The organism is Lysinibacillus sp. G1-3, assembly GCF_056322905.1.
The window spans coordinates 57,672-107,634 of sequence record NZ_JBWHYQ010000019.1; the positions used below are offsets into that span (position 1 = coordinate 57,672).

47 protein-coding genes, 1 rRNA gene and 1 pseudogene (1 of these 49 running past the window's edge) are annotated in these 49,963 nt (G+C 37.5%); 13 read left to right on the top strand and 36 right to left on the bottom strand.

Going from position 1 to position 49,963, the window contains the following annotated elements:
• The 4 genes from ACVYAD_RS19480 to ACVYAD_RS19495 all read right to left on the bottom strand — a co-directional run.
• Window positions 1-20, bottom strand: the start of a protein-coding gene (locus tag ACVYAD_RS19480) for a glutathione peroxidase (RefSeq protein ID WP_349661475.1). The gene continues 454 nt to the left of window position 1, outside the view; only the first 20 of its 474 coding nucleotides appear in the window; it begins with the start codon at window positions 18-20; the stop codon falls past the left edge of the window.
• Between the two features lie 18 nt (window positions 21-38).
• Window positions 39-1,373 (bottom strand): FAD-dependent oxidoreductase, encoded by a 1,335-nt coding sequence (locus ACVYAD_RS19485; protein WP_476427561.1) that lies wholly within the window; start codon window positions 1,371-1,373, stop codon window positions 39-41.
• Window positions 1,374-1,386: 13 nt separating this feature from the next.
• Complete coding sequence (locus tag ACVYAD_RS19490) at window positions 1,387-2,532, bottom strand: VanZ family protein (RefSeq protein WP_476427562.1); 1,146 nt, start codon at window positions 2,530-2,532, stop codon at window positions 1,387-1,389.
• A 349-nt stretch (window positions 2,533-2,881) separates the two neighbouring features.
• Window positions 2,882-3,169, bottom strand: a complete 288-nt coding sequence (locus tag ACVYAD_RS19495) for a DUF6509 family protein (protein ID WP_349661478.1) — start codon at window positions 3,167-3,169, stop codon at window positions 2,882-2,884.
• A gap of 167 nt (window positions 3,170-3,336) precedes the next feature.
• Between ACVYAD_RS19495 and ACVYAD_RS19500 the strand changes: the two genes are divergently transcribed.
• Complete coding sequence (locus ACVYAD_RS19500; RefSeq protein ID WP_476427563.1) at window positions 3,337-4,521, top strand: alanyl-tRNA editing protein; 1,185 nt, start codon at window positions 3,337-3,339, stop codon at window positions 4,519-4,521.
• Window positions 4,522-4,834: 313 nt separating this feature from the next.
• Window positions 4,835-5,073, top strand: a pseudogene (locus tag ACVYAD_RS19505) (twin-arginine translocase subunit TatC); the annotation flags it as partial.
• A gap of 24 nt (window positions 5,074-5,097) precedes the next feature.
• Here ACVYAD_RS19505 and ACVYAD_RS19510 read toward each other — a convergent pair.
• The 11 genes from ACVYAD_RS19510 to ACVYAD_RS19560 all read right to left on the bottom strand — a co-directional run bounded on the left by ACVYAD_RS19510 (window position 5,098) and on the right by ACVYAD_RS19560 (window position 14,717).
• Window positions 5,098-5,913, bottom strand: a complete 816-nt coding sequence (locus tag ACVYAD_RS19510) for a metallophosphoesterase (protein WP_476427564.1) — start codon at window positions 5,911-5,913, stop codon at window positions 5,098-5,100.
• 364 nt (window positions 5,914-6,277) lie between these two features.
• Window positions 6,278-7,000, bottom strand: a complete 723-nt coding sequence (locus ACVYAD_RS19515) for an amino acid ABC transporter ATP-binding protein (RefSeq protein ID WP_349661490.1) — start codon at window positions 6,998-7,000, stop codon at window positions 6,278-6,280.
• Complete coding sequence (locus tag ACVYAD_RS19520) at window positions 6,993-7,652, bottom strand: amino acid ABC transporter permease (protein ID WP_349661491.1); 660 nt, start codon at window positions 7,650-7,652, stop codon at window positions 6,993-6,995. Before ACVYAD_RS19520 ends, ACVYAD_RS19515 begins: the two co-directional genes overlap by 8 nt.
• 84 nt (window positions 7,653-7,736) lie before the next feature.
• Window positions 7,737-8,534, bottom strand: a complete 798-nt coding sequence (locus ACVYAD_RS19525) for a transporter substrate-binding domain-containing protein (protein ID WP_349661492.1) — start codon at window positions 8,532-8,534, stop codon at window positions 7,737-7,739.
• Window positions 8,535-8,950: 416 nt separating this feature from the next.
• Window positions 8,951-9,310, bottom strand: a complete 360-nt coding sequence (locus tag ACVYAD_RS19530; RefSeq protein WP_197144576.1) for a Na+/H+ antiporter subunit G — start codon at window positions 9,308-9,310, stop codon at window positions 8,951-8,953.
• Complete coding sequence (locus ACVYAD_RS19535) at window positions 9,288-9,572, bottom strand: Na(+)/H(+) antiporter subunit F1 (RefSeq protein WP_079562764.1); 285 nt, start codon at window positions 9,570-9,572, stop codon at window positions 9,288-9,290. Before ACVYAD_RS19535 ends, ACVYAD_RS19530 begins: the two co-directional genes overlap by 23 nt.
• Window positions 9,572-10,054: a Na+/H+ antiporter subunit E gene (locus ACVYAD_RS19540; RefSeq protein WP_349661493.1), complete on the bottom strand. Its 483-nt coding sequence runs from the start codon at window positions 10,052-10,054 to the stop codon at window positions 9,572-9,574. Before ACVYAD_RS19540 ends, ACVYAD_RS19535 begins: the two co-directional genes overlap by 1 nt.
• On the bottom strand, window positions 10,054-11,559 hold the full coding sequence (locus ACVYAD_RS19545; protein WP_476427565.1) for a Na+/H+ antiporter subunit D: 1,506 nt from the start codon (window positions 11,557-11,559) through the stop codon (window positions 10,054-10,056). The genes ACVYAD_RS19540 and ACVYAD_RS19545 overlap by 1 nt, the downstream gene beginning before the upstream one ends.
• Window positions 11,552-11,890 (bottom strand): Na(+)/H(+) antiporter subunit C, encoded by a 339-nt coding sequence (locus ACVYAD_RS19550; RefSeq protein ID WP_386831243.1) that lies wholly within the window; start codon window positions 11,888-11,890, stop codon window positions 11,552-11,554. Before ACVYAD_RS19550 ends, ACVYAD_RS19545 begins: the two co-directional genes overlap by 8 nt.
• Window positions 11,891-11,893: 3 nt before the next feature.
• The gene (locus ACVYAD_RS19555; protein WP_349661496.1) at window positions 11,894-12,316 is read right to left on the bottom strand and encodes a Na(+)/H(+) antiporter subunit B; all 423 of its coding nucleotides are present in this window, start codon (window positions 12,314-12,316) and stop codon (window positions 11,894-11,896) included.
• The gene (locus ACVYAD_RS19560) at window positions 12,303-14,717 is read right to left on the bottom strand and encodes a Na+/H+ antiporter subunit A (RefSeq protein ID WP_476427567.1); all 2,415 of its coding nucleotides are present in this window, start codon (window positions 14,715-14,717) and stop codon (window positions 12,303-12,305) included. Before ACVYAD_RS19560 ends, ACVYAD_RS19555 begins: the two co-directional genes overlap by 14 nt.
• Before the next feature lie 821 nt (window positions 14,718-15,538).
• Between ACVYAD_RS19560 and ACVYAD_RS19565 the strand changes: the two genes are divergently transcribed.
• Window positions 15,539-16,228 (top strand): histidine kinase, encoded by a 690-nt coding sequence (locus ACVYAD_RS19565; RefSeq protein WP_349661498.1) that lies wholly within the window; start codon window positions 15,539-15,541, stop codon window positions 16,226-16,228.
• Between the two features lie 112 nt (window positions 16,229-16,340).
• On the opposite strand, the gene ACVYAD_RS19570 is transcribed toward ACVYAD_RS19565, so the two are convergent.
• Complete coding sequence (locus ACVYAD_RS19570; protein WP_476427568.1) at window positions 16,341-17,543, bottom strand: MFS transporter; 1,203 nt, start codon at window positions 17,541-17,543, stop codon at window positions 16,341-16,343.
• Between the two features lie 114 nt (window positions 17,544-17,657).
• Between ACVYAD_RS19570 and ACVYAD_RS19575 the strand changes: the two genes are divergently transcribed.
• Window positions 17,658-18,377: a YetF domain-containing protein gene (locus tag ACVYAD_RS19575; protein ID WP_476427569.1), complete on the top strand. Its 720-nt coding sequence runs from the start codon at window positions 17,658-17,660 to the stop codon at window positions 18,375-18,377.
• Window positions 18,378-18,636: 259 nt separating this feature from the next.
• On the opposite strand, the gene ACVYAD_RS19580 is transcribed toward ACVYAD_RS19575, so the two are convergent.
• From ACVYAD_RS19580 to ACVYAD_RS19600, 5 genes are all read right to left on the bottom strand, one after another.
• Window positions 18,637-19,419: an ABC transporter permease gene (locus ACVYAD_RS19580; protein ID WP_476427570.1), complete on the bottom strand. Its 783-nt coding sequence runs from the start codon at window positions 19,417-19,419 to the stop codon at window positions 18,637-18,639.
• Entirely contained in the window at window positions 19,416-20,309 is an 894-nt protein-coding gene (locus tag ACVYAD_RS19585) for an ABC transporter ATP-binding protein (RefSeq protein ID WP_476427571.1), read from the bottom strand. Before ACVYAD_RS19585 ends, ACVYAD_RS19580 begins: the two co-directional genes overlap by 4 nt.
• On the bottom strand, window positions 20,306-20,509 hold the full coding sequence (locus ACVYAD_RS19590) for a PLDc N-terminal domain-containing protein (RefSeq protein ID WP_387096798.1): 204 nt from the start codon (window positions 20,507-20,509) through the stop codon (window positions 20,306-20,308). Before ACVYAD_RS19590 ends, ACVYAD_RS19585 begins: the two co-directional genes overlap by 4 nt.
• Before the next feature lie 262 nt (window positions 20,510-20,771).
• Window positions 20,772-21,203: a protein-tyrosine phosphatase family protein gene (locus ACVYAD_RS19595; RefSeq protein ID WP_386831229.1), complete on the bottom strand. Its 432-nt coding sequence runs from the start codon at window positions 21,201-21,203 to the stop codon at window positions 20,772-20,774.
• A 20-nt stretch (window positions 21,204-21,223) separates the two neighbouring features.
• Window positions 21,224-22,171 carry a carbohydrate kinase family protein gene (locus tag ACVYAD_RS19600; RefSeq protein WP_349661505.1) on the bottom strand — a complete coding sequence of 316 codons (948 nt, stop codon included), beginning with the start codon at window positions 22,169-22,171 and terminating at the stop codon, window positions 21,224-21,226.
• 254 nt (window positions 22,172-22,425) lie between these two features.
• On the opposite strand from ACVYAD_RS19600, the gene ACVYAD_RS19605 reads away from it, so the two are divergent.
• Together ACVYAD_RS19605 and ACVYAD_RS19610 are read left to right on the top strand one after the other, a co-directional pair.
• On the top strand, window positions 22,426-22,989 hold the full coding sequence (locus ACVYAD_RS19605; protein ID WP_476427587.1) for a GNAT family N-acetyltransferase: 564 nt from the start codon (window positions 22,426-22,428) through the stop codon (window positions 22,987-22,989).
• A 17-nt stretch (window positions 22,990-23,006) separates the two neighbouring features.
• Complete coding sequence (locus ACVYAD_RS19610; protein WP_476427572.1) at window positions 23,007-23,924, top strand: EamA family transporter; 918 nt, start codon at window positions 23,007-23,009, stop codon at window positions 23,922-23,924.
• A gap of 204 nt (window positions 23,925-24,128) precedes the next feature.
• On the opposite strand, the gene ACVYAD_RS19615 is transcribed toward ACVYAD_RS19610, so the two are convergent.
• The 3 genes from ACVYAD_RS19615 to ACVYAD_RS19625 are packed head-to-tail and all read right to left on the bottom strand — an operon-like array spanning window position 24,129 to window position 27,136.
• Complete coding sequence (locus ACVYAD_RS19615; RefSeq protein WP_476427573.1) at window positions 24,129-24,323, bottom strand: bacteriocin-like WGxF protein; 195 nt, start codon at window positions 24,321-24,323, stop codon at window positions 24,129-24,131.
• A gap of 1 nt (window position 24,324) precedes the next feature.
• Window positions 24,325-24,954 carry an ATP-binding cassette domain-containing protein gene (locus tag ACVYAD_RS19620; protein WP_476427574.1) on the bottom strand — a complete coding sequence of 210 codons (630 nt, stop codon included), beginning with the start codon at window positions 24,952-24,954 and terminating at the stop codon, window positions 24,325-24,327.
• Window positions 24,955-24,961: 7 nt separating this feature from the next.
• Window positions 24,962-27,136 carry a DUF1430 domain-containing protein gene (locus tag ACVYAD_RS19625; protein WP_476427575.1) on the bottom strand — a complete coding sequence of 725 codons (2,175 nt, stop codon included), beginning with the start codon at window positions 27,134-27,136 and terminating at the stop codon, window positions 24,962-24,964.
• An 878-nt stretch (window positions 27,137-28,014) separates the two neighbouring features.
• Between ACVYAD_RS19625 and ACVYAD_RS19630 the strand changes: the two genes are divergently transcribed.
• The 5 genes from ACVYAD_RS19630 (at window position 28,015) to ACVYAD_RS19650 (ending at window position 34,759) form a co-directional block, all read left to right on the top strand.
• Window positions 28,015-29,118 (top strand): extracellular solute-binding protein, encoded by a 1,104-nt coding sequence (locus ACVYAD_RS19630; RefSeq protein ID WP_476427576.1) that lies wholly within the window; start codon window positions 28,015-28,017, stop codon window positions 29,116-29,118.
• Between the two features lie 350 nt (window positions 29,119-29,468).
• Window positions 29,469-30,539 carry an ABC transporter ATP-binding protein gene (locus tag ACVYAD_RS19635; protein ID WP_476427577.1) on the top strand — a complete coding sequence of 357 codons (1,071 nt, stop codon included), beginning with the start codon at window positions 29,469-29,471 and terminating at the stop codon, window positions 30,537-30,539.
• 12 nt (window positions 30,540-30,551) lie between these two features.
• Window positions 30,552-32,273, top strand: coding sequence for an ABC transporter permease (locus ACVYAD_RS19640; RefSeq protein ID WP_476427578.1), 1,722 nt, complete (start codon window positions 30,552-30,554; stop codon window positions 32,271-32,273).
• A 27-nt stretch (window positions 32,274-32,300) separates the two neighbouring features.
• The gene (gene argH / locus ACVYAD_RS19645; protein WP_349661512.1) at window positions 32,301-33,815 is read left to right on the top strand and encodes an argininosuccinate lyase; all 1,515 of its coding nucleotides are present in this window, start codon (window positions 32,301-32,303) and stop codon (window positions 33,813-33,815) included.
• Window positions 33,812-34,759, top strand: coding sequence for an N-acetylglucosamine kinase (locus tag ACVYAD_RS19650; RefSeq protein ID WP_476427579.1), 948 nt, complete (start codon window positions 33,812-33,814; stop codon window positions 34,757-34,759). Before argH ends, ACVYAD_RS19650 begins: the two co-directional genes overlap by 4 nt.
• Before the next feature lie 420 nt (window positions 34,760-35,179).
• Here ACVYAD_RS19650 and ACVYAD_RS19655 read toward each other — a convergent pair whose 3' ends face one another.
• The 4 genes from ACVYAD_RS19655 to ACVYAD_RS19670 all read right to left on the bottom strand — a co-directional run bounded on the left by ACVYAD_RS19655 (window position 35,180) and on the right by ACVYAD_RS19670 (window position 39,035).
• Window positions 35,180-36,478 carry a transglutaminase domain-containing protein gene (locus ACVYAD_RS19655; protein WP_476427580.1) on the bottom strand — a complete coding sequence of 433 codons (1,299 nt, stop codon included), beginning with the start codon at window positions 36,476-36,478 and terminating at the stop codon, window positions 35,180-35,182.
• 109 nt (window positions 36,479-36,587) lie between these two features.
• Window positions 36,588-37,742 (bottom strand): transglutaminase domain-containing protein, encoded by a 1,155-nt coding sequence (locus ACVYAD_RS19660; RefSeq protein ID WP_476427581.1) that lies wholly within the window; start codon window positions 37,740-37,742, stop codon window positions 36,588-36,590.
• Between the two features lie 247 nt (window positions 37,743-37,989).
• Entirely contained in the window at window positions 37,990-38,250 is a 261-nt protein-coding gene (locus ACVYAD_RS19665) for a metal-sensitive transcriptional regulator (protein WP_010857552.1), read from the bottom strand.
• 74 nt (window positions 38,251-38,324) lie between these two features.
• Window positions 38,325-39,035, bottom strand: a complete 711-nt coding sequence (locus tag ACVYAD_RS19670; protein ID WP_240518328.1) for a glycosyltransferase family 2 protein — start codon at window positions 39,033-39,035, stop codon at window positions 38,325-38,327.
• A gap of 153 nt (window positions 39,036-39,188) precedes the next feature.
• On the opposite strand from ACVYAD_RS19670, the gene ACVYAD_RS19675 reads away from it, so the two are divergent.
• Window positions 39,189-41,126, top strand: a complete 1,938-nt coding sequence (locus ACVYAD_RS19675; RefSeq protein ID WP_476427582.1) for a tetratricopeptide repeat protein — start codon at window positions 39,189-39,191, stop codon at window positions 41,124-41,126.
• A gap of 148 nt (window positions 41,127-41,274) precedes the next feature.
• Here ACVYAD_RS19675 and ACVYAD_RS19680 read toward each other — a convergent pair whose 3' ends face one another.
• The 7 genes from ACVYAD_RS19680 to aceA all read right to left on the bottom strand — a co-directional run bounded on the left by ACVYAD_RS19680 (window position 41,275) and on the right by aceA (window position 48,815).
• Window positions 41,275-41,679: a hypothetical protein gene (locus tag ACVYAD_RS19680; protein WP_349661518.1), complete on the bottom strand. Its 405-nt coding sequence runs from the start codon at window positions 41,677-41,679 to the stop codon at window positions 41,275-41,277.
• 76 nt (window positions 41,680-41,755) lie between these two features.
• Window positions 41,756-43,126 carry a sensor histidine kinase gene (locus tag ACVYAD_RS19685; RefSeq protein ID WP_349661526.1) on the bottom strand — a complete coding sequence of 457 codons (1,371 nt, stop codon included), beginning with the start codon at window positions 43,124-43,126 and terminating at the stop codon, window positions 41,756-41,758.
• Window positions 43,126-43,797, bottom strand: a complete 672-nt coding sequence (locus ACVYAD_RS19690; RefSeq protein ID WP_349661519.1) for a response regulator transcription factor — start codon at window positions 43,795-43,797, stop codon at window positions 43,126-43,128. Before ACVYAD_RS19690 ends, ACVYAD_RS19685 begins: the two co-directional genes overlap by 1 nt.
• 140 nt (window positions 43,798-43,937) lie before the next feature.
• A complete protein-coding gene (locus ACVYAD_RS19695; RefSeq protein WP_476427583.1) occupies window positions 43,938-45,035 on the bottom strand; it encodes a DUF1648 domain-containing protein in 1,098 nt (365 codons plus the stop codon).
• Between the two features lie 3 nt (window positions 45,036-45,038).
• The gene (locus ACVYAD_RS19700; RefSeq protein ID WP_476427584.1) at window positions 45,039-45,434 is read right to left on the bottom strand and encodes a GntR family transcriptional regulator; all 396 of its coding nucleotides are present in this window, start codon (window positions 45,432-45,434) and stop codon (window positions 45,039-45,041) included.
• A 388-nt stretch (window positions 45,435-45,822) separates the two neighbouring features.
• The gene (gene aceB, locus ACVYAD_RS19705; protein ID WP_476427585.1) at window positions 45,823-47,421 is read right to left on the bottom strand and encodes a malate synthase A; all 1,599 of its coding nucleotides are present in this window, start codon (window positions 47,419-47,421) and stop codon (window positions 45,823-45,825) included.
• 110 nt (window positions 47,422-47,531) lie between these two features.
• Window positions 47,532-48,815 carry an isocitrate lyase gene (gene aceA, locus ACVYAD_RS19710; RefSeq protein ID WP_349661523.1) on the bottom strand — a complete coding sequence of 428 codons (1,284 nt, stop codon included), beginning with the start codon at window positions 48,813-48,815 and terminating at the stop codon, window positions 47,532-47,534.
• Between the two features lie 214 nt (window positions 48,816-49,029).
• Here aceA and ACVYAD_RS19715 point away from each other — a divergent pair, with 214 nt between their 5' ends.
• Entirely contained in the window at window positions 49,030-49,701 is a 672-nt protein-coding gene (locus ACVYAD_RS19715) for a LytTR family DNA-binding domain-containing protein (protein ID WP_476427586.1), read from the top strand.
• Between the two features lie 136 nt (window positions 49,702-49,837).
• Here ACVYAD_RS19715 and rrf read toward each other — a convergent pair.
• Window positions 49,838-49,953: ribosomal RNA gene (rrf, locus tag ACVYAD_RS19720) — 5S ribosomal RNA — on the bottom strand.
• Between the last annotated feature and the right edge of the window lie 10 nt (window positions 49,954-49,963).

Below are 49,963 nucleotides of genomic sequence, written 5' to 3' on the forward strand. Positions count from 1 at the left end.
TGAATATCGTAAATGCTCATTTCTAATAACCCCCTTCGTTATAAACGCGCATTTATTCTGGCCACCTGCTGTAGTGGATCCCAAACACCATTAAATGGAGGCGCGTAGGCTAAATCTAAATCTAGTAAATCTGGTAACGTCATTTTATTGTATAAGGCTGTCGCAAACACATCGATCCGTTTATCAACACCTGCCGGACCAACAATTTGTGCGCCCAAAAGCTGTTGATCTCGTTTACGAACAATAATTTTAATAAACATCCGTTGGGCACCTGGATAATATCCCGCAATATGGCGCGCAGACAATTTAAATGCCTCATATTCAAAACCTAGCTCTTTAGCATTGCGCTCATTAATACCAGTCGTGGCAATCGTTAAATTGAAAAACTTTAAGATTGACGTACCTACAATCCCACGAAACGGCGCGAACTTGCCCGACATATTGAGTCCCGCTAAACGACCTTGCTTATTAGCTGTCGTTCCAAGAGGAATATAATCTAGGCGTTCTTTCACAATATTAAAATGCGTTGCACAATCTCCCGCCGCATAAATATTTTCAACAGATGTCTCTAAATGTCGATTGACGATAACCGCACCATTTTTCTCTAGTGCTATACCTGTACCTTCTAAAAATTGAGTATTTGGTTTAATCCCCGCAGCCATAATGACTAAATCCGTATCAAATGCGCCATTGTCTGTTATAACACGCTCAACACGGTGATTCCCCTCAAACGCCTCTACTTTTGTATTTAACAGAAGTTCGATATCATTCTTTTTCGCTTCTTCATGAACATGTTGTGCAAGCTCTTCATCTAAAATTCTTGCAACATAGCTACCTCGTTGGATCAATCTTACGTTTTTGCCGCAAGCATGGATCGTCTCAGCCATCTCTAGCCCAATATACCCTGCGCCTATAATTGTTACATTTTCTATATCTGGCGTTAAATCGGCTAGTAACTCATCTAGCTGAGGTATTGTTTTCACCGTGTGTATACCCGCCAAATCCGAACCCTTCTCCACAGGCATAATAGGATCCGCGCCCGTTGCAATAAGTAGCTTATCATAAGGAATTTCAAATGATTCACCAGATGACTGTGTACCAAAAACAAGCTTCTTGTCTACATCAATTCCGTTAACCTCATGACCAACACGAGCATCAATACCGTACTTATCACGAAACGTTTCTACATCTCTTGCTATGAGACGCTTTGTCGATGAAATACGCCCATCTACAACATAAGGCAAGCCACATTGCCCATATGAATAAATGAATCCACGTTCTACCGATGTAATCTCTGCTCCTGGTACATTTCGATATATTTCCATTGCTGCTGACATACCCGCAGCATCTCCCCCGATGATTACGTATTTCATCCAATAATCCCCCTTATTTTTTTCTCGTTGCTAGTAAGCCTGCATAATAGTCCATAAATAAACGGCGTCTGCCTCCACTTGCGATGACACGTATTACATGAATAGCGATAACCATCATTAGAACAAAGTTCGCTATAAAGACTAACAATGTAATAACAATTTGTAGTACATAAAATGGTGAATCCATATTTAATTTTATGTTCCCTATAATTGTTATAATCTCCGAAGTACAGACTATCACCAGAATAGCAACACAACGGCGCCAAGATTGGCTGACAATATTTTTGCCGTTTTCACTGACCATTGTAAAGCGCATAAACTTCATCCCTAATGTTGCGCCGTTTGTAAGGCTTGGAACAACACCAAAGAGCAACATATATAAAGCAATTTTCACTAAAAACTCAAACATACCACTATATCCTGTTACAGCACTACTGATGAACAAAATGATTTGTGCGATAAATAAATCTATTGCTAGTGCCAATAAAATTGATAATGGTTTGACAATATCTTTCTCGACCATTTCTGCTGCTTTAGCCGTCACCTTTTCATGAGAAGGAAACAGCGCCCACACAACAGGGGCTAAGAAGAACCCTAATAGCGCACCAACACTGTTAAGTATTAAATCATCCACATCAAAAATTCGATACGCACAATTAAAGATGCCATAAATTCCTGTATATTGGGTTACCTCATAAAACAATGTTAGCAAAAAGCTAAATAGAAATGCACGTTTCCAGTACTTTCTTTTTTTAAGGAAGTAACGCAAGTACACGCCAAAAGGCATGAGAAGCAAGAAATTAAAAAATGCCTGAAAAAAAGCAGGTTGCTTCGGTATATAAATCCATGTTGAAGGATTCGTCAAAACAATCCCACTATCCTTTAAAACATCCGTAACAAATTGAAAAGGATGTAAATTATAATGGACTGTATCTGGGGCTTGCAAAGAGCAAGTATCCCGTGTTTCTGGGAAAGGCAATAAAACTAAGCATAATGCCGATAAAAAGTAAAAAATAAATGAGAACGTAATAATAGTTTTGGATACAGATAAATAGCCATATTTCCGATACGTATAAATTAGCCAAGGTACAAATAGCATAAAGGATGAGAAAATTGTTATTAATAAAGCTACCATTATAGAATGTGTATAAACTGACATAGAACACCTCTTCGTTTAAAAATCGGCTATTCACCATAACGTATGGTTGATTTCCGTTCAGGCTGAGCGCTTTTTGGGACAGTGCATCCAATGAGCCGCTTTAGTGATAAGCCTAAAAACACCCGTTTTTTATTTCTTAAACATAGTTTACCCTTTTAACACAACACTACTATTTCATTAATCTTAAATAATCCTTAATTAGTGATGTAAAGTTAAAATTCCGCTTAGACTCCCAGGAGACAAACAAGAGTACACCAATGTAACTTGTGCCTGTCCAGAGAAAGCAAAGCGGAATATTATCGAATAAGAAACTATTTATTTTTGTTGGAAATGCTTTTACGCAGACCTACTACGCTTTTGCGATTTCCTCTTTGCAGAATGTTAAAATCTCTTCTAGCTCTTCATCCTCTAATGCAAAATCTAAATACTCACCTTCTGCTTTTTCCATGATGAAGTAATTTAAAACAAATGACTCTTCACCTTTTTCAGCGATTAGTACACGAATTTCAATTCCTGCTTCGTGATAAAGCTCATCTTCTTCATCAATATCTACATCTAAAATAAATTCGTAGCGCTTGCCTTCAATAATGTTTGTTGGGTCTAAAATTTCTTCCATTGAGAATTGTGTAATTTCCATTGTATGATCTCCTTTAAGTTAACCTGTTCTAATATATATTAAATCAAATTCAGCATGGGTCAAATAGAAAACTCGTATACACTTGAAAGTAATTATGCCACAATGAAAATAAATTAATTGAGAGACTTGATTCTCTTAAGGATTCTCTACATAAAGGAGGCTTTTTCTTGAAAGAACTACTATATTATCAAGATGTTATGCTACGTGAATTTAATGCAACAATTGTCAATAAAGGAACCGATATCGATGGCCGCAACTACGTGGTGCTATCAAATACTGCATTTTATCCAACAGGAGGCGGACAACCTCATGACACTGGTACTTTAAATGATATAGAGGTTATCGAGGTTGAGAAAATCAATGATGAAATTCGCCATTATATTCAAGGCGACTCTTCTAGTTTAGTTGGAGAATTGCATGGACAATTGAACTGGCAACGACGATTTGATCATATGCAGCAGCATGCAGGTCAACATATTTTAACAGCGGCCTTTGTCGAGCTTTTTGATGCACCAACTGTTAGCTTCCATTTAGGTAGTGAGCAAGTCACAATTGATATTGCCGTAGATGTCCTAACGGAAGAACAGCTTGTGGCCGCGGAAGCCCGTGCCAATGAAATTATTTTAGAGAACCGCCCAATTGAAACGACATGGATTACAGAAAAAGAATTAGAGAACTACAGCCTACGTAAAGATGTAGCCGTTACAGGAGATATACGGCTTGTTATTATTCCAGACTTTGATTACAACGGTTGTGGTGGTACACATCCAACATCAACAGGACAAGTCAGCGCAATAAAAATTCTTGGCACAGAAAAAATGAAGGGCAATATTCGTGTCTCCTTTGTATGTGGTCATCGAGTTTTAGCGGAGCTAGCCATGCGAAAGAAAGTTCTAGCTGACGTTGCAAGACAATTAAGTGTACCTGAAGTTGAAGCAGCTACAGCACTTACAAAAATCTTAACAACACAAAAAAGTACAGAAAAGGCACTTGTGGCGGCAAAAGAAGAGCTGTTAAATTATGAAGCAAAAGCGCTAGTTTCTAGTAAAGAACGTGTTATTACTGCCGTCTTTACTCAGCGTACTATGCAGGAGCTTCAAAAATTAGCTCGAACTGTTGTCACTGAGCAGGTAGAAGCTATCGTATTACTTGTTTCAGAAAATGAAGACAAGCTTCAGTTTGTCGCAGCACGTGGTGCAAAAGTTGAAAAGAGTATGAAGGACATTGCCGCAAAGGCACTGCCACTCATTAATGGAAAAGGCGGCGGCAGTGATCAGATGGTGCAAGGCGGTGGCGAGCGTATCATCTCTACCGAGCAACTATTTGAAGCAGTACAAGAAGTACTAAACTGACCTTTTCGAAAATAAATTACAACAAAGGAGCTAATCCATTACTGAGGTAGCTCCTTTATTCATTTATGCACGCCATCACTTGCTGCACATTCTATTGCTGCCATCTCCCCATCGATAATTATCCACAGACAATTGCTCAGCTAAAGCAATTGATCCCTCAATAAATTATTTTTATCCACACATTATCCACAACCGATACACAAATTACCCACAGATCTTCTCGATTATATTTAATCGATTCACCAGTTCAACAGTTGAATTAAATTGAGTAATTTTTCATAGATACCTGATTATAAAAACAGAATAGTTTCTAGTACCGCTCGGACTACTCTTTGAATTCCCAATCGTAGTTCTCTTTTTATCGTCCATAGGCATCCTAACAGCCGTATCCATAAAAAAATACGAGGCTGGTCTTATATCGGGATGGGCATTGGTTCTGCTGTGATTACACCACCCGATTTTATTAGTCAGCTACTCGTATTCATTCCAATGATTATTTTATATGGAATACTCATTTATCTTGTTAAACGTATAGAGCGTAAACAAAAATAAGCACTGCGAGCAAAGACGCAGTGCTTATTTTTTCTTTAATTCCATTACAAGAATTTCTGGTGGATTAAAAATTCGAATAGGTACTGTACTATTACCTAATCCTCGACTAACGGCCATAGTTGTTGTTCCTTCTTCAAAAACACCTGCCGTATACTTCGGAAGTATTCCCTGTCCTCGTGCGAAAAGACCACCAATACCAGGAATTCGAACTTGTCCACCATGTGCATGTCCTGCAAATACTAAATCAATTCCAAAGTCCACATACGTATTAAACACTTCTGGTCGATGCGCTAGTAAAATCGTTAATATATTTGGTGGAACATTTTTTGTTGCTATCTCTAGCATTTCTTTCGTTGTTCTACCCGATAACGGATCTTCGATGCCAACAATCGCCAAGCGCTCCCCGTCGCGCTCAATGACGGCCGATTCATTGGACAATACATGTACACCTAACGATGATAGCTCGTCATAAATTACATTCACTTTATTCGTCGCTACTTCATGGTTTCCTAGTACATAATAGACATCCGCTAATTTAACTAATCCCCTAACAGCCTGCAAGCTTCGCTCCAAATTATAACGATTACTATCAACTAAATCACCTGTAATAAAAATCAGGTCAGGATTTGTTGCCTTCACCTTTGCTATGAGTTTCTCTTGATGTTCACCAAAGAGAGCATCCTGTAAATCTGTTATTTGCGTAATGCGTAGTCCATCAAAGCCGGCGGGCGCTTTTTCTGACTCGAATTCATACTTGCTTACAACCAGCCAATGATTGTTTACGTACAAAAAAATGACTATAAAAACAACAAAAAAAGCTACATATAATAATTTTTTCAATCGCAATCGCTCACTTTGTGGCTACTTTTTCATCAGATCAATTTCGCCTTGGCGTAATTGTTGCTGTCGCTCCCACTGAAAAGGAACACATCCGCATTCATCTAACCACCTTCAGAGGTGGGAGCTTCTACTGAATGAAGATAAAAATCTGACCCTCCTATTATAAGCATAAAATAAAGTAATTGTAAGCACATACACATAAAATCATTAGATTGAACAAAAAGAGTAATTTAAAATGAAAATCTGACTAGCTACTTTTTCTACAGGCAGACCTCCATGTATGGATACATTAATAAATGAACTTAAGTAAACAAAAAAACGCATTTAGACACTCCTTTAAAAGAGTCTAAATGCGTTTTATCACTTATAATACTTTTTCTAAGAAATCTTTCGCCCGCTGTGTAGATGGTGATGCGAAAAACTGTTCTGGTGGTGCGTCCTCAATTAACTTTCCGCCATCAAGGAATAGTATACGGTCAGCCACTTCACGTGCAAAGCCCATCTCATGCGTTACGATTAACATCGTCATACCCGTATCAGCAAGATTTTTCATAACGGCTAATACCTCTTTTACCATTTCAGGGTCAAGAGCTGAAGTAGGCTCGTCAAATAAAATTACTTTTGGATCCATTGCTAGTGCTCGAGCAATAGCAACACGTTGCTTCTGTCCTCCTGATAGACGACTTGGATATTCATTGCGCTTATCAAATAGGCCTACTTTCGTTAATAAGTCTTCAGCCTTTTTGATAGCCGCTGTCTTATCCATTCCTTTTACATTAATCGGTGCGTATGTTAAATTTTCAAGTACCGTTTTATGAGGAAAAAGATGAAAATGCTGAAATACCATACCGACCTCTTCACGGATTTTCATAATGTTTGTCCCTTTGTCCGTTAGAACGTCACCCGCAATTGTAACCTTTCCACTCGTTGGCTCTTCTAATAAATTTAAGCAACGCAGGAATGTTGATTTACCAGACCCTGATGGACCAATAATAGCAATTACTTCTTTTTCTTTAACTTCTGTTGAAATACCCTTTAGTACTTCGTTTTGTCCATATGATTTGTGTAAATCTTCAATTTTAATCACTTCTTCTCATTCCTTTCTCAATTCGTCTACCAAGGAACGTTAATACAAGCGTCATAATGTAGTAGATTACACCCGCAAATAGTAATGGCTCAAGATAGCGATATGTTGAACCACCTACAATGTAAGCACGGCGCATAATATCAAGTGCACTAATAACCGTCACGACAGCAGTTTCTTTATTTAGTGTAATAAACTCATTCACTAAAGATGGTAAAATATTTTTCACGGCTTGTGGGATAATAATATCTTTCATCATTTTCGCATATGGAATACCTAGCGCTTGTGCCGCTTCCATCTGTCCTTTATCAACCGCATTAATACCAGCGCGAATGATTTCTGAAATATAAGCACCTGAGTTTAACCCGAATGCAATAATAGCCGTTGGAACTGGCTCAATTTGAATATCTAATAATTGTGGCACTGCATAATAGATAATCATTAATTGTAGTACGAGCGGTGTACCACGGAAAATTGATGTATAAAAATCTGCAAACCAACGTAAAACACTCACTTTACCGATTTTGCATAACGCTAGTAATATACCAACTATAAAACCGATGATTGATGCACCGATTGCAATTTGAAGTGTAACACCTATCCCTTTTAATATATAAGGAATAGAGGGAATGATAGCTGTAAAATCTAAATTCACAGTGCCCCCTCCTTTCTTGTTCTTTTTTCAGGAAATGAAAGATATAAGCGATAGCTCGAGATAGAGCTATCGCAGTAAACTTACTTATTTAACTTTTAACCATTTTTCTTCTAGCTCTTGAATTTTACCTTCAGCAGCTAATTCTTTTAATGCTTTGTTAATTTTATCTTTAAGATCACTACCTTTTGGAACAGCGATTGCTTTAAAGTCTTCAGGTTGCTCTTTAACAGGGAACGCTTCTAGTTTATCGTTCGTATCAAGATAGCCTTTCGCTACACCACTTTCTACAATCCCAGCATCTAAACGTTTTGACATCATGTCTTGAACAATTTCAGGAATTCGAGTACGACCTTCAACAGTGGCATCTACTTCTTTAGCAATTTTATTACCTAAAGTTTCTTGGATTGAAGCGTTTTGAACACCAATTTTTTTACCAGCTAAATCAGCCTCTTTTTTAATTCCGCTATCCTTTTTCACGATAAACACTTGCTCTGTTTGATTATATTTATCAGAGAAATCTACAACTTTTTCACGTTCTTCATTAGGTGACATACCAGAGATAACAATATCAATTTTCCCGGCTTGTAGAGCTGGCACTAAACTATTGAAGTCGATATCTTGAACTTCTATTTCTGCACCAATCTTTTCACCAACTAATTTAATTAAATCAATATCAAAACCAATAATATCATCACCTTTTGCAGCATCGACATACTCAAATGGTGCATAATCAGATGAAGTACCTACTTTTAACACTTGCTTTTGTTCTGCGCCTTCGTTAGCATTTGAATCTTTATCGCTTGCCTTATCATCTTTTGCGCCACATGCCGCTAGGACAGCAATTACTAGCACAAGCATAAGCATGAAAAATTTGTTCTTCATATTCAACAATCTCCTTTTATTTATGTTTTTTTATCTATAAAACTCTTGTTCTTGAAAATAAGTGCATGGATATTTATACAATATGGAGAATAAATATCTATCTGCTAATAAGATATACTCTTTCGAAGTAATAATCAAGCTAATCTGAAAATTTCCCGATAAAATATTATATACATAATTTTCGGAAAAATCAATCCATTTAGATTTACCACCTACAAAATAAGTTCCTCATCATTACGTAGGAGTGATTTCCGTTCCAGTTGGACGCTTCACTTGTACTCCCAACAACTATACATAGCGTACGTTTTAACAAAAAAAGACCCCGAAAATGGGGGTCTCAGATTATTAACTAACGCTACTTCTGCTGGATAAGCTAGAGCCAATCTCGATATGCCTTTGGAGGTTTGCCACTTATTTTATTTTTCATCTGCAAATAACTTTTCCTTTAGCTCATCCTCTCCGGACCCTTCTGCTAAAGGTACGCGAGATCGATACGCAGCACGACATATTAAATGCCCTGCTACAGGAGCTGTTACAAAAACGAAGCCAATTCCTAATATTAAACGTACACTAACATATCCATCATGAACCCAAAAGTAAATAAATGTGCCTAATAGACATGTTAAGACGGACAATGTCGAACTTTTCGTTGCAGCATGTGAACGCGTGTATACGTCTGGTAAACGAATCATCCCAAATGCACTAATAACACTTACAATGGAGCCAATCAATATAAGTATAACTGCCGCCCATTCAATCATTTGATTTACGTTCAACAATCACACCTCTTTCAATATATTTTGTAAATGCAATTGTGCCGATAAAAGCTAAAATTCCTAATATTAATATCGCCTCTAAATACGCCTTTGTTTTCAAAATAATAGAGACGATAGCGATCGCTGAAAGTAGATTAACACCTATTGTATCAAGTGCAATAGCACGATCAGGCAACGAAGGGCCTCGAATCACACGAAATAGCGACAACGCAATCGATACACTGAATAATGCAAGAGCCAAAAGTAAAATTTTATCAATCATTAGCGTGTCACCTCCATGATCGCTTGTTCAAATTTTCCTATTGAACGAATGACAGCTTCTTTCGATTGTTCAATATCCATTGCATGAATATAAAACATATCTCCCTCTTCAGAAACTTCCATCACGACTGAACCTGGAGTCAGCGTGAGCAACAATGCAAGAGCTGTTATTTCCCAATCTCCTTTTAGCGCTGTTTTATACGTAAATATTCCAGGCGTTATAGTGAGCTTCGGCGTCGTAATTTGTCTTAATACGCTGTAACTCGATAATAGTAGCTCCCAATTAAAGAGCCATAATAATTTAATGATTGAAAACACACGTCGTAAATAAAATTGTGTGCCGTAAAAGCGGTGCATCGCATATAAAATCCCTATTCCGACGATAAAGCCCATTAGAAATGTCGAAAATTGTGGTACCACTTCATCCTTTAATAAGAGCCAAAGTGTTGCGATAAATAAATTCAGGATAAATTGCATCGCCATTATTCATTCACCTCACCTTGCCATGTTGTGCCATCTAGCACTGCATCAATATAGATTGATGGCGTATAGAGTGTCTCTGCCGCATCTGTTACATACGGAGCCACCCATTCAGCTCCAATTCCTAAAGCAATCGTACAAGCTGCCAATAATGTTAATGGTAAAACCATACGCTTTGGTAACGGCTTTTCATCCTCTAGACTAATAATCGTTTCCCCAAAGAATGAGGAAAGAAATATTCGTAATAGTGAATACAAAACAATTAAACTAGATAAAAATCCTAGCCCTAGTAGAACAAAATTTCCGCCCTCAATAGCTCCTTGTCCTATTAAAACCTTCCCTAAAAAGCCACTCAATGGTGGTATCCCAGCAAGGGAACACATGACAATAAAGAATATCCAGCCAAAAAGAGGGTAATTTCGAATAAGCCCACTCATTTTATCAATAACCGTTTCACCAGTAACATACATCATCATGCCAACTGCTAAAAACAGCATGGCCTTAGCTACCATATCGTGCATCAAATAGTATGTTACACCCTGTAAGGCAGACTCGGTACCGATCGCTAGACCAGCTACTATAAAGCCAACACCAATAAGGACATTATACGAGGCAATTGTTCTTACATCTCGTCCTGCTAGTGCTCCCATACATCCAGCAATAATCGTCAGTCCTGCCATAATTCCTAGTATCATATGAGTCACTTCAGTATTATTCGGGAAAAGTAATGTAAAAGTGCGGACGAGCGCATAAATTCCAACCTTTGTTAATAATGCAGCAAAAAGTGCGGCTATAGCTGTTGGAGGTGCACTGTATGAGCCTGGAAGCCAGAAGAATAATAATAGCCCAGCCTTCAAGCTAAAGACAATTAAGAAAATAAGAGCCACAGTCGTGATCAGCGGGTCAGCTCCTAGCTCCATCACGCGAACTGAAATATGTGCCATATTCAACGTTCCAACGGTTCCATATAAAAAAGCTAATGCCACTAGGAAAATCCAAGATGCAACAATATTAATAAGGACATATTTTAAAGCCTCTCGCAGCTGAACTTTCTCGCCGCCTAAACTAATAAGTGCATAAGAAGCAAGTAACATCACCTCGAAACACACAAACAAGTTAAAAATATCCCCTGTTAGAAATGAGCCATTCACACCTGCTACCATAAGTAGGACAAACGGGTAAAAATACATCTTTTCAAAGCTCTTACCGATTGTAAAAAAGGCATATAACAGACAAATGGCTGCGACAATATTCGCGACTAATACAAGAAGCATTGCGAACGAATCAGCGACAAATAAAATGCCGAATGGCGGTGCCCAGCCACTAAAATCAATACGCATTACACCTTGTTTTTGAATCTCTAGCAATAAAATAACACTAATAAAGGCAACAAAGCTTAATGTCACCAAACTAATGATGCGCTGCAAAAATACATTGTCACGTAAAAACACAAGTAAAATGGCCGTAATAACCGGCACAATTAATGGTAAAACAATCATATTACTCATCCGGCGTACCTCTCAATTCATCAAAATTCGCCGAACTGTTCGTTTTATAAGCTCGGTAACCGAGAACAAGCACAAACGCCGTCACCGCGAAGCTAATCACGATTGCAGTTAAAATCAAAGCTTGCGGCAGAGCATCTGTGTAAGGACCTTCTGATTCCTCTAAAAGTGGTACATTCCCCTTCTTCAGTCCACCCATCGTTAAAATCAGTAAATGTGCCGCATGCGATAATACCGCCGTTCCTAAAATCACACGTAATAACTGTTTCGAGAGGATTAAGTACGTCGCAACAGCTACTAATACACCAACTAACACTAGTATTAAAGACTCCATTGGCTACTCATCCTCACTTATACTTAAAATAATTGTGACTACAACACCAACTACTGTTAAAGCCACGCCAGCCTCGAAAATGGTTACCGTCGAAAAGCCCATCTTCCCGAATATCGGTACATTTATATAGCTATGTGTCTGCGTTAAAAACGGAACATCAAAAAATAGTGAGCCAATTGCTGTGCCCGTCGCAAGTAATACGCCAAGCGCAGCAACTTTTTTAAAATCAAAAGGCATCCCTTTATGCACTGTTTCAATGTCATACGCTAAATATAGTAGAACAATGCCGGAGGCTAGCACGAGACCGCCTATAAAACCTCCACCAGGAGCATGATGCCCTGCAAAGAACAAATAAATTCCAAGGGTTAAAATTATGAATACGACTGTCTTTGTGACAGTACGTAAAATAACGTCATTGATTTTCATGATCCGTTTCCTCCTTTCGTGGCTTTAGCTTCGTTAATGTATACACTCCTAAGCCAGCAATCAGAAGAACGACAACTTCTAGCATCGTATCAAACGCACGAAAATCGCCTAATATGGTGTTGACGATATTTGAACCACCCGCCAGCTTGTAAGAATCATTGAAGTAAGTAGCTACTGGCTCAAAGCGATCGAAATGGACAACCGCTAAGCCTACTAATGTAACTGTGGCACCAACGAAAATGGATATAATGACCTTAGACCATTGCATTTTTTTGCGGGAGGATTCAGGCATTAAATCAGGTAAATATTTAAAGCATAGAAGGAATAAAGCAGTTGTCACAGATTCAACGACTAATTGCGTTAATGCTAAATCCGGCGCACGGAAAATCACAAAGAAAAATGCGATTGAATAGCCAAGTACGCCATTTAATAACATTGCTGTTACGCGTCCCTTAGCAAAAATTATCCATACGGCAGCAAACATCATGACAAACACTAAAATGAGCTCATAGGACTCAATTGCGGAATCCTTTGCAAAATTAAATGCAATAGCATCAGACCATATAAAATATCCTGCGATAAGGGCAACAAAGAATACATATATATAGACAAAATAATGTGTTAAATTACCTGTCATATATCGATTCGTAAGCTTTGCAGAACTATTTTCACCAAACTCAATCAAACGATTGTAATACATATTAAACGTATATCTTTGTGGGAATATCCGATACAAAGGCTTCCAGCTTTTTAACGTTTTAAATAAAATAATACCCAGAATAATGACACCAACAGTCATTAACAATTCAGCATTAATGCCATGCCAAGCATGGATATGTGGTGTTAATTCACCAGTCGATGGGAATGCTGGATAAATACTTGCCATAGCAGGCTCTAAAATATAATGCCCTAGCACATTTGGGAAGAAGAAGATCACAACTACAAAGACGCACAAAATGATTGGCGAAAGTAGCATACCTAACGGAGCCTCATGCGGTTTTTTATCCAACTTATCAAGCTGTAGTTTTCCGAAAAACGTTCGACTGATTAAAATCATACAGTAAACAAATGTAAAGATACTCGCTACCCATGCCACTATTGGAAATAATAGTCCCAAATCAGAAATTGAAAATGCCTCTACATTGCGAATAGTTAATACTGCAGCGAAAAACATTTCCTTACTTAAGAAACCGTTAAATGGAGGTAAGCCGGCCATAGAAAATCCACCAATAACTGCAATGGTGAAAGTTATAGGCATTAAAGCCATTAACCCTCCAAGACGACGAATATCACGTGTGCCCACCTCATGATCGACAATACCGACCATCATGAAAAGTGCACCTTTAAACGTGGAGTGATTAATAAGATGAAACAACGCCGCAAAGCTTGCCTGCGTGTAAAGAACAGTATCTGCAGCATAGCCGTAATAATGTGCAACTGATCCTAGTCCAAATAAACTCATAATCAAACCGAGCTGACTAACCGTTGAAAAGGCTAGTAACGCCTTTAAATCTGTTTGCCGCACAGCATTAAATGAACCCCAGAACAACGTTACAAGGCCAATCACACTGACTAGCCAGAACCAAACAGCCTCTCCTCCAAACACTGGTGAAAAACGCGCAACTAAATAGATCCCAGCCTTTACCATTGTTGCCGAGTGTAAGTAAGCACTGACAGGAGTTGGCGCCTCCATCGCATCTGGAAGCCAAATATGGAAAGGAAACTGTGCAGATTTTGTAAATGCACCGATTAGAATAAGGATTAACGCTGGAATAAACAGTGTATGATCTCGTATAACCTCTACTTCGGCTACGATTTCACGAATACTAAATGTACCCGATGCTACATACAGCATCAAAAAGCCTGCAAGCATTGAAAGGCCACCAAAAACGGTAATAGTCATCGCTTTTCTTGCACCAGCACGAGACGCTTTTCGATGATGCCAAAATGCAATTAACAGGAATGATGACACACTTGTTAGCTCCCAAAATGTGTATAATACCATTAGATTATCTGAAAAGACGACGCCAAGCATTGCACCCATGAATAGTAATAAATAGCAGTAAAAATGGTGAAGAGATTCTTTCGTTGATAAATAAAATATAGAATATAAAATGACTAAACTACCTACACCCGTAATCAGCAAGCCAAAAATCATACTGAGTCCGTCGAGGTAAGTTGTGAAATTTATATTAAAAGAGGGAATCCACTCATATGTATGAATAAACGTTTTACCCTCGGCAATTTGAGGAATATAGCGCGCGAGTAAAAGAAATAGGATGAATGGAACGGATAAAACAAACCAGCCAAGATGTGCAACACGCCTTAGTCGCCTATAAAGTAGTGGAATAAGCGCAGCACAAACAAATGGTAAAAGTATCGTAATGAGAACTGTAACCAAGTGAAAACCTCCTACTATCAATTTCGTTCAGCAACTGTTTACTATAGTGAATGCGAAAAACTCCGATAATAAAGTATTCCCAAATCTACTGAAGTTACTACTGTTTATACTTTATTTCGAACACAAAAATTCTATAGCAATTGCTGGAGACTCTAACTTTATTCAGCAAACGTTTACACCGAAAAAAAGTTAAGCCTTTTTGCCTCCCACCAGGAAGATATAAGATTAATAAAGCTAATTAACATATCAGAAATTTTCTTGAAATTTGATTTTTTCACGTAATAAACTTGAATTGGAAAGTAAGCGGCATGTGTTGTAATAATAGACATTAAAAATAAAGACCAATCTAGATCATTCAACACATACTTTATGCAGAGAGAAGCTTTTGATGGTACACTGCATAAAACCTGGGGAACTTTTTAGCTATTTAGCTTCATATCCTGAGAAGCCAAAATAACCAATATCGCCTTACTCCTATAGAGAATGGCATGATTTTCAAACGAGATAATATGTACACACACAATGGCGTACCAAGTCACTTGACTATCTATTTAACTAACTGCATAATAGTGTGGCATATAGAGGCAATTGGTTTAAATGCACGAAATGCATAAATCAAATAACTGTAAAGTATAAAGATAACCCAGTTTTCTCAAGGTTTTCCCGATATATTGTCATTAACTTTTATACGTTTTTTAGTATACAATATAAATGAGCATAATGCACTGTATCAGCATCGATTTTAGCTGTTTTAGGATATTTTTTTCAAAATCGACAGTAGAATTAACAAAATAACAACATGATAAGAGGTGTTAATTTTTATGAAGCATGTAAAAGGACGTTTAGACGAAAGTATATTAGTTTGTGTTTACTATGGGCTTAACGGCGAGCGATTAATACGACGCGGTCATAAAATGGCTACAATGCTAGATTGTCCACTCTATATCCTTTCAGTCGATTCGCAACCCCTTGATGCCTTTGACGCAGAGAAGTCTAGCTACATTGAGCAATGGAAAAAGTTATCTGATGAGCTTGAAATTGAAGAGTTCATATTACAAGATAATGAAAAGCGTCCAATACAAAAAGTTATTGCAGAAGTGGCAAAAAATTACGGAATTTCTCAAATTATCGTAGGCCAAAGCGCACAAAGTCGTTGGGAAGAGATTACAAAAGGTTCTTTCCTAAATGTTTTATTAAAAGAGGTTCCTTTTGTTGATTTTCACATCGTGGCTGTCCAACGTCCAACTGACGATGATGATGCAAACGATACATATGAGAAAGGTGTACGTGCTTATTTAATTCAAGAACAGGGAGACTTTAAAGTAGCATTTACATGTCCTAAATATGTATCCATTGAAGGGATATTCTTCAAAGAGATTGGTACTGACTTTGATAATGGTATTTTTAAATTCACTTACAATGATAAAATGCATGAAGTTCACATATCAGAGGGATATATACTAGATAAGGGAAAACTTCCTTCTGAATTTTTATCACCATTACGTCAATAATAAAAACGCGTTTCTCTAATAATAAGAGAACGCGTTTTTGCTTATCGATAAGATAATGAATACCTTTCACTTTGGAGGAAACAAACTCGGGTGCTCCTCGCGATCTTTATGATTACACTGCCGAAGCTGGCTTATCCTTAGGTAAGAAAAAGGCTACTAGTAATAATAATGGTAGCAAAGATACAACCATCATTGTAAAATCAATCCCCTTATGATCCATCAATACACCAATGACCATCGCACCTATTGCCCCCATCCCAAAAGCAAAACCAGTTGTTAAACCAGCCATTGTACCAATTTTTGTTGGAACAAGCTCCTGTGCGTAAACCACTGTTACCGAGAAGCTTATCATAATGAGTGTGCCGATAATTACTAAAAATATAATGGCTGCCCATAATGGTACATATGGCAACGCTAAACAAAATGGCATCGGTACAACAACGGACAGTAAAATAACATTTTTTCTACCAATTCGATCTGATAGTGAACCTCCGAAAAATGTACCAATAACGCCAAATGCCATAAAGGTGAATATTAAAACTTGGCCTAGTTGAAGGCTAACCTCATAATGACCCATCAAATAAAACACATAAAAACTTGTAATATTAGTAGTATAAAATGATCGCGCAAAAATAATAGTAAACAGTAACGTCAACGCAATGCCTACTTGTTTCTTCGTTAATGGTGGCAAGTTAGAAACTAATACTCGCTTTTTCTTTGCCATACGTTCTTGCTCCAACTGCTTCTTATACCACTTTGCAATTTTACTTAATAGTAGAATACCTAGTGCTGCGACTACTAAGACCATTGCTGCACCACGTTGTCCAAAGATAGCGAAAACATAAGCGCTAATTAATGGTGCAAGTGCTTGCCCAGAGTTACCTCCGACCTGATAAATCGATTGAGCAAGTCCTCTTTTTGAGCCTGCTGCCATAAATGAAACACGTGAACCCTCGGGATGGAAAATAGCTGAGCCAAACCCTAAAAATAATACTGCAATAATTATTATCCAATATTGGGATGTGAACGCTATAATGGCTATGCCAATAAATGAACTAATCATACCAATTGGTAATGCATAGGGCATCGGCTTTTTATCGCTAACAAAACCTACCACTGGTTGCAAGGCAGATGCAAACATATTTAATACAAACGAAATAAGACCTATTTGAGTGAAAGTTAACCCTAAATCGGTCTTTAATATTGGGAACATCGCTGGTATAACAGCTTGCATCGTATCATTGATAAGATGGGCAATAGCTATTGCTATCATAATTGGATACACTGGGTTATTTAAATTTCCGACTTGTTTCATGCTGCCACCTCACTTTTTAAATTATCTCAAAATTTGGTTACAAATGATTGTCGCATACTATCGACCTTTTTGCACAAGCTATTTTCAATAGCGTTTTAAGGAGTTGATTTATGTATGGACGATTTTTTTCACGCTCATTTTTGGGAAATGATACTTAGAGCAACACTTTCTTTTTTCGCACTACTAATTGTAGCCCGAATTCTTGGAAAAAAGCAGCTTGGTCAGCTTACATTTTTCCACTATACGACAGGTATCACATTTGGTTCGATTGCTTCTGAAGTCGCAGCACAAGCTGAAACACCATTTTTAGACGGGCTTATTGCATTAATTTGGTGGGGCGTTTTAACTTATTTGATGACTATTCTTACTATTAAATCTAAAAAAGCTCGTGTACTAGTTGATGATAAGCCAACAATCCTTATTCAAAATGGACTTATTTTAGAATCTGCCTTAAGAAAAAATCGTTTGCATATGGATGAGTTAACGATGATGCTACGAGAACAAGCTATATTCTCTGTACAAGATGTGCAATATGCACTACTTGAAACTACCGGTAGGCTTAGTGTGCTACCCAAGCCTGCTGAACAAGCGGCTACAAAACAAGATGTAAAGGCCGATGTAACACCACCAACTTATATTCCAACAGAAGTAGCTTCAGATGGACAAATTATTTATGAAAACTTAGTTGAACTTGAATTGACGGAAGAGTGGCTTATGAAGAAGTTAAAAAAACAAAATGTCCAATCCGTTACAGATGTCTTTTTTGCCCAAGTTCAAGCAAACGGCTCCTTATATATAAGCTTGAAGGATAAAGCAAGACGATCAAGCCCTTAACAGCTTGTCTCGTCTTGCTTTATCTATTTTTACAATATCTGACAGTTTACAATGCCGATTCGTTTTCGAGCCGGCGTTACCTAAAAAAAAACACCAACCCGATAAAAATCTACCAAGTTGATGCTCTTGAATATAATTAAGTTATTTAAAAACAAAGTACAGACATGGAGTTCTCAAGGGTCGATTCGATGTCGGTCATTTTCGTTTTTAGACTGTGCTCCTCTATTCCAACCGGTGCTTGGAGACCCGCTGAAAGAAGTTAAATTTTCGTCATCGGTGCGTTTTTCTTCATCGTCAAAGCTCCGATACTCATACAAATTATCGTGATCACTAATGTAATAGATAGACTCCACCAATAATCCGACATCTCCATCGTGCCCCTCATTAATTGAACGCCATATACCGGTAATTTCCACGGTGATATTGTCCAAAATGCTCCTACTAAAGCATCTACTATTTGCCCAATAAATATGACAGCGAATGCACATGCTGTTGCTACCACTGTTGTAAAAGCCGCACTCATCATTAATGTTACTGCTATTACGAAGAGTAGCCAAGAAAAATACGTGAAAAAACTCGCCATCAGTGTCCCTATCTCAAATGTCCCATAAAGCACGACCGTATAGTATACGCTCGCCGCAAAACCAGCTAAAATGCTAATTAAGCTAACCGTACTCATGACGATAAATTTGCTCATAAAATAAGCGCCGAACGATATAGGACGGACATACAATAAAGTAGCCATCCCACTTGCTCTTTCTTTACTAATGGCTCCTACAAAAGAAGCTATTAATACGAGTAAACCTATCGTTTGAAATTGCCCAACGGAAGCTTGTAATAGGTCAACTGGCATTAGTTCCGGCATCAACATTTCAAAGCCTTCTGGTAAGTTACCAACAGCATTTAAAATATCCATCATGTAATAGTTTGTTAGTGGATCACTCATACCGAGCAATGCAAATACAAGAGGTATCCATAAAAACTTCCAGCTTCTCCAAGCTTCTCTAAATTCCTTTTGCAGAAGTACAGTAAATCCACTCATATTTTTCTCGCCACCTTCATGAAAATCTCTTCAAGCGATGCTGTTTGCCGCTCCACTTTTCGTATTTTATAAGGACTACTACTTAAATATTGAAGGAGCTCTTGCATACTCGGCCTTTCTTCAATAATTTCTATATATACATTACGACCTTTTGCTTCCCCAACAAGTTCAGATTGACTGGCAAAAAGTTTTGCCTCTTTTTCATTGCTAAATTCTACAACATAATTTAGTTCATCGAAACGTTGTCGAACTTCACGTAATGTCCCCTGTTCTACTAACTTCCCATCGCGTAAAAATAATAATTGATCGGTCATCTCTTCGGCATCATTTAAAATATGCGTCGAATATAAAATAGTCGTTTCTTGTTGTAAACCCTTTAACAAATCAAGAACTTCTCTACGACCTACCGGATCCAATGCAGACACAGGTTCATCCAATAACAGTAATTTAGGCTTATGCACAATTGCCTGGGAAATTCCAAGCCGTTGCTTCATACCACCAGAAAATGTAGCAATTTTTTTATTTACATCATTACCTAGACCTACAAACTCAAGTGTTTTTTGTGCCTCTACTATTGCTTTTTTTGCAGGCACACCATTTAACTTTGCAGCCATTTCAGTAAACTCTAACGCACTTAACCAAGGATGGAATTGCGGATATTGTGGCAAGAAACCAATATTGGCTCTTACATCACCATCCAACATTTTCACACTGCCAGAAGTTGGTTTTAATAAGCCCGTTAGCATCGATAATGTCGTTGTTTTACCAGCGCCATTAGGTCCAATTAAAGCTGTCGATGTGTTTTTTTCTAACGTGAACTCGATTCCATCTACAACTACTCTTTCTGCAAATTGCTTTGTAAGTCCTGTTACCTGAAGTAATATTGTCATGATTGTTTTCTCCCCACTATAAAGTACGCAATCGAACCAATATAACTAGTAAAAATGATAAGAAACACCCATAAAATTTTCGGCCCATTTGTTGCATGGATTTTTCGTAAATCAACTAGAGCTACAATCATTAAAATAAATTGAACCACAATTAGTGGTGCTATGACTGCCCATGGAACTTTCGCTAACTCCTCCATCATAGAGATCACCTCACCTTTGTTATATCATTACTATAACAAAAAAACCGTTCTAATGTGCATAGCACAATTTTATGTATGTTGAGAATGGTCAACCTATGCACATGACATACGTTTTAACAAAATGTCATCCAACTTTTTAATTTTATCGGCATGCTTGCAGGAATTATCGCCTCGATTATCTTTCACGTTTTATCTCCCAGCTATTAATGTTTATCGACTAACTAAAAAAGAAGATGTACCAAAATCCGGTACACCTTCTCATTTATTTATATAACTTCTGCAAAGCATCTGCCATTTTTGGTCGAATTGTTACTTGTGGACGCGCGTTCTTTACAGCCTCTTCCGCTTCCTCTAGGGAATCAGTCATGCCAAGCTCCATTAGTACAGCAGTGGCTGCCACTCCTGCGCGGCCTCCTCCGCTTCCACAATGGAAGTACACTTTCTGCCCATTCTCATAGGCAGCAACAATTTCTTTTGCAACGTTTTGAATAGAAGGCGCTACTGCTATGTCCTCATCAGCAATTGGCATATGCTTGTACACATATGAAACTGCTTCCTGCTCCTCATTAGATAAACCGTTTACGCGAACATCAATCACAATATCCACCGTTTCTTGTTCAAAAGCTACATCTGCATCTTTTGCACCGCCAAAGAATAATCGATCCTTCACTAATACATCGTAATTTTTCTCCATTGTATGCACACTCCAAACGACTATTTAAGTAAATGCTTAATATCATCATAGTACGGAAGAGCTGTTAATGCCCCTGCTTTAGTAGCTGCCAAAGCACCTAGTTTATTGCCAAAACTTGCACAACGAGCAAGTTCTTCCTCTGTTGTAGGTAAACCATTGTAATGAACATCGCGTAATACACCAGCCATAAATGCATCTCCAGCTCCTGTAGTATCTACTGGCACAACCTTTTCTGTCGGTACATGGATAACCTCACCATTTAATACCGCATATGTGCCATTTTCCCCTACTGTTACTAAAATAATAGGCACTAAATAGCTGTTTAATTGCTCAATTCCCTCTTCCAAGTTAGTTGTTTCTGTCAGGAAAAATAATTCCTCATCAGTGACCTTTAAAATATCTACGTTCTCGAAAAATGACGTGATCGTCTCACGGCAAATCTGCTCACTGCTCCAACGTAAAGGGCGAATATTCGCATCCATTGCGATAATTGCGCCTTTTTCCTTTGCCATTTCTACAGCAGCACGTGTTGTATCAAGGGCTGTAGGATGGAACATAGTCCCCGAGCACACTGTTAAAGCAGATGCATGTTTAAAAGCTGCTTCGTTTAACTGTGTTGCTTCTACTTGTAAATCTGGCGTCTCATCGACATAATCTTTAAAAATCCGCTCACATGCTTCTGTTAAATGAACATAGACACCACTAACACGCTTCGCAGGGTCAAATACCGCATAATCCAGGTTTACCCCTTCTTGTGCAAGGCCATCTCGAACGAATTGAGAGCCTTCGTCGTCTCCAGTAATCGTAATTAATGCAGATGGGGCACCAATACGGCTAATTCCCGCAGCAACATTTACCGTCGCACCACCCATATATTTAGTAAAAGATGTATTTGTTACATCATCGGCGATATAGTCAATAAAAGCATCTCCATAAACTAAAATATAATCTTTATCTTCCTTTGTCATTGTTGTCCTCCTGAAACTCTAGTCATTATAGAGTAACACGAAATCAGATATCGTATAAAGTTTTAAACTTTCGGAAAAATAATCAATTATGCCTTGGCATAATTGCGTCCGGAGGGTTTACCTTCTTTCAGCGGGTGTTTGGACACTCGTTGAAAGAAGGTAAAGATGCCGTCAGAATATCACCATTTATTCAAAAACTTGAGTCATCCTTTATCTTTGTTATACTTGCCTATAGAAAGGTAGGGATTTTGACAATGAGTATTACAATTCGACAAGCGCAACCACAGGATGCCCATGCCGTTATACCACTAATTATTGATGCGATTGGTGAAATTGCCAACCGTTTAACAGGAGAACAGACAACTGAAGCAGTAGAACAAGAACTTACTGTACTATTCAAGCGTGAGGATAATCGACATTCCTATTTAAATACTTATGTTGCTGTTGAGAATGAGCAAGTACTAGGAATTCTTGTTTACTATAATGGTGTCGAAGCCATTCAAATGGATGCAAATCTCGTAAAATGGCTTGAAGAAAAAAATGCGCCATCCGTCATCATCGATAAAGAAGCCCATGAAGATGAATATTATATTGATACTATTTGTGTATCACCAGCAGCACGTGGTAAAGGAATAGGAACATTATTACTACAATTCGCCTTAGAGGAAACGCAAAAACGAGGCTATTCAAAATTATCATTAAATGTTGAAACGGAAAAAGAGGACGCTCGTCGTCTTTATGAACGTATGGGCTTTGTTATTACAGAGCCATGGTCCATAATCGATGAACCATTTCATCATATGGTCAAGCAATTTTAGGAAGTGAAATAAAAAACATGAAAAAGAATTTAATTTATCCTCTATTGATTGTCATTGCTTCTAGTAGCTACGGAATACTATCGACAATTGTCAAAGTAGCTATGCAGCACGGCTTTACAACAGGAGAGGCAGTATCAAGTCAATATATTATTGGCTTTATGCTTGTTGCAACTATTTTTATAGTGACACAAAGACAATTACCGAAGCTTTCTAAAAAGGGACTGCTAATTTTAGTGTGCGCCGGGATACTTACCGGTACTACAGGGATTGTATACGGGGAATCATTAAAGTATCTTCCCGCATCTCTTGCAGTAGTCATGCTCTTCCAATTCACGTGGATCGGCTTATTAATAGATTGCGCACTTCATAAACGCTTACCAAGTCGGACTGAAGTGATTTCTATCATTGTATTATTTGCTGGAACTATTTTAGCGGCTGGTGTACTAAATATAGATTTAAGCGGTATCGCTATTCAAGGCTGGCTTCTAGGTTTTGCTGCTGCCTTTACTTTTGCTTGCTTTATCCAATTTAACTCTCGCCACGTGGAGGGTATTACAACTACATCACGCGTGTTGATTGTTTCCTTTGTCGCCCTTATCATTATTAGTATTTTCCTAAACCCTGAAGTTCTTTGGAACGGCAAATTATTCGCTGGTGGTTTATGGAAATTCGGACTAGCATTAGGACTCTTCGGTATTATTTTGCCGATCTATTTATTCTCTATAGCTGTCCCGAAAGTAGGAGGAGCCCTTGCTTCTATTTTAAGTGCTATCGAGTTACCCGTGGCTGTAACTGTTTCAGTTATTGTTTTACATGAACCTTTAACTCTTTTACAAATAGCGGGTATTATTTTGGTTATTCTAGGTATGATGCTACCGACAATACTTTCGCAGCGACGACAAAAGGATAAATCTTTAGAGCCTAATAGTAAGTAAATACTTTAATCTAAATTTTAAAGGGAGATGTATCATTTTTTTGATACACCTCCCTTATTTCTTTATTAACTTTTATAAACCGAGCGCTCTATACATAAATTCCGTAATTTGCGTGTGTGTTAAGTTTTCGTTAGGTCTAAAATTACCGTTTTCATCACCTAGTGCAATAATTACCAGCTCTTTTTATGTGAAGTACTACCACATCTATAAATTTTTCTCTTTATAAAACATTATATTTACAAGCAAATTTAATACGAAAAAAACTAGTATAAATAGACCCCAATATGTAACTAGATTCTCATATCCCAACAACATTACCCTATAAATAATTTTATGTATAACTACAGTTAATAGTATTAATACACAATTGATTACAGATAATGAAATAATTTTTATCATCTCATTCTCTCCGCTCTATTTGAATTATTCTGTCTGAACGTTCAGCTACTTCCTTATCATGAGTTACACAAATAATAGTTTTTCCTGAATCTTTTAATTGCTTAAATAAATTTAAAATAACTTCTTTATTTAAGTCATCAAGATTTCCTGTTGGCTCATCTGCTAATATTATTTCGCAAGGTTTTAACATCACTCTTGCTATAGCAATCCTCTGTTGTTCACCACCACTTAACTGATAAACTTTCTTTTCTAAATATGTAGCATCCAAGCCGACTTTTTCTAAATTATTTATCGTTATTTCATTACTAAAATTGTTACTATATGCCTTTGAAATTAGTAAGTTATCTTTAACTGTTTCATTATTCATTAACACATAATTTTGAAATATATATCCGAATTTATACCTTCGCAAATACATAGTAACTTTACGGTTTGGATTTAAATGACCGTCTATAGAAACAGTACCTTTTTCAGGCTTATCTAATAGGCCAATCATATTTAAAACAGTCGTTTTACCTGCACCACTTTCCCCCATAATAGATACAAATTCTCCTTTATTAATGTTCAATGAAAAATTTGTCAGTATAGCTTTCCCCGAAAAACTTTTACTTATATTTTTGAGTTCAATCATTAGATACTTAATCCCCTTTTACTACTTTGTTTGTATTTTTCTCGTTCGAAAATTTGATAAATACATTAAAGAATAGAAGTTCTAAAAATAAAGTTCCTAAAAGCAACAATATAACATTAGTACTTTTGAAGAAATAAAACACCAGTGCAGCTGCGAAAATATTAGAGAGACTAGCTATTAGAATAATCGTTTTATTTCGTTTCCAATAAGAATAACCGAACAAATATTTCAGGGTTAATTGATAAAGATGTGCATTATAGTAAGACCAAATATATGCAACAAAAAGTATAAATGAAAATATAATAACTATGATTAAACCAATTAGTTGTTGAAATAATCCCCATTTTAGTTCAATTATTTCATCACTTGCTTCGTCATAAACAGATACTACGTTATTTATTTCTTTAACGTTTGCTTCTTCTAACGATGAAGAAATATTTTCATAGGCATTTCCATTCGAATTATCTAAGAAAAATAATGAATGTGTCGCATACGCACCTATGGTAGAAGTATCTAAACTATCAGTGTATAACACAGCAATAGGATCTATCACTCTATTTTTTTGGTTTCCTCTATAATTACTAAATGTAAAATATTCTTGTCCTTTTTTTGTATAGATTATATTAATTTTTAAATCGTCTATTTTCTTTTCAATTAATGGTTGAGCGAGTTCCTTATTATACATATTGACAATTTCAACGCTTTGGAAATAAAACCATTCTCGATACGAATTAACAATATGCTCTTCGATAACATTTAAATGTTCAGGCACTAACACATTCAAGGTATTTTTATCCTCATGCAACTGCTCAATAATCGACACACCATTACTACTTTGAATTGGGTTGACTTTGAGATAATTTTCATCTATAACAATACGTCTGCCCTGAGGGGTATAAAGATCATTTGTATTTTTAATACCTAACATATAGCTATATATAGGTTTTCCATCTTTATAATTAATAACACTAAATTTTTCGGCTTCTATGAGAAAGGCCTGGTTATTTTTTTTGATTTTTTCATAAAACAAGCTTAATCTATCATTTAAATCTCTATCGAGTTTTAAATTATCAAAAATATCATTATTTAGCACACCTACTTGAATACGAAATACATTTTGAGTGTCATCCCAGTAACTTAAACTATTAATTTTATTGGTTAAATTATTATATTTCATAAAAGAAAAGCTAATCATACTAAAAAGAGCAATGGATACTACCGTTTTTAAAATAATCGACATCCACTGAATTTTACGAAATGGTAAAGCACCTTTAACACTTTGATGATAATTAAATTTAATAATTAATAAAACACCTAGTAATGTAACAAATAGAAGAATCATCGAAAGTAAAATATTCACTAGTATGAACAGTGGGAGAAAATCTTTTAAAAAATATACTTTTTTAAAAGTTACAGAAATTATAATTATTCCTATTAAGAATAATGTGAATATAACGGACAAGAACCATAAAAAGGGGCTGAAAAAAGAACGTACAATTTTCGCTTTTGAATACCCCCATAGAGAATACAAAAGTAAAGTTTTTCGTTGTCGGATTAAAAAATAAAATATTCCTATTATATAAATAACAAAAGAAAAAATAACAATCATTAATAAAGAAATATTTGTTAATAATAAACTACTTATATTTTCTTGTTTAATCTGTACCTTACCGTAAGAGGAAAATTCTTTAGTAAAAGAATGAAGGAGTTCTTTATCTACACTACTCAAATAAAATTCATCTTTAAATCCTACATTTTTTATTTGTTTAAAGTCATATATATAAAATTCCCAATTAGTTACTGGAAAGTAGAACATACCTGATTGTTTTTTTTCATTTTCTTTCAAGTAATTAGCGATAAAACGTTTTCCAGTCGGAAATTCTCCAGATTTTAAGTTGATATAAGAATCTCCTAAAACGTTCGTAGAGTAAATATTTAAAGAATTGTCGTTTATAAAATTATATTGAGAAATATTAATATTATTTTTCTTTGAAAATTCGACTAAATGTTCAGTGAATTTAGTTTCATCGAAATTTATTTTGGCATAATTATAGTCAATCATAACAATTTGATTTCTTTTATATAAAAAATCAACTACTATATGATTCGAAAATAGCGAATAACTGAATAAATTTGATGTAATTATTACGATAGTTAAAAATAGATATATTATTTTTTTCATGAATATATCCTTTCAATAAACACAACGTATAGGAAAAATCCCTATACATTGTGTTTGTTTAATATTTATATAACATTCCAATTTGCTGTATTACCCCAAAGTGAAGTTTTAACCCACGCATATGCTAAGTTACCTGTTGCTTCCCATTCACTTTTACGTTTGTATTCCAATTACCTGCGGCTGACATATGTACTTTTGAAGGATGGTTGTACTCCGAGGAATGACGATCCAATCCCCAGATTACGTTCCATGTACCACCTCCAGCTTTTACAGCTGCTCTAGGTTATTATTATTTGTATCATCAATTAGGAAAGAACCAGTTTCCTCTTGGGCTATTAATGCATCCAAGTCAATACCTCCCCCATCTGTAGGTAATTCTTCTACTGAGATGATTAGGACATATATATATATAATAAATTTTATAGATGTCCTTGTTTCAAATCGTAGCACCAATTTCAGAATAATCAAAATCAACATTTGTATACTTTTGAGAAAATTTTGATAATTATCTAAATTCGAACGAACAAAACTGTGTCTGCTAAAATCCCATGAAACGATCTTTAAATCATTATAAAACTCCTTTAATGCAATATTTAGACGTATATAAATTAAACTTTATAGATTTCCTTGTTTTAATTTCTAACAAGTATTTCAAAAACACCAAAATCAGTCTTTGTTCACTTTTGAACATATTTTGATAATCTATTCTCAAAGTCCCAAAAACCAAGACTACTGGCTACTTTAAAGCCATTGCTCTCTAGTATTTATTTAGCTATGATGAATCCAATTATAATTTTTTAACTATTCTAACATTAATGCAAGGTCTCCGGATTATACTGCTATATGTAAGTTTTTCATTATTAGGGAGGGGGAAGTTTATGCAGAAAATACGTATCTTCGGCTTTTTACTTGTGCTGATGGTTGTTTCCTTAGCTGCTTGTAGTAGTGATAACAAGACTGCTACAAAAGATGCAACAGATAGTAACAAAGCGTCCGATTCTAAAAAGACCGATGTGGCGACAACACCATCTGGTAAGCTTGTGATCTATACAGGGCGCGATGAAGAAATGGTGCAAAAGGTAATCGATCAATTTAATGAAAAGTACCCGGACATTGAAGTGGAATTTTTAACGATGGGCGCACAGCAAATTTTAGAACGCCTACGTGGTGAAAAGGCTAATCCTCAGGCTGATTTTTGGTGGGGCGGTACGCAATCTGCACTAACTGTCGGCGCCGATGAAGGTTTACTTCAGGCCTGGAAGCCTAGCTTTAGCGACTCTATTGATGCGGCTTATAAAGATGCAGATGGTCGTTGGTTTGGTGAAATGTTACTACCCGAAGTTATTATGATTAACAGTGATGTATTAAAGAAAGAAACGGGTCCACAGGATTGGGATGAATTATTAGATCCAAAGTGGAAGGATAAAATTTTAATTCGGGGTGTATTAGCATCTGGGACGATGCGCACTATTTACTCATCTATGATTTTACGTCAAGGCGCAGATTCACCTGAGAAGGGCTACGATTGGTTATTAAAATTAGATGCTAACACGAAGGAATATACACAAGATCCAAATGCACTTTATTTAAAGATGACACGACAAGAAGGCAGCGTTTCTTTATGGAATTTGCAAGATATTTTATTAAAGAAATATACGACTGATTATCCGTTCGATTACATTTATCCGAAGAGTGGTGCACCGATTTTAGTTGATGGTGTTGGTGTTGTGAACAATGCGAAAAACTTAGAGAATGCAAAGCTCTTCACAGAATTCATATTTGAAAAAGGAATGGTGACTCAACTAGCCAACGATTACTATCAAATCCCTACTCGCTCAGATATCGATAAAGAGGCAATGCCTGAGTGGTATAAAGAATTAGATTTAAAAACTTTTGATATAGATTGGAAGCTCATGACTGAGAAAGAAGCTGAATGGATGGAGCATTGGGATAACAATATTAAAGGCCGAGGAAAAAAATGATTGAGGACTAAAAAGTTGTGAACCTGTCCTATGTTGCTGACAGGCCCTTCACAAAAATAATTAGGAATGACATTTGAAAATGTCTGCTTTTTATATAAGTTGATTGGAGTGGAGACTTGGCGACTCCTTGGGGATCAGCGTCACAGATGAGACCCTACAGCGAAGCGAAGCGGCTCATCGGACGCCCCTAGGAAAGCGCCTAGTCGGAACGGAAATCAACCCCACGTTATGGTGATGAGCCTTTTGATATCATAAGACATCTATTAATATTGTTCATATTTATAAGCCTCGAGTATATTTTGCTCGAGGCTTCATGCAACTAATTTTCTAACGAGAAAGGAGCATTTCAGTTGAAAAGTGTGAAAATAGAAAATGTCTCTAAGAAATTCGGTCACATTCACGGCGTAAAAGATTTAGATCTTCATATTAAATCTGGTGAATTTTTTACCTTCCTCGGTCCAAGTGGTTGTGGGAAAACGACAACACTAAGGATGATAGCCGGATTTTATTACCCAACGGAAGGAAAAATTCTTTTTGATGATTTTGATGTGACAAGGCTTCAACCTAATAAACGGAATATTGGTATGGTGTTTCAAAATTATGCCCTCTTTCCACATATGACGGTAGACGAAAATATCGCTTTTGGATTACAAGTACGGAAATTTTCAAAGGGAGAGATTAAGCAAAAAGTTGACCGTATTAGAGGGCTTGTCCATTTATCGCAATATGGTAATCGGAAAATTAATGAATTATCTGGTGGGCAGCAGCAACGAGTTGCATTAGCAAGGGCGCTTGTCATAGAGCCTGATATTTTATTATTAGACGAGCCCTTGTCGAATTTAGATGCTAAACTACGCGAAGAAACCCGCGTAGAAATAAAACGTATTCAATCCGAGCTCGGTGTTACAACCATCTATGTTACGCATGATCAAATGGAAGCTATGTCTATGTCAGATCGGATAATGGTCATGGAGAATGGGCACGTCAGACAAATCGGTACACCACTAGAAATTTATAATCGACCTTCAAACCGCTTCGTAGCAGATTTTATTGGTGAGACGAACTTAATTGAGGCGACAATCGATGCTATTAACGGTAACGATATACAAGTAAAAACGGCAAGTGGACTTGTTCTCATTGGGCGAAAACAACAAAGCTCCCCCGCTTTAACGCATATGATTGGATACAAAGTGTTTATTTCTATTCGTCCTGAATCTATTCATGAAGGTACTGGTGAAAACACATTAACAGGTAAAATCACTTTTGTTGAATTTACAGGAATTAGTGTGAACTACATTGTAGAATGTCTAGATTTTTCACTAAAAGTAATGATTATTAATATGAATGGTCAATTCAAAAAAATTGGTGAAGAAATTACTCTAACTATAGCCCAAGATTCACTGTATTTTTTAGGAGAATAGGAGGGTACTAACATGGAAAAAACACACGACAGTTCTTCTGAAGGAAATGCATGGACACGTCTAACTAGCTCGAACTGGTTTGTCTATATTTTAGTGGCACCTTTATTTTTAGTGTTGTTTGCCTATGTGGTATACCCGTTCTATCAAACGTTTAAAGAGAGCTTTTCAGGTGATGATGCACTCTCTAATTATAAAAATTTCTTTAATATAACTAGCCCAGCAAATATAGAGGCATTGTGGACTAGTATATATATATCCGCTATCAGTGTTATTTGTTGTGCGATCGTCGGTGTAACTATGGCATTTCTTCTGGAACGCTATAATTTCCCAGGTAGACGGATACTCTCTGTTTTAGTATTGGTACCTATGGCTCTTCCTCCGTTAGTAGGTGTACTGTCCTTTACTTTTTTGTATGGAGACAGTGGTATTTTCCCACGTGCGTTTCAACACCTATTTGGTTTAGAGCAAGTACCCTTTTCATTAAAAGGGATATGGGGGGTTATCGTAGTACATACATTCACTATGTACACTTACTTCTACTTAACCGCCTCAGCAGCTATAAAAGGTCTTGATCCAGCTTTAGAAGAAGCCGCTACTAGTTTAGGTGCCGGGCGTATTCGGGTATGGACAAAGGTTATTTTGCCCATGTTAACACCTTCGATTGTTGCCTCCTCCTTACTCGTCTTTATGATATCTATGGCATCCTACACTGCACCTTTAATGTTCGGTGTCGAACGTACAATGACCATGCAAATCTATTTATCTCGTACGAATGGGAATTTAGATATGGCAGCGACACAATCTATGATTTTATCCTTTGTATCCATTACCTTTTTAATTGTGATGCGCTGGTATCAAAACCGTCGAAATTATCAAAACCTCAGTAAAGGGATTAGTGTTCACCGTTCTGAAGTGTCTTCAAGAGGCATGAAAATTATAGCGACTATTGCATCTTTCATAGGAACATTAATTTTAATTTTGCCGATTTTAGTGCTTATTTTAATTTCATTTTCCGTTGATGGTGCATGGAAAACGCAAATTCTCCCAACAGACTATACATTAGATCATTATCAAGCACTTTTTACAGATGAACGGACGTGGCGACCGATTTGGAACTCCATTCAAATGGGGATTGTTGCAACATTCGGTAACATCCTTTTCGGTGTTGCAGCAGCCTATGCAATGGTTCGCTTAAACTTTAAAGGTAAAACATTACTTGATATTTTAATTATGGTTCCTTGGGCATTGCCAGGAACGGTTGTAGCTGTCAATTTGATTGCAGCCTTTAGTACAGAAAATATATTCGCCTTTAATCAAGTTCTTGTCGGGACGTTCTGGATCTTGCCGTTAGCTTATTTTATTAGGCATTTACCTCTTGTTTTCCGATCGACATCGGCATCACTTGTTCAATTAGATCAATCTATCGAAGAAGCGTCACGGAGTTTAGGTGCAACATGGTGGTATTCATTTAGACGTATTGTACTTCCCCTTACATTTACAGGCATTTTGGCAGGTACGTTACTAGCACTTGTTCAAAGCTTTGGCGAATTCGTTGCGTCCATTCTTATTTACAGTACGTCGACCATCCCATTATCAGTGGCGATCTTCCAAAAACTATATTCGTTTAAATTTGGAACTGCTTGTGCATATGGCGTCTTACAAATTTGTTTAATTTTAATTGTGCTTATTATTTCTGAGAAGTTATCTAAAGGCAGTGCTGGTTCGGCCATATAACTGCTAATCTAATAGGAGGCAATTCATATGTTTGAAGATTTTCGCAACAAAACACAGCAAGAAGATGGGATGATCTTCCCTTCTAATATTTATCGTAAAATTGTCTTACAGCCAGCTTACGATGAAGCCAAGAAAAACTTTTTAACAATTATTCTACAAATCAATATTGCACACTTAAAAATGTTAGAAGAACAGGGACTAGTAAAAAAAGAAGAAGCTAAAGAAATCGGAATCGCTCTAAAGAAACTAGATTTGAACTATTATCGTATAGAGGATTACAGCCCACTATATGAGGATTTGTTTTTCCGCATCGAAAATAAATTAATAGAGCTAGCTGGCGATGTTGCTGGAAATCTTCACATTGGGAGAAGTCGTAATGATATGGGCATTGCCATCTATCGAATGACTTTAAGAAAAAAATTGTTATTGCTTATGCGAGAATTATTGACATTACGGGATGATTTAATCGCTGCTGCTGAGGAGCACGTTGATACGATTATGATTGGCTATACACATACGCAGCAGGCACAGCCAACAACTTTTGCTCATTATTTGAAGGCTGTCATCGATCAACTTGAACGCGATTTTGAACGTTTACAGCATGTCTACAAAACGGTGAATCGCAGTAGTATGGGAGCAGCAGCATTAACGACAACTGGCTTCAATATTAATAGAGAGCGCATGCGTGAGTTATTGGCCTTCGATGATATTATCGAGAATGCGTGGGATGCTGTTGCTGGTGCGGATTATATCGCAGAGGCAGCGAGTATCGTTCAGCTTGCGGCCCTTAATCTTGGCCGTACATCCCAGGATTTTCTACTATGGGCTACACAGGAATTCAATGCATTTACGTTGGCGAGCCCGTACGTACAAGTTAGCTCGATCATGCCACAAAAACGCAATCCTGTTTCAATAGAGCATACACGTTCATTGTTATCAGCGGTTGTTGGTGACGCTAGTACAGTATTACAGATGGTACATAATACACCTTTTGGAGATATTGTAGACACAGAAGATGATATGCAACCATATTTATGGCGCGCCATCGACCGTTTAATAGGTATTTACGAACTATTTGGTTCGCTTGTTGTGACGATGGATGTGAACAAGAAAAAACTAAGAAATCGAGCTGAAAATAGCTTTGCCAATGTAACAGAGCTTGCCGATACGTTAGTGCGTTCTGAAGGGATTTCCTTCCGCCAAGCACATAGTATTGTTAGTAAATGTATTAAGGTCTTGCTCTCTCATGGCGAGGAATCTCTAGCAAGCCTTACATGGGGGCTAGCAAACACACAATCCAAATTGATTACTGGTAAGCCATTAAAAATTTCTGAAGAAGATTTTTATAACACATTAAAACCAGAAACTTTCGTTGCTGTACGTACATTACTTGGGGGTCCAGCGCCCGTAACGATGAAAGAATCTCTTGAGCGCTCCAAGGCAAATTCTCATAACCTTAATGAGTGGGTCCGTTTGAAGGAGTCTAAAATCATTGAGGCAGAGAAACAATTAACAGTCTTTATCGAGGGATGGAATCAATGATGGGATGGCTACTTATTATTGACGGTGGTGCTACAAAAACGGCATGTGCGCTCGTACATGCCGAGTCTGGTGAAATAATCTATACAACATCAACAAGTGGCTCGAATTATCAAGCAATCGGTGCTGAATCTGCTACAGAAATAGTGCAAGCGTTATTAGCAAATGTGCAGGACTTTTTGCAAAAGCAAGCTGACTCCACTATTGCTGTAGCTACCTTTGCAATGGCTGGGATTGATTCTCCCAAAGATCATGAAATCGTATCAGCAATCATTCATAACGCCTTATCAGCATTACAGCTTAAAATAGATACGCTTATTATAGAAAATGATGCGCAAGCCACTTTACTTGGCGTTACTGCTGGACAGGCAGGCGCGTTACTCATCGCTGGAACAGGAGCTATCGCTTACGCATTTACCGGTACACAAATAGTACGTGTAGGTGGCTGGGGGCATCGTGCTGGAGATGAAGGCAGTGGCTATTGGCTAGGGCAAGAAGTAATACGCGCCATTTTCCACATGGAAGACGGGCGCGGTGAGCCGACTCTATTAAAAAGTGCTGTCTATAATCACTTACGGATCCAAGATGTTACAGAGCTAGCTACATGGCTGTTTCACCCATCTTACACGAACGCGCAGCTTGCAAAAATGGGGGCATTTTTAGCAGATGCCGTGGACAAAAAGGATCCATGCGCCATCCAAATATCAATGCGCGCAGCCCATGAACTAGCGCTCCTTGCATGTGCTGTGTTGAAAAAAATCGACTATCAAGGCGACGCTTTTAGCCTTTATTGTAATGGTGGTGCCATTAAGCATAATCCATTAATTTTTAAAACTTTTTCTCAGGAAATGAAATCGATGTATCCGCAAATTGAAGTTTCTCTGTGTCAGCATCCACCAATCCATTATCTTATAGAACGAACAAAAAAGGCCTATGACAATCTGTAATGTCATAGGCTCTTCATGTTGTTGAAAACTATTATGTTCAATGAAATCAAGGTGTCTAAAAATATATGAGTGACATACCCGATGATACACTCTATGTGGAGTGGTTGATTGGAGTGGAGAACTGGGCGACTCCTTGGGGATTAGCAATAGAGGAACGAAGGCTAAAAGCATCACATCCTGTGATAACGCCTTCGTGACCAACATCGTGTTGGCCCGAGACCCTGGAGCGAGCAACGCGAGTGAAGCGGCTCATCGGACGCCCCCAGGAAGCTTTGCTCTGTGCGAAAGCGAAGCGGTAGCAACAAAGCGACCGGTCGGAACGGAAATCAACCTCTCGTTTTGCAGAAGAGTCATTCTTTATTTAACCTCAAAGTTATAGGCTCTTTATTTTTGGCAAATTAATCGTTTTCGTTGATCACGTTAAAGCGCCATTTTTTTCAGTTCATTTGTCGTGAAATATAAATAGTTGTCCTTCACAAATAAATCCTTCGTTTCTTCCCGATTTAATATTTGTTCTCCGCTTCCATCCGGACGAATCTTCGTTAAATACGCTCCTTGTGAATAATTACTAAAATATAGCCAACCATCCGCATAAACAACGTACTGTGCGCGTGAATTGGAAACGCGTTTCGATTTACCTGTTTCTAAATCAAGCACGTACAATTTATTATTATCAGAAACATTACTATAAAATATTTGTTGCCCTACCTTTGCAGCGAAATCTACATTGTGAAAGTAGTTATACTTTGTACTAGTTGCTTTCGGGTAGTCTTCAGCAATCCACGTATGGTCTTTTGCCATCGTTCGATCATCCACTAAAAAATACTGATAACGCACTGCCCCTTTACGATCAGGTACTGGATCATTCCATGTAGTATCGAGGTGGTACCATTGTCCATTCAGCTTTACTAAATTCCAAGCATGTCCTTCCTGTCCGACATAGCCTACTATATATTTTGTTTCTATACCTAGTTTTTGTAACATCGAATGAGCCAGCAATGCATAGCCCTGACAAACGCCACCATGTTCCGCAAGCACTGTGTAAGCACTATGTGGACTTGAATTCGTTTGATCCGTATACGCGGTATTGGCAACGATATAATCATTGACAGCCCTAACCTTTTCTATATCACTTAATGATTGTTTATCAATAGAAGCTACGACCTCTTGAACATTCATTTCAACATATCCGGACTGCTCTGGTGTCATTAAATAACTTTGCTCCCCAAATACTTTGGCTGTTCTTCCTCCATATTCAAAACGAATTGAGTGTTTACTAATATGGCCGTATACATAATCATCTCTTTTAATAGCATTTTCATAAGCTTCTTCCACTACCTGTTCAATTCGTTGTGTATTGCCTTTATATTGAATCTCAAACGTAGGTGAAAAACTACTGTAGTACGCATACATCGCATCAGCCATTTCCTTTGCATTTGTTACAACTAACTTTGCTTCAGGTTTTTTGACTGCAGGAGCTGTAACGGCTACTCCTTCTTCTGGTTTGTCTTCTATAGGTGGTGTGGCCGTTTCAATGGAGGTATTCTCTGAAAGTTTAGCAGTAACGTCTATGATTTTTTCCTTTGTTGAAAGAAGCATCGTTTCTATCTCATCATTATTGGCCCAAGTTATTACTTGTTGTACAACTGCCTTACCAGCCGTATAAATGGGGTCAATAAAAATAATGATTATTACGATCATGGCTAACTTTTTCCACAAAATCCTCACCTCCAACCGGTTTCCTGTATTCATTATATACAAAAAAAGCACAAAGAACTCAGTTGGAGGCCCTTTTGTGCTTTCATTTTATCAATAGATAAGGATATTCTTATTTAATTTTAAGTTTCTGTTCATTTCCCTTAACATTATAAACTAAAAAATTATCATTAATTCTTAAATCTGTAACTGCTTGTTTCACGAGCACTTCAGTTTTTAATGTTTTTAGATTTAATTTCGTTAAGTAACCGCTGTTACTGTAATCACTGAAATATAAAAAGTCATCTGCTCCAGTAATATACAAGGCACGTTTATCAATGACCTTTGTTTTCTTACCACTTGCTAGATCAAGCTTATACAATTTATCTTTATCGGCTGTATTACTAAAGTATAGCGTATTTTTATCCTGATATGCAAAATGAACATTTAGCATATAGTTATATTTTGTACTTGTTGCAGCTGGATAATTTGATGCTATCCATTTATGATCTTTCTTTAGTTGTGTATCTGTTACTAAAAAATAATCGTACGAGGAAGCCCCGAAACGATTTGGTAATGGATCGTTCCATGTTGTATCTAAATGATACCACTGACCATCAACCTTTACTAAATTCCATGCATGTGCCACGTTACCATTAACAGTACCAACAACATACTTTGCATCGAATCCAGCTTGATCCAACATTTTATAAGCTGCTAACGCATAACCCTGACACACAGCTTGTCCTTCCATTAACAATGCATAAGCACTATGGGGACTAGCCTTTGTTTTTGTACCATATGTAGCATTTGACACGATATAATCATTAATCGCTTTTACTTTTTCGAACTCTGTCATCGAAGGCTTAATAATCGCTTTTAATAATTGATCAACCTTTTTTTGCACCGCCGCTTCTTGCGTTTGGTTTGTCAAATACTTCACTTTAAACGTTACATTGCCTGTTGAGTCTGCAGAAATATTGGTACTTTCCATATGACCACCCGCATAGACCGCTTGCTCCTGTGCTTTTTTAAAGGACTCCATAAAATTCTTTTTGAAATCTGTCATTGGTCCACTATATGTAATGTTAATTTCGGGAGCGAAATTATTTAATTGCTTTACGATTTCTGTTGTGAATTGATCCCAAGTCGTTACGTTAGTACTAGCTACTACATGATAAGCACTCACCGGGGAAGTATTTACTGAACGAGCGTCTGCCTGTTGAGCATAAGCTGCTGTTGGACTTAACATCAGCAATGCTGCTCCGCCTATCAACCATTTTTTCACAATAAATCACCTTCCCATTTGTTATATTCTTGTAATTAGAATAACAGAGAAAGTGACTGCGAATCTATCGGACAAGTTCACTAACTGTGACTTTTAACTGTATAACCAATAAACACCGCATAGGTATAAACTCCCTTTAATAAAAAATAAGTATCGAATTAAACTATATTTTTGTACAAAAATAAAAACTCACCTATTTTTAGTGAGTTTTCTAAGCCATTTTCTATCGAGTTGGCTTCTCTTTATGTTAACGACTTTTTACTACTAAATTAACTGCCTCTTGAATAACTTCATTCATTTTCTCGCCATCGCCTTCAGCATTTTGTACACATTCTAAAAGATTCGTGCTAACAATGACACCAACTGTACGATCTACTGCTGAACGTACAGCCGATAATTGAGTAATGACTGCCTTACAGTCCTTTTCTTCTTCCATCATTTTTAAGATCCCACGTAGCTGGCCTTCCATGCGCTTTACACGATTTTTCACTTGATCTGAATATTCCATCATCATTGCTCCTTCTTTCTATACTCGCTACGCTCTTGAGTAATTATTATCCTATTACAAAATTTAACATGTAGCTATTTTTCCCTTGGTTTTAAATAATTCATAAGCATGGTAGCAATAATTGACCCTGCATTTGTTATTTCATCATACTGTATCACTGTATTTTTCTTTATTCGTAACTGACCTATCTCCACCTCAAAAATTGGACACTTTCTTTTAAGCGCAGCGACTAGCATATTTGTGTCGTAGTCATATCGTTCACCTTTTACTTTCATCAGCCACGGTAGTTCCTTTATAGAAATAAACCGCAAACCTGTTTGGGTATCCACTAATCTTCTATGGTAAAGGATTTCAAAAAACAAACTTGTTGCACGATTACCCCAGTAGGATAAAAGGTTACTGTCCGCCGAATGGAAGTTACGTACTCCTAACACAATTCCTTCAGAAAATACCTTTGTCATCGTTAAAACGAGCTTTACATCTTGTAAAGTATGTTGCCCATGAGCACCTACTGTAATGACACCTTGAAACATGCTTCTTTGCGACCTTACATAAGCAAAGGCTGTTTTTAGTGCGCCTCCCTTACCAATATTGTGGTCATGCTCTAGTACTCGACAGCAATCAATCTTTTTTAGCTCTTCAAATACATATGCATATTTTTGATCGCTACCATCATTGACAATAATAATTTGGCTAATGGTGGTGGCTAATAATTGATGGACATAGGTTATAAGTGACTGTTGTGGATTATAGGCTGGTATAATTGCTGCAATATTTTTCATCATCTCTATCCCCCGGATAACATGAAACTTTGACAGATGTACTTTTTAATCGCTACTTTAAACCTCGACGAGTCTCCTTATAAAACATAGTATCATGTAACGAGGACAATTCAACAATAACGGTATTTTCCCGATATATGAAAAAAGAGGACTTTTATGAAAGAGGTGAGTGCTATCGTCATTCAATATGATATTCTCCAAGATCAATGTAAGAAACTAAAAGCTTTGTCCTTCATTAAATTGGCTAAAAATTTACAGGATGCTAGCTCTCTCGCCACGTCAAAGCCAGCTCTATCTTTACAAAAATCACTCCTTGTACTGGAGGAAATTTTATATGAACTTTATAAACTAGAAATGGATTCAGAACCAAAGCTAAAAAACATTCGGTCATTACTCAATAATCGTAGCTTTGTTGCAAAAATCCATCCACGTCGCATTTATTTACTAATGAATCTTGTAAACAAAATGACTTCTAGTAATAGTAGTGAAATTGTGGAAGCAAAGGTCGCAAAGATTGTTCTTGATTATATAAGTGATATTGTAGAATGGTTTATTAAACGCTATGACCTTAGCGTAAAGGCAAAGATGATTCGCTTAGCCCCTAGTTTTGAAAATATAACTTCAGTTTTTGATGTAAATATGCTTCTTCAAGATAATCAATCAACTGAGGCCTATAAAAATGCCGCAAACTGGTTTGAGCTTGCGGCAAAACAAGGGAATGCAAGTGCTCAATATAATTTAGGTGCTCTTTATAATCAAGGTCGTGGTGTTAAGAAAGACTATGCAGTTGCAAAAATGTGGTATGAACGTGCCGCTGCTCAAAATGATGCAAATGCACTTTATAGCTTAGGCGTGCTTTATCATTTAGGACATGGTGTTGTACAAGACTATGAAGAAGCCACTCGCTATTATAAAGCTGCTGCGGATTTAGAAAACGCAGATGCACAGTACAATCTAGGAGTTTTATACAATCAGGGACTTGGTACGCCACAAAACTTTGCAGAGGCAGCAAAATGGTACATGCTAGCAGCCAATCAAGGGAATACAAGTGCTCAAAATAACCTTGGATTCCTTTATCACAACGGAACTGGCGTTGAGCAAAGCTATGAGGAAGCTATAGCCTATTTTGAAATGGCCGCATTAGCTGGTGATGCAAGTTCTCAGTATAATCTTGGCTATATGTACCTTAAAGGTCGTGGTATCTCACAAAATTTTGAAGAAGCTGCGCAATGGTTCCATTTAGCTGCACTTCAAGACCATACTAATGCGGAATTTCAATTGGCAATGCTATATAACACTGGTCAAGGTATTCCTCAGGATCGTATAGAGGCTATAAAATGGTTTAAGCTCGCTGCACATAAAGGACACTTAAATGCTCAATACTGCCTCGGTGTACTCTATGTCAAAGAAAACGATATATCTTTAGCTGAAAAATGGTTACAGTTAGCCACTAACACTGGACATATAAGTGCAGGATTTGAGCTTGGACGTATTTACGTATACCAACTTCAGCAACCAGAAAAAGCGCTCCCTTACTTCAAAGCTGCCGCTGAAAAGGGGTATGCGGATGCTCAGTACGAGCTCGGATTATTATATGAAGCTAACTTGAATTATGATGAAGCAGTGAAATGGTGGAGAGCCGCTACTGATCAGTCCCATATTCAGGCTGAATATCAATTAGGGTTATTATATGAGCATGGATTGGGGATCGAGCAGGACTTAGAAGAGGCAAGGCGCTGCTATCGACTAGCTGCCATCCAAGGGCATTCAGGTGCTCAATATCAGCTCGGTAATTTATTTGATAAGGGAAAAGGTGTCGCACAGGATTATACAGAGGCAGCAAAATGGATTGAACAAGCTGCCGCTCAGGGGCATGCCAAAGCACAATATCAATTAGCTCAAATGCACAGTCATGGACAAGGGGTACCAAAGGATTTTGCGAAAGCCGCCCAGCTGTATCGACTTGCTGCCAATCAAGGGCATCAAAAAGCACAATTCCAGCTCGGTATGCTTTACAAAAAAGGACATGGTGTCGCTCAAGACTATACCGAGGCAACAAAATGGCTTAAGAAGTCTCTTGAAAATATAAAGTAAAAGAACCCATCACCATAAAGTAGGGTTGATTTCCGTATGGCATATGTTTCAAAAAAATATCATATCAAACCTTTTGTAATAGGCCAATTAAAGCCGTTCTTCCAAAAAAATACCGTGCCACCTCATAAAGACAGTGACACGGTATTTTTTAGCTTTTCATTTCTTCTTTTAGATTCACCATAAATGTTACAACGATAAATAAAGCAAAGCTAATTAATAGCGTTGTCCCACCTATGATAAAGAAAATTAATGTAAATGTACTGCTAAAATGAAATGGATTTATATTGTAGAACCACATGCCTAGTGTTAAACCAAAAACTCCGAGAATAGCCGTCCAACAATGTGCTGTTACTAATTTTTGCGATTTCACTTTAAAAGCTCGATAGAAAATGCCCCATGCAAACATACTTAACCAACCTACGAGCAAAATATGTGCATGTATCGGTCTATATTCATAACTACCTGAGGCAGAAATATGTGAGCCTAGATACGTTCCCAATAAGCCAAAAATCGCAGCAAGACGAATAAGGCGTATACTCCATTTTAGTTCCATACAATAACTCCCCCTAAGTTTTTTCAACTTAGTCAGCAGTTTATCTCGTGAACATGAACTTTACATGAACTCCTCATTACAATTTTGGTAAGTGAACACGGACCTTTGTGCCGGAATTCATAACACTTTCCATATGAACCGTTCCCCCATGTAGCTCAGCAATTTGCTTCACGATGGCTAGTCCAAGCCCAGTACCTTGCTTTGTTCTGGACTCATCTACTCGATAAAAACGATCAAATGCCTTTTGTAATTGTTCAGCAGTCAATCCTATGCCACTGTCCTTAATAAGTACTTCAATTGAGGTTGAGAATTCTTGCAAGTGAATATGAATTTCTCCACCTTCGACATTATATTTAATAGCGTTCGTCAATAAATTATCCCAAACATTTTGCAATAGCCCAGCATCACCATTACATGTTACTGGTTCAAGCTGATACGATAATTGTACATTTGCGTCTTCAAGCTGCCAGCGGTATTTTCTTACGGTTTCCTTTAATTGCTCATCTAATCGATAAGGCTCACGCTTTAACAACCTTGTAGATTGATCGAGTGATGTTAGTAAAAGTAATTGCTTAGTTAATGTCGACAGACGCTTCGTTTCTAGTTCAATAATCGTTGTATATTCCTGCCTCTCCTTGTCGGTAAGTGACGGATTCTTTAGTAAATCTACATAGCCTTGAATATTCAACAACGGCGACTGAAAATCATGGGACACATTACTAATAAACTCTTTACGTATTCGATCATTTTCCTGTAATTTTTCTGTCATGACATTAAAACTATCTGCTAATTGTCCAATTTCATCAGCTCGCTCTATATCTAGTAGCGTATCGAATTTCTCATGTGCAAGCTGATGTGTTGCCTCGGTAAGTTGTGTAATAGGTCGAATTAGTGCCTTAGCAAAAAGTAGCATTGCCAACAGACTAAGTACTGTCATCGCTAGAATAAGTCCACCAAGTATCGTATGAACCTCAGAAAACAACAAGCGAATATCAGGTCTAATGAACAATGCATACTGCTTATTTTCATAAGTAAATGGCACACCTATCGTATTTATTAACTCATTCGCAAAAAAGCCTGTCACAAAAGTCTCTTTAGGAAAATCACGCATACCATGATAAATTCCCCCATTTAAAACCTGCTCGACTGTTTTGGGCGGTAGTGCTTTATCACGATACTTACCGCCGAAAAAATGTCCTTCGTCACCGGTTGTTACATAAATCTGATAACCTATTTCCCCAAGAGTTGTTAAATAATTTTCTAAATCGCTAGGCTTTGACGACTCAATGTATTTCGCAATATCTTGCGCAATCTTCACGTTTTTCGCATCGTTTTTTTCCTTTACAACTTGATGATAATAAATATTTGTCGCTAAGAAGCCGATACACAAGCTGCCGATCATAACGAGCATCGTCGTGACAACAAATTTACTATATAACGTTTTCATCATGCAATAACCTCTATCTTATAGCCAACACCACGCACCGTCGTAATCTCAACACCTGTTTCATAACGATGCAGCCGCTCACGAATCCGCTTCACATGCGTATTTAAAGTCTGCTCATCTCCATCATAGTCATAGCCCCACACTTGCTCCATAATAAAACTACGTGTAAACACCTGATTCGGTCGGGAAGCTAATAAAGCCAATAGTTCAAACTCCTTTAAAGGCAGAACAAGTGTATCTTCCCCAATGACCACCTCAAAGCTACGACGATCAATAACTAGCCGGCCCACCTGGATGCTTATCTGATTTTTCTTATCTAATCTACGCAATATCGCTCCTATGCGAAACAGCAATTCTTTAGGTTCAAACGGCTTTACAACATAGTCATCTGAGCCTGCCAAAAAACCTCGTTCCTTGTCCTCAAGCTCGCCTTTTGCTGTTAATAACAGTACAGGAATATCGTAGTCCTGGCTCAATTTCTTAGTTAATGTAAAACCATCCATACCTGGCATCATGACATCTACAACAGCCAAATCAGGCAAGTTTCCCTCAAGTAGTTGAAGTGCCTGTTGTCCGTTTTCCGCTTGTATCACCTGATAGCCCTCTTTTGTCAGATAAATATTTACTAGCTGTAAAATATGTACATCATCATCTACAACGAGAATTTTCATTCAAGCTTCCCCCCATCCGACTTGTTTCCGGTACACTACTTTAACAAAAAATCCGCTCCATTCCGTGTGGACGATCTACAAATGCAATGATCGCTGTCTCGCGGGAGTGTAGCGAATTTTTAACTTCTTTCGCATTTATATTATAACGAAAAGAAAGAAATCAACAGCAATATAAGTAACGGCAAGCCAATTACGATATAGCCTCGTGGATTTGCAAAGTTCATCGTCCAACCGACCCCAAAACGTTTCTCTACAAAAACGGAAGGATCTTGACGATTCACATAAAATAATCCACCCTTCCAATAGCGATCCTCATCAACATCCATTACTTCTGCAACTACATTATCTTCATATGTCACCCTCAACTTGCGTTTTTTCCACGCGTAAATAAGGACAGAGCCAATAACAAGGCATAAAAATAAAATAAATATCGGTAATAGCCTATTTCCTGAAGTCATTGAAGGATAGATATTGCTTAACTGTAATACTGTAAATAATATAGTAAGGGCATAGCTTAACAACATAATGTTCCAACTCATATACTTTCGGCTTTTCAACTGATCTTCCAATGATTCTTCCTTACGATTAACGGCCAACTTGATTGCAGAACGCTTTATGGAATCTACAATTCCCCACATCATGCATTGCATCATCAGCATAACAAGCGGCATTGAAACCGCAGTAAAATATGTTTTCTTTCTCCAAGAATCCGCTTCACCACTTGGTCCCCAGTGTACAGCAATGTCATCTGGTATTTGGTCATAATGGAGGAATGTAAAGATAATGAGAAACACCGTAACACCAAAAGGGACTACGTAAAATGGCCATGGAAGCATTTCATCACGACTACGTGCCGTTACATCAACAGTACGAACTTGTTTTATATTTAAGCCCCATTGCTCTTCTCTTTTAAGCTTTAAAACTCTTTGGTGGTATATCCAATATAATGTCATACTAACTGTAAGCATCGCAAACAAGCATCCAATCAGAAAGCTACCTTGCAAAAACTCAGATAGTGCAAGGTAATAATAGCTAACAATCATCATTATTAAAAACATGACGCCAGAAATTCCAACAATTTGAGCGTAATGCTTTTTCATATTACGTAATGCGGGATGTTTTACATTTTGTTCGGGTACTGTAACGCCAAAAGCGATTGTTTCTCGTACTATAAACGGAATGAATAATTGTAGAGCTAGTGTAATGATGTAGACGGTTGAAAAAACGCCAAGTAGCATGTACTACACCCCTTCTGCAGGTATTTGCAAATCAGAAAATACCTTTTTCATCATGTGCTCGATTTGATCAGAAGTTGCCCCGAGCACCATTCCTTCAACCACAATTGGCTTTAAGCTTTTTTCAATTTGCTGTAATTGTTCAGGAGTTAACACTCGCTCCTCTGTTGAACGAATAATAGCACCTGATTTAGCTCTAATAGTAATGATCCCCTTCTCCTCTAACTCATGATAGCTTTTATTAACCGTGTGCATATTGACACCCAGATCAGCCGCTAAATTACGTACAGATGGCAAAGTATTTCCTGGTTTCATTTCCCCTCGTGCAATACCTTCCATAATTTGTTGCGTTACCTGTTGATAAATTGGTACATCAGATTGTGGCTCTATTTGAATAAACATTACTATCATCTCCAAAATTGTTATATAGCTAATATAACAAAATAATTATTCTTTGTGCATAAAAATGAGACCAATTGAACAATCAAAAAAAGAGATGTCTCATGATTAATTCGAGACATCCCCTTACAATGTTTAGAAGATAAAAAAATGCCTTACAAGCTCCCCATCTAAGCTCGTAAGACATCCTTTACCCTTTTAAATCCCTTTATTCATGACCCCTTTTTTGTAACCGTGTTCAATTTTCAGTAAGGAACGGGGGAACAGACCCCGCTCGTTACATAAGTGGAATACAGTGGACTCCATTCGAGTTTAGTCCACAACAATTTAGGAAAGTTGGATATGTTCATTTAGTAGTTTCGTATCTCAAATCAATTATGCTTAAAGCGAGTTAAGCTAATTTTTCGTAACCTGGAAGCGTCAAGAATTCCGCAAATTCGTCTTGTTCAATTAAAGATTTAAACAGCTCTGCAGCTTCTTCATAACGGCCACCGTTATAGGCTTGTTCCCCAACAGCCTCTTTAATTTTCACAAGCTCTTCCTCCAAGATAGATAGTACAAAGGCCAATGTAATGCCACGGCCATCATCCAAGATACCTTTTGGATGACGAATCCATTGCCATACTTGTGTACGAGAGATTTCTGCAGTTGCAGCATCCTCCATTAAATTGTTAATCGGTGCAGCTCCGTTGCCTCGTAGCCAAGAAGCAATGTACTGAACCCCTACGCTACAGTTCATACGAAGACCTTCAAGTGTAATGGTACCTTCTGGAACAGCTACTAAATCTTCCGCTGTAACATTTACATCCTCACGTTTTTTATCGATTTGGTTTGGTGTCGTCATAATGGCATCAAACTGTTCCATGGCCGTTGCAACCATACCCGGATGTGCTACCCATGTTCCATCATGACCATCTGTTGCCTCACGACGTTTATCTTCGGCAACCTTTGCAAACGCTACAACATTCGCATCGTCATCCCCTTTAACAGGAATTTGTGCTGCCATACCGCCCATCGCAGGAGCATTACGTTTATGACATGTTTGAATACATAAAGACGTATATGCCTTCATGAATGGTACAGTCATTGTTACTTGTCCACGGTCCGGTAAAATTACATCAGGTTGATTACGCAGACGCTTGATATAGCTGAAAATGTAATCCCAGCGTCCACAATTCAGACCAGCTGAATGTTCTCGCAGTTCATATAAAATTTCATCCATTTCAAATGCAGCTAAAATTGTTTCGATTAATACAGTAGCCTTAATTGTTCCTTGTGGAATTCCGATATAATCTTGTGCAAACACAAAGATATCATTCCATAGGCGAGCCTCCAAATGGCTTTCAAGCTTCGGCAAGTAGAAATATGGTCCTGTACCTTGTGCCAATGCATTTTTAGCATTATGGAATAAATACAGCCCAAAATCAAAGAAGCTACCAGAGATCGGTTCGCCATCTACTAGTACATGCTTTTCAAGTAAATGAAGACCACGTGGACGCACTAATAACACAGCTGTATTTTCGTTTAATTTATACGTTTTACCATTAGATGCCTGTGTAAATTCAATTGTCTTATTAATAGCATCACGCATATTTGTTTGGCCACCAATCATGTTTTCCCATGTCGGAGCAGATGCATCCTCAAAGCAAGCCATAAACATTTTTGCACCGGAGTTTAAAGCATTAATAACCATTTTACGGTCAACAGGTCCTGTAATTTCTACACGACGGTCTTGCAAATCTGCTGGAAGTGGTGCAATTGTCCAATCTCCCTCACGGATATGCTTTGTCTCTGGCAAGAAGTCGAGTTTCTCACCTGCATCAAGACGCTTTTGGCGTTCTTGACGAGCCTCTAACAGCTCTTTTCGACGAGCATCAAATTTTTCGTGCAGGGCAAGAACAAACTCAAGGGCTTCTGGTGTTAAAATTTCTTTTGTTTGCTCATTTTGTTCCCCAATAATTTTAAGCTTACCTGTTGTTGCTTGTTCCATCAGTTATTTCCCCCACCTTTGCGATTTTCAGTAGTCTTCCCCCGCTTTAGGAGGAGCGGGGGAGACTAATCTATGATTATGAATTTAGGAATACACGTACTTTATGAAACTTATACGAATTGTTCTGTTTCAGTAGAGCCAGCCATCGCTGTTGTAGAAGAAGTACCACCGGAGATAACTTGAGATACGTCATCAAAGTAACCAGTACCTACTTCACGTTGGTGGCGAGTAGCTGTGTAGCCTTTTGATTCTGATGCAAACTCAGCTTGTTGTAACTTAGAGTATGCAGCCATACCATTATCTTTATAATCATGCGCAAGCTCGAACATAGAGTGGTTTAATGCGTGGAAACCAGCTAATGTTACGAATTGGAATTTGTATCCCAATTTACCTAACTCGCGTTGATATTCTGCGATTTCTTCTTCTGATAAATTTGCTTTCCAGTTGAATGAAGGTGAGCAGTTGTATGCTAGCAATTTACCAGGGAATTCAGCATGAATAGCTGCCGCAAATTCACGAGCTTCCTCAAGAGATGGTTTAGAAGTTTCACACCAAATTAAATCTGCATATGGCGCGTAAGCTAACCCACGAGCAATCGCTTGTTTGATGCCTGGTTTTGTACGGAAGAAGCCTTCTGGAGTACGTTCACCAGTAATAAACTCAGCATCACGTGGATCAATATCAGATGTTACCATATCAGCAGCATCAGCATCTGTACGAGCGATTAATATTGTATCAACACCCATTACGTCTGTTGCAAGACGAGCAGCAATTAAGTTACGAACAGCATTTTGTGTTGGTAGTAAAACTTTACCGCCTAAGTGACCACATTTTTTCTCAGAAGCTAATTGGTCTTCTAAGTGAACACCAGCAGCTCCAGCTTCAATCATACCTTTTACAAGCTCAAATACGTTTAGTGGACCACCGAAGCCAGCCTCAGCATCTGCCACGATTGGAGCGAACCAATCAAATTGATCTACACGTCCTTCAGCATGATCGATTTGATCTGCACGTTGTAAAGCTTGGTTAATACGCTTTACTACTGCTGGTACAGAGTTTGCTGGATATAAGGATTGGTCAGGGTACATTTGACCAGAAAGGTTAGCATCAGCAGCAACTTGCCAGCCTGATAAATAGATTGCTTTTAATCCGGCTTTCACTTGTTGTACAGCTTGATTACCAGTTAATGCACCTAATGCATTAATGAACGGTTCTTCTTGTAAAGAGTTCCAAAGTCGAGCCGCACCTTTAGTTGCTAAAGTTTGTTCAAGTACAACAGAGCCTTGTAACTTAACAACCTCTTCAGCTGAATATGCACGTTCAATACCTGCCCAACGAGGGTTCTCTGCCCATTGTTTTTCTAATGCTTGAATTTTTTCTTGACGTGTTGACATATTGAAATTCCACCTTCCCCTTTGTAGACAATATACTCTGTTAAAAAACTTTTAATCTACTGTTCCATAACAGGTTTATTTGTTGTAAATTAATATATAACAGAACTTCTGAATTTTCATTATTTTTAGATAAAATACCAAATTTTAAAGATGAAACCGCTTTTTTTGGCGATGGAATTTGGTAAACTGTTTACAAACAAGGGGGATATTCACAATGATTAATGAGTTTAATTCTTTGCCAAAAGATATTTCACAACAGTTTATTTCAATGCTAAAGGACTGGGTTCCAGTCAATTCATCCATTGCAATTGCCGCTGAAAACTCTTATATTTATTTTCATTCTGGACATCAAAACATTAACTTAGAAATAGGCCAACAAGTACAATCCGGTAGCATAGCAGAACAAGTACTATCCACAAGGCAACGAACAGACGCCGTTTTAGATAATTCCTTATTCGAAACACCATATTATGGGATAGGTTACCCTATTAGCATTTTAGATGTGCCTGCAGCACTTATTGTAGTATTACCTTCAACCTTTACCGAAAAGAAATTAGAGCCCTTTCAATTTTTAACAGGAAAGCAAGAAGAGGAATGGAATCCTGTTGCCATTGAAAAAATTTCTCATATTGAAAGCCTGCAGAAAAAAACGTGGTTTTATGTGGAGGGAGAACAATTTAAAACTAGTACTACACTAAAAGAACTTCAAATGCGTCTACCGTCATCTTTTATTCGCATTCATAGATCTTATATTGTTAATATTCACTTCATAAAAAAAATGGCTCGTGATCTTACTTCCAATTTTATTGTCACTCTAAAGGATGGAAGTGAACTACCCGTTAGCCAATCTTATTTAAATAATCTTCGAAACGCTCTTGAATTTTAGATTTTATTGTGCTGTGCTTCGCTTTCGTACAGAAAAAACTTGCTGAATGAAGATAAAAGGCTGTCTTATACAACGGTTGTATAAGACAGCCTAAAAAAATAAAAAAGCCTGAGAAATAATTCTCAGACTTTAGATTGCCTAGCGACGTCCTACTCTCACAGGGGGAAGCCCCCAACTACCATCGGCGCTAAAGAGCTTAACTTCCGTGTTCGGTATGGGAACGGGTGTGACCTCTTTGCCATCATCACTAGACTATTGTCGA

Bases quoted from the DNA above. Each gene is read 5' to 3' on its own strand.
- ACVYAD_RS19485 (WP_476427561.1), bottom strand. From the start codon at position 1,373: ATGAAATACGTAATCATCGGGGGAGATGCTGCGGGTATGTCAGCAGCA.
- ACVYAD_RS19490 (WP_476427562.1), bottom strand. From the start codon at position 2,532: ATGTCAGTTTATACACATTCTATAATGGTAGCTTTATTAATAACAATT.
- ACVYAD_RS19495 (WP_349661478.1), bottom strand. From the start codon at position 3,169: ATGGAAATTACACAATTCTCAATGGAAGAAATTTTAGACCCAACAAAC.
- ACVYAD_RS19525 (WP_349661492.1), bottom strand. From the start codon at position 8,534: ATGAAGAACAAATTTTTCATGCTTATGCTTGTGCTAGTAATTGCTGTC.
- ACVYAD_RS19535 (WP_079562764.1), bottom strand. From the start codon at position 9,572: ATGATTGATAAAATTTTACTTTTGGCTCTTGCATTATTCAGTGTATCG.
- ACVYAD_RS19540 (WP_349661493.1), bottom strand. From the start codon at position 10,054: ATGGCGATGCAATTTATCCTGAATTTATTTATCGCAACACTTTGGCTC.
- ACVYAD_RS19545 (WP_476427565.1), bottom strand. From the start codon at position 11,559: ATGAGTAATATGATTGTTTTACCATTAATTGTGCCGGTTATTACGGCC.
- ACVYAD_RS19550 (WP_386831243.1), bottom strand. From the start codon at position 11,890: ATGGAGTCTTTAATACTAGTGTTAGTTGGTGTATTAGTAGCTGTTGCG.
- ACVYAD_RS19555 (WP_349661496.1), bottom strand. From the start codon at position 12,316: ATGAAAATCAATGACGTTATTTTACGTACTGTCACAAAGACAGTCGTA.
- ACVYAD_RS19565 (WP_349661498.1), top strand. From the start codon at position 15,539: ATGAAGCATGTAAAAGGACGTTTAGACGAAAGTATATTAGTTTGTGTT.
- ACVYAD_RS19570 (WP_476427568.1), bottom strand. From the start codon at position 17,543: ATGAAACAAGTCGGAAATTTAAATAACCCAGTGTATCCAATTATGATA.
- ACVYAD_RS19575 (WP_476427569.1), top strand. From the start codon at position 17,658: ATGGACGATTTTTTTCACGCTCATTTTTGGGAAATGATACTTAGAGCA.
- ACVYAD_RS19580 (WP_476427570.1), bottom strand. From the start codon at position 19,419: ATGAGTGGATTTACTGTACTTCTGCAAAAGGAATTTAGAGAAGCTTGG.
- ACVYAD_RS19585 (WP_476427571.1), bottom strand. From the start codon at position 20,309: ATGACAATATTACTTCAGGTAACAGGACTTACAAAGCAATTTGCAGAA.
- ACVYAD_RS19590 (WP_387096798.1), bottom strand. From the start codon at position 20,509: ATGATGGAGGAGTTAGCGAAAGTTCCATGGGCAGTCATAGCACCACTA.
- ACVYAD_RS19595 (WP_386831229.1), bottom strand. From the start codon at position 21,203: ATGGAGAAAAATTACGATGTATTAGTGAAGGATCGATTATTCTTTGGC.
- ACVYAD_RS19600 (WP_349661505.1), bottom strand. From the start codon at position 22,171: ATGACAAAGGAAGATAAAGATTATATTTTAGTTTATGGAGATGCTTTT.
- ACVYAD_RS19605 (WP_476427587.1), top strand. From the start codon at position 22,426: ATGAGTATTACAATTCGACAAGCGCAACCACAGGATGCCCATGCCGTT.
- ACVYAD_RS19610 (WP_476427572.1), top strand. From the start codon at position 23,007: ATGAAAAAGAATTTAATTTATCCTCTATTGATTGTCATTGCTTCTAGT.
- ACVYAD_RS19615 (WP_476427573.1), bottom strand. From the start codon at position 24,323: ATGATAAAAATTATTTCATTATCTGTAATCAATTGTGTATTAATACTA.
- ACVYAD_RS19620 (WP_476427574.1), bottom strand. From the start codon at position 24,954: ATGATTGAACTCAAAAATATAAGTAAAAGTTTTTCGGGGAAAGCTATA.
- ACVYAD_RS19625 (WP_476427575.1), bottom strand. From the start codon at position 27,136: ATGAAAAAAATAATATATCTATTTTTAACTATCGTAATAATTACATCA.
- ACVYAD_RS19630 (WP_476427576.1), top strand. From the start codon at position 28,015: ATGCAGAAAATACGTATCTTCGGCTTTTTACTTGTGCTGATGGTTGTT.
- ACVYAD_RS19640 (WP_476427578.1), top strand. From the start codon at position 30,552: ATGGAAAAAACACACGACAGTTCTTCTGAAGGAAATGCATGGACACGT.
- argH (WP_349661512.1), top strand. From the start codon at position 32,301: ATGTTTGAAGATTTTCGCAACAAAACACAGCAAGAAGATGGGATGATC.
- ACVYAD_RS19650 (WP_476427579.1), top strand. From the start codon at position 33,812: ATGATGGGATGGCTACTTATTATTGACGGTGGTGCTACAAAAACGGCA.
- ACVYAD_RS19665 (WP_010857552.1), bottom strand. From the start codon at position 38,250: ATGGAATATTCAGATCAAGTGAAAAATCGTGTAAAGCGCATGGAAGGC.
- ACVYAD_RS19670 (WP_240518328.1), bottom strand. From the start codon at position 39,035: ATGATGAAAAATATTGCAGCAATTATACCAGCCTATAATCCACAACAG.
- ACVYAD_RS19675 (WP_476427582.1), top strand. From the start codon at position 39,189: ATGAAAGAGGTGAGTGCTATCGTCATTCAATATGATATTCTCCAAGAT.
- ACVYAD_RS19680 (WP_349661518.1), bottom strand. From the start codon at position 41,679: ATGGAACTAAAATGGAGTATACGCCTTATTCGTCTTGCTGCGATTTTT.
- ACVYAD_RS19685 (WP_349661526.1), bottom strand. From the start codon at position 43,126: ATGAAAACGTTATATAGTAAATTTGTTGTCACGACGATGCTCGTTATG.
- ACVYAD_RS19690 (WP_349661519.1), bottom strand. From the start codon at position 43,797: ATGAAAATTCTCGTTGTAGATGATGATGTACATATTTTACAGCTAGTA.
- ACVYAD_RS19695 (WP_476427583.1), bottom strand. From the start codon at position 45,035: ATGCTACTTGGCGTTTTTTCAACCGTCTACATCATTACACTAGCTCTA.
- ACVYAD_RS19700 (WP_476427584.1), bottom strand. From the start codon at position 45,434: ATGTTTATTCAAATAGAGCCACAATCTGATGTACCAATTTATCAACAG.
- aceB (WP_476427585.1), bottom strand. From the start codon at position 47,421: ATGGAACAAGCAACAACAGGTAAGCTTAAAATTATTGGGGAACAAAAT.
- aceA (WP_349661523.1), bottom strand. From the start codon at position 48,815: ATGTCAACACGTCAAGAAAAAATTCAAGCATTAGAAAAACAATGGGCA.
- ACVYAD_RS19715 (WP_476427586.1), top strand. From the start codon at position 49,030: ATGATTAATGAGTTTAATTCTTTGCCAAAAGATATTTCACAACAGTTT.